This is a genomic window from Alcaligenes aquatilis, from assembly GCF_003076515.1.
Classification (GTDB): Bacteria; Pseudomonadota; Gammaproteobacteria; order Burkholderiales; family Burkholderiaceae_B; genus Alcaligenes; species Alcaligenes aquatilis.
This window is the reverse complement of the sequence record NZ_CP022390.1, coordinates 3,156,592-3,214,262: the sequence shown is the minus strand read 5'-3', so window position 1 is coordinate 3,214,262 and position 57,671 is coordinate 3,156,592. Positions and strand designations below refer to the sequence as shown.

Here is a 57,671-nt window from a genome sequence, read left to right as displayed (position 1 = left end):
GAGCAACTGGACGCCCTGCCCAAGCTCGATAGCCAACTGGCCGACCCTGACTCGGACCGTCCCGGCTACACCCCCGCGTACGCCAAGAACGAATATCGTTCGCGTCGCCCTGAAATCTTTATCTGTATCGGTATTTGCACCCACCTGGGTTGCTCCCCTACCCCGCATCTGGCCGCTGGCGCTGGCGCCGGTCTGCCCGGTGGTTGGGAAGGCGGCTTTCTGTGCCCCTGCCACGGCTCCACGTTTGACCTGGCCGGCCGGGTCTACAGCAACAAGCCTGCTCCGGACAATCTGGAAATCCCGCCCTACGAGTTCTCGGCCGACGGCACGATGGTTACCATCGGCGTAGACGAAAACAACAAGGCCTAAGGCGGCTGTAACCCAATACGTACTATTTAAAAAGATAAAGGAGCCGTTTCATGGCTGGCGAGAAAACCGTCGAAACGACAGGACTCTTGGGATGGATTGACAGGCGCTTCCCCCTGACATCCATGTACAAAGAGCACATGTCAGAATATTACGCGCCGAAGAACTTCAACTTCTGGTACTTCTTTGGTTCCCTGGCACTGCTGGTGCTGGTCATCCAGATTGTGACTGGTATTTTTCTGGTCATGAACTACAAGCCTGATGCCAAACTGGCCTTTGAGTCGGTTGAGTACATCATGCGCGAAGTGCCCGGTGGCTGGATCATCCGCTACATGCACTCCACAGGCGCTTCCATGTTCTTCGTGGTGGTGTACCTGCACATGCTGCGCGGCTTGTTCTACGGTTCTTACCGCAAGCCTCGTGAACTGGTGTGGATCTTTGGCGTTGCCATTTTCCTCTGTCTGATGGCTGAAGCCTTCATGGGCTACCTGCTGCCATGGGGCCAGATGTCCTACTGGGGCGCCCAGGTGATTGTTAACCTGTTCTCGGCCATTCCTTTCATTGGTCCTGACCTGGCTATTTTCATCCGTGGTGACTACGTGGTGTCCGACGCCACCCTGAACCGCTTCTTTGCGCTGCACGTCATTGCTGTGCCTCTGGTCCTGCTGGGCCTGGTTGTGGCTCACCTGATCGCGCTGCACGAAGTCGGTTCCAACAACCCTGACGGTATCGAAATCAAGAACGGCCCCAAAGACGCGCAAGGTCGTCCTTTGGATGGCATTCCCTTCCACCCCTACTACTCGGTACACGACATCCTGGGTGTGGCTGGCTTCCTGATTGTATTTGCCGCGATTGTCTTCTTTGCTCCTGAAATGGGCGGCTACTTCCTGGAGTTCAACAACTTCAGCCCAGCCGATGCGCTAAAGACTCCTCCACACATTGCGCCTGTCTGGTACTTCACGCCTTTCTACTCCATGCTGCGTGCCACAACCGCTGACTTTACCTGGGTTCTGGCCGGTGCTTCCGTGCTGGGCGCGCTGGTGCTGTTCGTCAAAGGCAAGCTGCCCGGTATCTGGCGTCTGGCTGTTCCAGCCATCCTGATCGCTGTTGCTGTGTTGCTGCGTGTTATCGACGCCAAGTTCTGGGGCGTGGTGGCCATGGGTGGTACGGTCGTGATCCTGTTCTTCCTGCCTTGGCTGGACAAATCGCCTGTGAAGTCGATTCGTTACCGTCCTACCTGGCACAAAGTGCTGTACGCGATTTTCATCATCAACTTCCTGATCTTGGGTTACCTGGGCACGCAGGCCCCGAACGACTTGTTCAACCTGCTGAGCCAGATCGGTACGGTGATCTACCTGGCATTCTTCCTGTTGATGCCAGTATGGAGCCGCATGGGTACATTCAAACCCGAACCTGATCGCGTGACTTTCCGCCCTCACTAGGCCCCCAACACGAAACGGAATGACCATGATTAAAAAACTGCTTGGCGCTCTGGCCTTGTCCCTTACCTGCACGGTGGCTGTGGCCGCCGAAGGTGGCTATGCCCTGGAGCGCGCGCCCGACCGCATGAATGACATGGCGGCTTTGCAAAATGGCGCAAAACTGTTTGTGAACTACTGTCTGAACTGTCATAGCGCCAACTCCATGCGCTACAACAAGCTGACAGATATCGGCCTGACCGAAGAAGACATCAAGAAAAACTTGCTGTTCTCCTCGGACAAGGTGGGTGATCTGATGAAGATCGCCATGACCCCGGAAATGGGCAAGAAATGGTTTGGTGCTGCTCCTCCTGACCTGTCCGTGATTGCACGTGCCAAGTCCACCAACCTGGGCCCTAGCGGCGCAGACTACATCTACACCTACCTGCGCACTTTCTACCGTGACGCATCCCGTCCTACAGGCTGGGATAACCTGGTTTTCCCAAGCGTGGGTATGCCTCACGCCATGTGGGAGCGCCAAGGTGGTGTGACTTTGCACCGTACGACCGTGGCTGAAACCGCCAAAGACGATGGCAGCAAAGAGTGGGTCAAGACAGTCGCCAGCTACGATCCCGCCGGCTTCTCGTCCGTCAAGACAGAAGTATTGGACAATTACACTGGCCATGCCTCCGACTCGGTCAAGCTCGAGCCCGTCAATGCCAAGATGGCTGCCAAGTACGACAGCGATGTCGCCGACCTGGCCAACTTCATGGACTGGATGGCAGAACCTGTGCAACTGGAGCGCAAGAAAATTGGTGTGGGCGTAATCCTGTTCCTGCTCTTGTTCTTTGCCGTTGCATGGCGCCTGAACAGCGTTTTCTGGAAAGACATCAAGTAAAACGCTATGCTAGACGGGCAGGCCTAACTAGCCTGCCCGGCTTTTTATTGTTAAAACCCTCTGCAGGGTTTTAAGTTCTGAGCCGTGAGGCTCTTGTTTTTATTTCTACGACTGGAATCTCCTACCATGATGGTGCTCTACTCTGGAACAACTTGCCCATTCTCACAGCGCTGCCGTTTTGTGTTGTTTGAAAAAGGCATGGATTTCGAGATCCGCGACATCGACTTGTACAACAAGCCTGAAGATATCGCCGTCATGAACCCCTACGGACAGGTGCCCATCCTGGTAGAACGTGACCTGATCTTGTACGAATCGAACATCATCAATGAATACATTGATGAGCGTTTCCCGCATCCTCAGCTGATGCCTGCGGACCCTACCATGCGCGCCCGTACTCGCCTGTTCCTGTACAACTTCGAGAAGGAACTGTTTGTACACGTGGCTGCCCTGGAAGACCGCCGCAACACGGATGCCAAGGCACAAGAACTGGCCCGTCAGCAAATCCGCAACCACTTGTCGCAGTTGGCTCCGATCCTGCTCAAGAACAAATACATGCTGGGTGAAGAATTCTCCATGCTGGACGTGGCGATCGCTCCCCTGCTCTGGCGCCTGGACCACTACGGTATCGAACTGCCCAAGAGCGCTGCTCCTGTGCAAAAGTACGCCGAGCGCGTGTTCTCGCGTCCTGCTTACATTGAAGCGCTGACGCCTTCCGAAAAAGTCATGCGTCGCTAATTCATTATGCAAGAGACCTCTACCAAACCCTACCTGTTGCGCGCTCTACACGAATGGTGTTCTGATCACGGATACACACCACACATTGTGGTCACGGTAGACGCCAACACTGTTGTTCCACGCGGCCATATTCAGGATGGTCAAATCACCCTGAATATTGGGCATCTGGCCACCAATGGCCTGATCCTGGGTAACGATTACATTGAATTCCAGGCCCGCTTCGGCGGTGTCACGGAAGACATTTTCGTGCCCGTAGCGGCCGTATCGGCCATCTACGCACGCGAAACAGGCGCTGGCATGGGTTTTGAGGTCGTCGAATCCGAGCCTTACGCGGAAGGCGAAGCACCAGAGGCAGCCCCTGAAGCGACACCGGAAGCGCCCGTTGCCAAAAAAGACGCTGACAAGGTCTCGCACCTGAAAATCGTCAAATAAGGCGCGTTCGACGCAGACAAAAAAGGCTCCGTAAGGAGCCTTTTTTACCTCTTGGATAACCAGTTCTACTACAGATATCAAATAGTAGAACCGGTCACCCAAGCACTTGCATTGTCACTGAGCGCAGCCAAGAACACTCTCTTTAATTAAGCACGCTAAGTTCTACCCCTACTGCACCGCCTCAGCCTGATTGCGACGACGCCCAGCCGCCACACGCCACTCCAACAAGCTCTTGAGCATCACGGACACGATGGCGAATAGAGCCAGTAGCGCAGCCGCTGTAAAGGCCGCAGCCGCCTTGTTATCGTTGTTCAACTGATCCACCAGCAGGGACAAGGTCAAGGTCTGATTCATGATGGTGCCAGACACCACGGACACCGCGCCGAACTCGCCAATCGCACGAGCATTGGTCAGCACCACGCCATACAGCAAGGCCCATTTGATATCCGGCAGCGTGACGTGCCAGAAGATCTGCCAACCATTGGCACCCAGACTTAACGCCGCCGCCTGCGCGTCCGAGCCTTGCGCCTGCATGATAGGAATCAGGATACGGGCCACATAAGGCGTGGTCACAAAGATCGTGACCATCAGGATTCCCGGCCAGGCGAACATCAACTGGATATCACGTGCGCTTAACCACTGTCCCAGAGACGACTCCACTCCGTAAACCACCAGATAACACAGACCTGCCACCACCGGGGAGACCGCGTAAGGCAAGTCCACCAAGGTACTGAGCAAACGACGGCCACGGAACTCGTAATGCGTCAGACACCAGGCCAGCAAGATGCCAAAGACCATGTTCAAGGGCACCGTCAATGCCGCCACAAACAAGGTCAGCCCGATGGCATGCAGCATATAGTCCTCTTGCAGATTGCTCCATAAAGCTGGCAAACCATCGCCCAAGGCTTTGGAGAAGATCAGTATCAGGGGGACCACCAGCAGACCCAGCACCAAGGCAATGCCCAAGGCCAGAATCAGGCGATCAGCCGTGCTTTTAGGTGTTTTTCTCATGACGCCCTCCGCTGCCAGCCCAACAAGCGATTCTGCACTAGTTGCAAGGTGAACAGCAGCAGCAAGGAGGCGATCAAGATCACCGAGGCAATCGCCGCCGCCGCCGGATAGTTGAATTCTTGTAGGCGCACAAAAATCATCAGGGACGACACTTCGGTTTTGTAGGGAATGTTGCCAGCAATCATGATGACTGCGCCGAACTCACCCAAACTGCGGATAAAAGCCTGGGAGGCTCCCGTGACCAGCGCAGGAATCAGCGGAGGAAACACCACTTTGCTGAACGTCTGCCAGCCACTGGCACCCAGTGTGTGGGCAACCTCTTCGTACTCGGCCCCCAGCTCTTCAATCACGGGCTGCACAATACGCACCACAAAGGGCAAACTGGTAAAGGTCATGGCCAGAACAATGCCGGGGTATTGATAGGCGATCTTCCAGCCTTCCGGCAGAAACTGACCAAACCAGCCGCCGGGCACAAACAGCGTCGCCAAGGTCAAACCCGCTACCGAAGTCGGTAAGGCAAACGGCAGGTCTACCAAAGCATCGATCAGGCGACGCCCCGGAAACTCAAAGCGCGTGATGATCCAGGCAATAATGAACCCCACCACGCTAGCAGTCAGGGTGGAATAAAGGGCAGCGCTGATCGTAACCTGATAGCTGCTGACGACGCGCTTATCCGTGACCGCACGCCAATAATCGGCCAGACTCATGTCACTGACGTACATGAACAAGGCCGACAAAGGCAGCAGCACAATAATGGACAGGTACAGGACGCTAAAGCCAAAGCTCAGCCCAAAACCCGGCATGACGGGGCGACGCAGAAAAAAGAGTGGCTTTAGCGCAGTCTTCGCCCCGGAATCCTGCACCCCGCCCACAAGAGTACGGCTCATGAATTACTTGGCCAGCAACTGGTCCAACACGCCATTCGCGGCAAAGTGGCGGCTTTGAATATCAGTCCAGGAACCCAGGAGGTCGGTGGGGTTGATCAACTTGACCGGTGCGTATTTGGACTCAAACTCCTTGGCAACAGCAGGATCCGTCACACGGTAGTTGAAACCAGCCAACAGACGCTGAATCTCCGGGGTGTACTGGAACTTCAGGTATTCGGTCGCCTCCTTGCGGGTGCCCTTCTGGTCAACCACACGATCCACCACGGCTACGGGGAACTCAGCCAATACGCTGACGGGGGGCACCACCACTTCCAGTTCACTGCCCTTGAATTCGTCGCTGGCGGCAATATTAAGCACTTCGGATTCAAAAGTCAGCAACACATCACCCTGACCATTCTGGGCAAAAGCCACAGTCGCGCCACGGCCCCCGGTGGGGAAGCTCTCGACATTAGCCAGCACCTTACCGACAAACTCTTTGATCTTGGCTTCATCACCGCCAAAGGCTTCATTGGCATACAGCCAGGACGCCAAATAGGTGTAGCGAGCATTGCCCGAGGTCTTGGGGTTCGGGAACACCAGTTTCACATCGTCACGCACCAGATCATCCCAGGACTTGATGTTCTTGGGATTGCCCTTGCGCACCAGGAAAGCGATAGTGCTGTAGTAAGGCGAGCTGTTGTTCGGGAATTTAGTGGCCCAGTCCTTGGCCACCGCGCCGCGCTCGGCCAGGAACTCAATATCGGTGACCTGGTTGAAGGTCACGGTATCGACTTTCTTACCCTGAATAATGTCCTGGGCCTGACGGGAAGTTCCGGCAAAAGACTGATCAATCTTGATGTCTTCGCCCGTAGTGGCTTTCCAGTGCTCAACAAACTTGGGGTTGATTGCCGCAAAGGTCTCACGGGCCACATCAAACGAGGCATTCAGCAAAGAAACCTGGGCGCTGACATTACCACCCAGCAAAGACGTCAACAACAAGGCAGAGCCAACAACAGACTTCAATTTCATGGTGTTCCCCAACGTTCCCGGACGCGGCCTTCGGAGCCCGTCACTGATGTTCAATTGCGCGCTTTCTATATAAGCACAGCTTGGATAGATCAGATTATGGGTAGGGAGAAAGGCATTTAAAACGACATTTTCATCATGCGCTTATAACCAGAACCTACTTACTGGCTGAGCCTGTGAGTCTTGGACCACATCAATATTTTTCTGGTGATTGCTTCTTCTCGAAAATTCCGGCTATAATCGTCAATTCGCCGGCTTAGCTCAGTTGGTAGAGCAGCGCACTTGTAATGCGAAGGTCGAGGGTTCAACTCCTTTAGCCGGCACCACGAATAAAACAAAACGCCAAGCTTTCAAAAGCTTGGCGTTTTGTTTTTCTGCTGTCCGAGTCTTGCTGCTAGCCAGGCGGGAACCCCTCGTACTGAATAAGCCCATCAGCAATCTCATGCCACGCGGCTTTTGAGCCCACGAAAACGTGACAAGTGGGACGCAGACCAGGGTCATCGTCCAACACCCCTAACGCCAAGCCCAGCTCTTCTGGTTTTTGATCGAATTTAGTCAAAATATTTGACCCGCACCTGGAGCAAAAACCCCGGTGCTCTCCTGGCGATGACTCATAAAACCGCAGCAGTTCCTGACCGCGACGCCAATGAAATTCCTTGGTCTTGACCTTGCCCCGCGCCCTGAATGCAGAACCATGCGACTTGCGACACATGCTGCAATGGCAATAGAGCAGGTTCGTAATAGCGCCGGTAATCTCAAAGACCACGCCTTGGCAAAGACAGCTTCCTTTCACACGCCATACCTCCAAAGAGTAAGTTTCCCGCCGCAGATTTCAGCGGGCGTCGGACACCTTACTCGATAGAGGATACAAGACATTGGGTCAAATCTGCCGGGCATGAAGCCCCCAATAAAATCATCGTCCGTTCCAGCTCCTGAGCGACCAGGCCCAACACGTCAGAGACGCCCTGCTCGCCGCCTTGAGCCAAACCGTAGGCGACGGCACGTCCCAGGAATGCGCCCGTCGCTCCACAAGCGATGGCCTTGGCGACATCTGCACCACGCCGAAAGCCGCTATCGATAAACACCGGCATCTGCGTTTTGACGATATCCATGATTTGCGGGAGAACGCTGATTGTTGAAGGCGCACAGTCCAGTTGTCGGCCACCGTGATTGGACACAATCAGTCCATCTACACCGTAATGCAAGGCCTGACGTGCATCTTCAGGATGGAGCACACCTTTGATCAGCAACGGGCCGTCCCACTTGGAACGCAGCCAGGAGACATCATCCCAAATCAAGCGGCGATCCATGCTTCGCGCCAGCAGTGCTGCCTGTGCCTGGGCGGAGCTGGCTCCTTGCGTGGGCATCAGGTTGACAAACTGGGGTTGGCCGGCCAAAGCCTGACGCCACAGCCAGCGGGGCTGCGAAGCCATATCCAGCAATAAGCGGGGGCCTGGACGAAACGGCAATTTGAAGCCGTGGCGTATGTCCTTTTCTCTATAACCACCTACAGGCACATCGACGGTCAAAACCAAGGCTTCGAACCCGGCTTGGCGGGCGCGATCCAGAATGGAATTGGCCATGCCCCTGTCTTGCATCACATACAACTGCATCCAGCATGGGCCTTCGCAGACTTCACGCACCTGCTCCAAAGGGCTATTGGAGGCAGTGGACAAAATGTACGGCAAGCCCGCCTTGCCTGCGGCACGCGCTGCGTGCAGATCCCCACGTGGACGCACGACATCGATCAAGCCAACGGGAGCGACACCAAAAGGCGCAGCCCATCGGCGTCCAAATACCTCTATTTCTGTTGATACCGCCGACGTATCACGCAAACTGCGTGGCGACAAAGTCAGCGTCTGCAAATCTGCCTGATTACGAGCCAGACAGAGTTCGTCTTCTGCCCCACCAGCAACATAGTCATAGACAAAGCGTGGCAGGCTGCTTTGGGCCGCTACCTGAAAATCTTGAATATTGAGCCGCATGATGCAAGCTGCCTCCCACCTGATGCCGGGCGTACAAGGCCCGATTCAATTTAATTGTTTAAGCATCAAGTATATAGTTGAAAGCACCGCTCCATGCAAAGAAAACACGTCTGTTTCTGCTCAGCCAAAGGAGAACGTGCTGGCAAGAACAGGCGACCAAGCTGACGACGGGCAGACGGAGGGTCGTATAAGGGGCGACCAAGCAGATACGCCGGCACCTTGGCTAGCTAACTCCTGCTCGTCACGGACTTCCCACTAATACGACCCATCTCCAGATTCGGTATTTGGTCATTAGTCGAAAGCAGAGCGATTACTCCAACCCTGTAAATAGGGCAACTTCGTGACCTGGTGCTTAACAAGTACTCAAAACTTTGCAGACCAGGCAATACTGGCTAACACTGGCTCAGAAAGAAGCAGCAGTTCAAGCCAGAAGCTTGAAACCGCTGCGTTATTCCTGAGGCAGTCTTTACAATCTAACCGGCGTCACAAGACTGCCTTGTGTAAGGTAACTCTCAACATTCTTTAACACCAGCTCGCACATGGCGGCACGGGTTTCACGGGTTGCGCTCCCTACATGAGGCAGCACGACTACCCGCTCGTTACTTAACAACTCGGCAGGCACATCGGGTTCGTTCTCGAACACATCCAATCCGGCGCCGCCTAATTGGCCATGCTCAAGAGCCGCCACCAAGGCTTTTTCATCCACCACAGAGCCGCGAGCGACATTGACCAGGTAGCCGTTGGGCCCCAAGGCTCTCAAGACCTCGGCAGACACCAGATGGTAAGTTTGCGGGCTGCCGGGGCAAGCCACGATGAGGAAATCGCACCATTGCGCCAAAGCCAGCAATGAAGGCTCGTGCTGCCAAGGCAACTCGGGTTTGGCACTACGTGTGTGATAGCGGATCTCCATATCAAAGCCGATAGCGCGACGCGCAATAACCTGCCCGACTCGTCCCATACCCAGCATGCCCAGACGCTTGCCACTGACCCGAGTGCTGGGCATGGTCGGGCCGACACGAGGCCAGTCACCACGCCGGACATGTCGGTCGGAAGCCGAAATGCCACGCACCACATCGATCAACAAACCAATCGCCAAGTCGGCCACGCAGTCGTTAAGAACGTCTGGAGTATTGCTCAGCATCACCCCACGCGCACGGACTGCATCCAGGTCGATGGCATCGTAGCCCACGCCCAGGCTACAAATAGCCTTCAAATTAGGCAGTGCTTCAATCAGCCCCTTGTCTGCGCCCTGCGTTCCTGTGGTGACCAGCACCGTAAACTCGCCGCCACGCTCACGCAAGAACAGCGCTTGATCAGGCGCATCACTCAGAGTTTCAACCGGACACAAGGCAGGCAGTTTGCCCGCCAGAGGAGGCGGCAAGGGGCAGGCTTGAAGAATCTTCGGGTTCATGGTCATGCTTCGCTTGTAAAGACGTCGAAATCAACTTGTTTAAGCAGGGCATTGCTCTGGCGTATGACATGACCGGCAGCACAGGCCTTGCGACGATAAGCCAACCAGCGCGGGTCAGCCTCCAGTGCGTTACGACGGGCTTCCCGGTCAGCCATATCCTTGTATGCCCACAGATGCACCACCTGATTCAGTTCGCCTACTTCCGTGGTGTAGTAGCCGTGACAAGCGCCCAGATGTTCGATTTGTACGGCACGCCCTTGCGTTGCATACAGGGACAGGAAGTCGCGCAGCAGGCCGGTAGGGATGGTATAGGTTCTTTGGTCGATAATCATGTTGCGAATCCGTTTTTATCCAAGGTATTTGGGCAAGAGCAGCGAAATAACTGGAAAAGCCAAGAGCACCGCCAGGCGGAAAATATCCGCTACCACAAAAGGCAAGACTCCCCGATACAGCGTGCCCATCTTCACGTCGGGCAGCAGGCTTTTCAGCACCATGACGTTCATGCCCACAGGCGGGGTGATGAAACTGATTTCTGTGACCACCACGACGATGATGCCGAACCAGACCAGGTCAAAGCCCAGGTGCTGCACCAGCGGGTAGAAAATAGGCACGGTCAGCAAGACCATGGACATGCTCTCCAACACACTGCCCAGCACGATATAAATCGCGCAAATCAGCAAAATCACCACGATCGGGCTCATCTCGAACTGCTGCACCCAGTCCTGCAAGTCGCTGGGCATGGAGGTGAAATTGATAAAGCTGGAAAACAGCAAGGCGCCGATCAGCACCAAGAACAACATGCCCGTCGTACGCGCCGACTCAACCAGCACATTGGACAGTGTCTGCCAGGTCAAACGGCCACGCAGCAGCGCAAACAGAAAGGCACCGCAAGCACCAATCCCAGCCGCTTCAGTAGAGCTAAATACCCCGCCATAAATGCCGCCCATCACGATAATGAACAACACCAGCACCCCCCAGACATCGCGCAGCGCACTCAAACGCTCTTTCCAACTCATGCGTTCACCGGGAGGCCCGGCATTAGGGTCGCGCCAGATCGTCCATCTGACCGCCAAGAGGTAGAGACCCACAGCCAACAGGCCGGGCAGAACACCGGCGGCAAACATCTTGCCTATGCTTTGTTCGGTCAAGATGGCGTAGACCACCATCACAATTGAGGGTGGAATCAGAATGCCCAGCGTGCCACCCGCAGCGATCGAACCAGAAGCCAAGGCACGGCTGTAACCGAGCCTACGCATTTGCGGGTAGGCCACTTTGGACATGGTGGCCGCCGTCGCCAGACTGGAGCCACACACCGCGCCAAAACCACCACAGGCCACTACCGTAGACATGGCCAGCCCACCCTTTCTATGCCCCAAAAACGCATAGGCGGCAGCGTAAAGCTCTTTGGACAATTTGGCTTGAGTAATGAAGTTACCCATCAAGATGAACAGCGGCAGCACCGACAGCAAATATTGAAAACCGCTTTCACGCACCACTGCGCCGGTCATGGCGTAGGCCGAAGGCCAGTTGCGCATGATGCCAACACCGATAAAACCCACCAGGGCCATGGAAAACGCTACGGGCACCCGCAGGAAGATCAAAAGGAGCATGGCGGCAAAGCCAATCAGCGCTTCAGTCATTCTGTGCCTCTTGTTCCAGATGGGCCGTCTTTGCGTTCCTGCTCCGGCCAAGCTGCCCCAACTCCACCAGTGTGTTGACGAACAGCATGATGCTCATGAAGTAAACAACCGGAGCCAATGGCAGCCCCAGCAAGGTGGTCTGATCAGCGTACTCGGCCGCCGACTCGGCTTGTGTCCAGCTGACCATAGCCAGCAAGGCACTGATCCCCGCTGCCAGCAAGTGGCTGGAGATATGAACGACTCGCGCCCCCCTATCCCCACCGGGAACGGGCACCAGGTCGACCACAATGTGTTCACGCGCCATGGTGGCAAAGACAATGCCGCAGAAGATCACCCCCACCATGAGTATTTCCGTCAGTTCTACCGCACCCATCACCGACACGTTGAAAATGTAGCGTCCTAGTACATCGGCCAAAGTCAGCAAGGCCAGCGAGACCATGCATAACTCAGTCAGACGCCGAAGACCCGCTCTTAATAAAGAGAGAATGGAGTTCATGCTTTGTAGCTCCGGGGCTGCTGGCGCACGCGGCGTCCAGCAGGTTCAAGACAGTCTGAATACGCTGATCACTGGCCGCTTTCCCGCGCTTTCAGATCGGCACGAAACTCGGCCAGCACGGCAGGCCCGTCTATGCCCTTGGCCTTTGCAGCAGCAAGCCAGGTTTGCTCGAACGAAGCTGTGCGCTCTTTGACGGCGGCAATCAGCTCTTCACTGGCAGGGTGAAACTGCACATGACTTGCCTGCAGGGTTTTCAGAGCGGCCACATCCGCATCACCCCAGGCCTTGCCCCCCATGCGCGCGATATGCTCACCCGAAAGCCCCACCACGATCTCGCGGTCTTTTTCAGACAAGCGATCAAAGGCACCCGGATTCATGATGATGCCGTGCAAATCGGCATAAAGACCGCCGGGAAAAACCGTCGCATGCTTGACGACGCTGTCCAGACGAAACGAAACAACCGATTCAGGCGGGAAAAGAACCCCATCCACCACGCCGGTGCTAAGCAGTTCATACGATTCGGAAGCAGGCTTTACCACCGCATTCACATTCAGCGCCTTGGACAGATCGGCCTGCATGCCACCGCCAATACGCAGCTTCAGGCCATCGAAGTCGGCAATGTTTTGTACCTGTTTTTCTGTGGTGTAAACACTGCCCGGGCCGTGACCATAAATACCCAGCAACTTGATGCCGCGATGCTCTTTGGCATCTTGCAGATACTTGCTATAGATATCCCACGCTGCCAGCGAGGTGGACTCGGCGCTATTGCCCGAAAACGGCAGCATGGCAAATTTCATCAAATCGAAATTGCCGGGGTAATAGGAGTAGGAAATAAAGGCCAGATCAACCAGGCCATTGCGTACCGCATCCAGATGCCCAACCGGGTTAGTGGCCGCCTTGGTCAGGAAGTTGATCTTGACGCGCCCTTCGGTGGCCTGCTCCACCTCTTTGGCCCAGGGCTTCATGAAATTAGCGACCAAAACATGTGTCTGCGGAATCCAGGCCGAAAAAGTCAGCTCCACCGGTTTGTCCGCTTTTGCGGGACCTGCCGCCACACCCAGGCTCGTTAAGGCAATACCCAACAGGCGAGAAATCCATCGGTTCTTCATGGGGAATCCTTTTTAGTGGTAGATCGTTATAGGTATAGTTAGCCAGGCCCTTCAGGAAACAAGAGCCTGTTCAATCAAGGTTTTGACGTCGCCGTCGTGCTGCATACCCAACTGCGTGGCGATTGCCGTTGTCAACGGTGGCCACTGGGCGAACTGCCGGTCAAACTGGGGGTTGGACTGAAAACACAAACCCGCATCGGCCCCCCGGCCATAGCGGGATTTCGCAGCCTGTACCAGGTCTGCAACTTGAAGACGCTGGGCGGGCAGATTCCATACTCGCCCCTCCGGCAAGCGGACCGTTTCGATGCTTGCCGTTGTCAAAAGATGTTGTACGCAGGAAGGCAAAGAAAGCAGCCATATCCACCCCTGCGGGCTGATGGGACACTCGTAAGAGCTACCAGCGGCAAGGGCATGAATCAAGGAGCTGGCAAATGAAGACAGCGCCGTTTCGGCAGTCATGGGCCTGGCAACCACGGTAGGCAAGCGAACCGAGCGACCATCCAGAAAGCCACGGCGGCTGTAATCGGCCAACAGCAACTCCACCATCCGCTTCTGCGTCCCGTAACTTAAGGTGGGTGCCACTGGGGTGTTGTCATCTACCTGTAGGGGCAGCGGCGTACCGAAGACACCAATACTGCTGGCATACACCACAACGGGACACTGTTCTTGTTGTCGCAAGTGCTCGAACAAGCTCACCGTGCCGGCGATATTGACGCGCAGGCCCAGCGCGAAATTCTCCTCAGCAAGCCGACTGGTCACCGAGGCCAGATGGAAAACCGTATCAGGAGCAGGGGTCAAAGCGGCCTGCAGCACGGTCTCATCGGACAAGTCACCGCTAATGCAGCGCAGGCCAGGCTCGTGGTGATAGCTTTGCTCTTCAAAAGCCAGATCCACCAAGGTCAGGCTTTGAATTTCTTTGGCTGCCAGACGTTTGGCTACCGCACGGGCCAGCGCTTGACCGATGTAGCCGTTGCCGCCGGTAATCAAGACATGCTTCATGGCTTATCTCCCAGCAGCCTGCGGGCAAGCGACAGCATGGCGATGGGGCACAGCCAGCACACTGCGATCACGCAAGGGCTGACACCAGGCCAAACCTTCTGACGGCAGTGCGCGAGGCTGATACTCGCAGCCCAGCCAAGCGTCGTAGCCCAAAGTGGGCAAGGCAGCCACGCCTTCCAGCAAATCATGTTGTGCAAGATCCGGCTCGTAGCGCCCATCGGCACCCGCGATCTGCACATAGCCGATCCAGGGCGCACAGGCCGCAACGCTGGAACGGACGTCCAAACTTTCTTTGACGCAGTGGTAGTAATCAAATTGCAGGCGCAGGCGCGGGGAATTGAAATGCTGGAGCACCTCTATGACCTGTTCGGGCAAATAATAAAAATACCCGGCCATATCACTGCGATTGAGCGCTTCCAGCGTCAGGATCAAATCATCCGCTTCAGCCAAGGCTAAAGCATGTTCCAGATTACTGATCAGTGCGGCCCGACCGTCTTCCTGCGCAAAGGGGCTGACATCGCCCGCCATCACGTGGATACGACGGCACCCGGTCGCCTGTGCAACCGCACGGGCACGATCAAAGGCTTGCCGAAACTGGGTCTGTGCGCCGGGAATCGCCGCCCAGCCCAGCCTGCCCTGCCCCTCGCCTATTGGCGTATTGATGAGCGTCAGCTCCAGCTTTGTGGTTTGCAGTTGCTGGGCGTACCACGCCGGAGCGTAGTCATAGGGCAGCAAAATCTCAACACCCTTAAAACCATCGGCCGCCGCAGCCTCAAAGCGTTCGCTCCAGTCCAGGTGCCGATACAACCAACTGAGATTAGCGGATAGTTGCATGGGGCTGCCCGCCTTATGCGCTTATCTGGCGAAGGAAGGCGTCACGCTGCTCAGGCATAACGACACTGACCAAGGCAGACACTTCGGCCTGACCTAAACCCATGGCGCTAGCCACACGCAACATTTGCTGCACGCTGGCCGCCACCGGCATAGGCGCACCACTTTGTTGAGCATTGGCGATCAGGGTGTCGATATCCTTGAGCATGGTGGACAGCGCACCGATGCTTTTTGCCTGTGCTTCTATCATGCGCGGGGCAAAGATCTGCAAGGGCTTGGAGTCCGCCCAGCCGCCCGCCAGTGCGGGTGCCAGTTTGTCCACATTGATGTTATTGCGTCGGGCAAAGCCAATGGCTTCGGCCAGTGCCGCGATCGAGGTCGCCACGATAGCCTGGTTGCACAGTTTGGTCGCCTGCCCGGTCCCAGAAGGCCCCATATGCGTGATATTGCCGGCATAGGCGCGCATGGCAGCCTCGGCCTCGGGCATATGGGTTTCGCTACCACCTGTCATGATGGCCAGCGTACCGGCCTCCACGCCTGGAATACCGCCAGACACTGGGGCATCAATCCAGTCAGCCCCGCAACGTTGCGCCAAACGAGCGGCCAAGTTGCGCGTGGCTTCCGGGTCGATGCTGGAGTGATCCACCAGCCAATTAAGACCTGCTGCCTGAGCAATGCCATCCGCACCGAACACCACGGCCTCGGCAGCCTTGGCGTCAAACAGGCATAGCAAGACACCGTCGGTGCCTTCAGCCGCTTCGCGTGGCGTGCTCACAATCTGCGCACCGAGCGCCGCCAAGGGCTCGGCCTTTTCCCTGGAACGGTTCCAGACTTTGACCTCGTGGCCCGCTTTCAGCAGGCGCTGCACCATAGCAGCACCCATCAATCCTAAACCGCAAAAACCGAGTTTCATCTTATACGTCCTCAAGCTGTTCTTGCGGCCACTGGGCAGCACCCGAATGGGTCACTGCCCCTTCATTGGTCGGCCCAACCAGACGTGCGTACTTCTCCAACGCGCCCGCCAAACGATCTCGTACATAGGGTTTCCATTGCGCCCGGCGTACGGCCAGTTCCTCATCGGACACATGCAACTGCATGCTGCTTTGCGTAGCGTCGATGGTGATACGGTCACCGTCACGCACCAAGCCGATGTTCCCACCGGCTGCCGCTTCAGGGCTGGCATAGCCGATGCACATGCCGCGTGTCGCACCCGAGAAACGGCCATCAGTCAGCAATGCCACTTTCTCGCCATTGCCATGGCCGTAAATGGCGGCGGTAACGCTTAGCATCTCGCGCATGCCGGGGCCGCCTTTGGGGCCTTCATTGCGAATGATCAGTACATCGCCAGTCTCGTAGGCCTGCCTGGACACCACGGCCATACAATCTTCCTCGGTTTCAAAGACACGGGCGCGGCCTTCAAAAACCAGAGACTTCAAACCGGCAATCTTCAGCAAGGCCCCATCCGGACACAGATTGCCCTTGAGCACAACCAGACCGCCTGACGCATGAATAGGCTGATCACTGCTACGCACGATACGACCATCAACATCGGGGAAACTTTCCAAGGCCTCGGCCAAGGTTTCACCGGTAATGGTCAACACATCGCCGTGCAGGTGCCCGCTCTTCAAGAGAGCCTTGAGCACGACGGGCACCCCACCGATCACGTCCAGATCGCGTGCCAGATAACGGCCACCGGGCTGCAAGTCGGCGATAAGAGGTGTGCGGTTAAAGACCTCAGCCAGATCATCCATGGTGAAGCGGATACCCACCTCGTGCGCTATAGCAGGGATATGCAAGGCCACGTTGGTTGAGCCGCCCGTCGCAGCCACAGCCGCAGCGGCATTTTCCAGGCTCTTGCGTGTGATGAGATCACGCGGCAGTGGACCACCATTTTCCAGAATTTCCATCACCCGACGACCGGCACGGCGAGCCAGTGCGTGTCGTTGGCTGTAGACCGCTGGTGTGGTCGAAGACCCCAGGAAGGACATGCCCAAAGCCTCGGCCACCATACCCATGGTATTGGCAGTGAACTGGCCCGGACAGGAGCCGACAGTCATGGCACAGTTGCGCTCGATGCCGTGCAACTGCTCCAGGGAAATCGCCCCGGTCTGGTAGCGGCCCACCCCTTCAATGGCGGTCAGCACGGTATTTTCAGTGCCATCGGGCGAGTAGCCCGGCAACATGGAACCGCCATAAATGAACACCGAGGGAACATTAAGCCGTGCCATGGCCATCAAGGTGCCGGGCAAGGTCTTGTCGCAACCACCCAAACCGACCAAAGCATCATAGGCGTGACCACGCACGGCTATTTCCATACTGTCGGCAATCATCTCGCGCGAGACCAGACTCATGCGCATGCCAGCGTGGTTCATGGAGGTGCCGTCAGACACGGAAATCGTGTTCATCATGACGGGCACGCCACCACCTTGTGCAACCCCCAGGCGCACACTGTCTGCCTGCGGGCCCAACGATTTGGAACAGGGTGTGTTGTCTCCGGCGGTTCCGATGATGGCGACCATCGAGCGGTCCAGGTCATCATCATCCAGGCCCGTTGCACGCAGAAAGGCTCGGTGTGGGGTGCGGGTTACGCCCTCGGTCACTGCTTTTGATCTATGTTTTTTTAGCATGGTCTTTGGTGGGGAATGAGTAGTTGAAAGATCGATTCAATCGGGCAGATCCAAGCGGTCAAATATCCAGGAGACATCTTCCTGAATGTATTGACGTGCCTGGGCGAAATTGCCGTTACGCAGCGCGATTACGGCGGACTCGTGCAATTGGTCCGAGGAGTCCTCGTTGTGGAGTAATTCGCGGGTTTCGCGCAGATAAGCACCTGACTGCAGCCACAGGCTCTCGATCATGGCGAGCATGACCGGAGACTGGGCGGCGGCGTAAATCGTGAAATGAAAGATCCGATTTTTTTCCAAGCTGCTGGCCACGCCTTTGGGCGTACGACGCTCTTGTGTAATTTCTTGCGCCAACTGTTCCAACTGATCCAGCACAGAGGATGTCAGCAAGGGGCCGGCCCACTCGGTGACGGTGCCTTCGATCAGAACACGTGCACGACGAATATCGCTCAAGCAGGCTTTGGTGATCAGCGGAACGCGCGTGGTGCCGTTGGGCAACGGCTCTAGCCCCTGTTGTGCGACCAGGCGGCGTAATGCTTCACGCACGGGCATGGTGCTGGTGCCCAGCGCGTCGGCCAGGTATTGAATACCCAGCACTTGGCCGGCACGGTATTCCCCGTGCATCAGCTTGTTTCGCAGGGCTTGATAGACCGCTTCGTTAACGGATTGCCGAACGATAGGTTGAAAAGCTTCGAGCGGAGCACTGGCGCTTGCAGCATCTGAATGTTTCATTAGATTCCGTCACAAAGTTAGTTCGAGCAATGATTTGTGATTTTTGATCAATTCTAAGGACGGACTTCTTTGACAATAAATCAGAGCTAACCCTTAGCTGCCTAACTCATCATGGGTAACGCGGCAAAACGTAGGATCACGTCGCATATCAAGGTTTACAGCGTAGTGAATCAGGGTGCAGGCTTGACCATTACCGGGATTGGCAGCTCGTTAAGCCCCTTGAACTCCTGCAAGGAAAAGCTGGTTTGCGCTTGCCGGACACCCGGCAAACGGTGCAGTTTCCGTTGCAACAACTCCGAATAGCTGTCCAGGTCCTTGGCCACCACCATGAGCAAAAAGTCGGCCGGGCCTGCAATGCCATGACACATCACTACCTCCGGAATATCGCGTACCGCTTCTACAAACTGCACCGAACGCGCTTCGTTCTGAAAGTCCACACTGATGCTGACGAAGGCCACCACACCGTAGCCCAGGCCGCGACGATCCAGCCGGGCGTGGTAGCCTGAAATAAGCCCGGCTTCTTCCATGCGACGGATCCGGCGCCAGCAAGGCGACTGCGATATACCCACTTTTTGCGCCAGCTCGCTTGTGGTGAGCCTGGCGTTTCGTTGCAGCTCGGCCAGTAAACTGCAATCCACCTCATCCAAATCTATTTGCATAAAAAAACCTGTTTTTAAAGTTTTCTAGAAAAAATTATGCTTCTATAAAAAACAGCTTGGCGCAAGACCCTTAAATCCCTAAGATCAACGCATAAATTTAAGTGGGATTGAATAATGAAACCACAGACAACATTCAGCTTCACCCCTGTGCCCGCCTGCTCGGGTGACTGCACCGCGCCACTGATGGAAACCTTCGGGCACGATGCATGGCACACTCCCCTTGGCGCGCAACGCGACTTTGGTTTTCCAGCGACCCACGCGACCTGCTCTACAGGCCGTACAGGTCATGATTAATGTACCGGGAACAGAACAAATGAATGCTTCCAAGGCATCGGCTGACAAGGGAATCAGCGAGACAGAGCGCATTGTTTCGGAAGAAAAAGCGCAGTTGGATTTCAGCCAATCCATGAGCTATGGCGATTACCTGCACCTGGACGAGGTGCTGGGCGCTCAGCACCCGCTCTCGCCTGCCCACGACGAAATGCTGTTTATCATCCAGCACCAGACCAGTGAACTCTGGATGAAACTGATGCTGCACGAACTGAACGCGGCCACTGAATCGGTCGCTGCTGACCGATACGCCGACAGCTTCAAGATGCTGGCGCGTGTCTCGCGCATCATGGAACAACTGGTCAGCGCCTGGACGGTGCTCTCGACCATGACCCCGCCGGAATACACTGCCATGCGGCCTTATCTGGCCAGCTCCAGCGGCTTTCAAAGCGCACAATATCGCTGTATTGAGTTTGCTTTGGGCAACAAGAATGCCGCCATGCTCAAGCCACATGCACACCGCCCTGAGCTACTCCGCCAGGTTGAGGCCGCTTACCGTGCCCCCTCGCTGTACGATGAGTCGCTGCGCCTGTTGGCCCGCCAGGGTTTTGACATTCCCGCAGACTATCTGGAGCGTGACTGGACGCAGCCCTACGTGGCCAGCCCCGAAGTCGAAGCTGCCTGGTTGCAGGTTTACCGTGACCCACATGCACACTGGGACCTGTACCAGTTGGGTGAGAAACTGACCGACATTGAGGACGCCTTCCGTCTTTGGCGTTTCCGCCATGTCACGACGGTTGAACGCGTCATCGGTTTCAAACGCGGCACGGGTGGCACAGGTGGCGTCAGCTACCTGCGCAAGATGCTGGACGTGGTGCTGTTCCCTGAAATCTGGACGGTTCGGACCGCGCTGTAATGCCAGCTTCACACGACTTACTCTCCGCGCAGGAGCGCGAGCGCGAATACTCGCCCAGCTCCTGTATAGGCGGAAACTACGCGCCTTACATCGAGGACTACGCCACGCTTAGCGCAGCGGCCTTGCAAAGCGGATCACGTCATACCGAGCTGGCCTATGGCAGTGCCGCCGCACATAAGCTCGACCTCTTTTTGCCTGCGCCGCGCGACTCGGAATCCCTCCCACCACTGCTGCTGTTTATTCACGGCGGCTACTGGCAGGAGCTCTCCAAGGCGTCCTCTTTGTTCTCGGCCCCGGATTGCACCAACGCGGGCATCGCCTTTGCGGCCATCGATTACACCTTGGCACCGCAAGCCTCTGTCCATGACATGGTGCTGGAATGCCGCCAGGCACTACGCTGGCTGTATGAGCACGGTAAAGAACTGGGTTTTGATCCGCAACGTATTGTCGTTTCCGGCAGTTCTGCCGGTGCGCATCTGGCAGCCATGTGCTGCCTGCGCGGATGGAAAGACGACCCTGATTTGCCTGTCGGCGCACCTGCAGCAGCGGTGCTGGTATCGGGCATTTACGATCTACAGCCCCTGATTGGCACCAGCATCAATGAGGCACTGTCTCTGGACGTGGACAGTGCACGAGCGATTAGCCCTCAACTGCTTGATCTGAACGGATTTCCTCCCACCATCATTGGCTGGGGAGAAATCGAAACCTCGGCGTTCAAACGCCAGAGTCAGGCTTTTGCCGACGCGCTGAACGCACTGGGCGCCCAGTATCTGCCCCCCATCGAAATGCCCGCACGCAACCACTTCGATGTCATTGTTGACCAGGCTCGCCCCAACACCCGTTTGGGCGATGCAACGCAGGCGCTCTTTGCGTCTTTGCCGGTCATCTCTACTCGGAGCAAGTGATGAAACAAGTTGTCGACGTCGGGCTTCCTCCCCTCAAGCAAGCGTTCTCCTGGGCTGTCAAAGCCAAAGGGGAAATGCTGTTCATGGTGGCCGGGCCTGTGCGGCCGGACGGCAGCATCGATACGGGAAGCATCGAGCAACAGGCTCGCCTGACCTTTGCCAATATGCAACGGGCCACTCAAGCAGCGGGAACTAGCCTGGAAAACGTCACCCAAGTGCTGATTTACATGACTGATATCGCCGATATGGACGTCATCGACAAGGTCTACAGGGAGTCTTTCTCCGCGCCCTTTCCCAACCGAGCCAGCGTGGGCGTGGCCGCTTTAGTGGAGCCGGGCATGAAGCTGGAGGTTGTGGCTTACGCCATGATTCCTTGAGGCTGACAAAGGCGGGGCGCCGCAGCAGCCCCCATCTGTTTACAGCGAGTCAAACGGATCCTGCGTGCTGGGCAAGCCCGTATCATCTCCCAGTACAAAGCGCGGGATGAACTGCAGCACATACTGTCGCATGGCCTCGACCAGACGCTGCGCATCGGGACGTAGTTCGCGTGATCGCAGCGACACCACGCCGACCATATAAGGCACGTGGATATCAATGGGGCGCAACACCACATTCGGCAGTGGCAGGCCGTGGGCAGTGAAGGGGTCGATCAAGGACACGCCTACCCCTTGGCTGGCCAGAACCAGCCCTTCCAAAGACGATGCAACCTCGATATGACGAATATCTTCCGGTGCTTCCGGACTGGCGCGCAACAGAGCGGTTGCCAGGGTATGACGCAGGCGATGGCGGTTCTGAATGGAAATCAGGGGCGTGCCTTGAATATCACTCAAACGCACCAGTTCGTGCTCGGACAGGGGATGATCCAATGCCATACCCAACAGACACGGACTTTGTCCTGACCAGTGCAAGGTGCAACCATCAATATCGAGCGGCAAACTGGTAACAGCCAGATCTGCCCGCCCTTCGTCGATGGCTTGCACCACCTCTTCCGGCTTTACCGTATCAATAATCAGCTTTTGCTTGAAGGCGGGATCGTGATGCTCCATGATGCCCAGCGCTTGGGGCAGCAACCCAATAGCCAGCGCATGAGTGGCCACGATACGCAGGGGCCGCAGGCCACCACGGGCGATTTCCAGAGCGCGACTTTGCAGCACCTCCAGATTCATCAGCACCGGCCTGGCTTCCAGATAAAACTCGCGCCCTTGATCGGTCAGGGTGACCTGCGGACGGGTACGAGTAAAAAGCCTGAAGCCCAGTTCCTGCTCCAGCTCCTGAATCTGGCGGCTGACCACAGGCTGAGAGCGGTCCAGTAAACGGCCGGCAGCGGTCACACTGCCTGCGGACATCACAGCTGCAAAAGCTTCTAATTGGCGAATTTCCATGTCGGTCTATGTGAATGCCGCATTTATCAACATGAAATATTCTAATGCGGAATAGTTAGCCGGACTAGCGTTTCACGCCGAAACACTGCTCCAACGTGGGGAAAGAACCATCACGCACCTCCGCCGCGTACTGCGCTGCCGCTTGCGAGATCAAGGCACCCACATCCGCGTAAGGTTTGGCAAATTTGGGAATCTTGCCGTTTGTCAGGCCCAGGATATCTTCAGTTACCAACACCTGGCCATCACACGCAGGCGATGCACCGATACCGATCGTAGGAATGGCGATGGTTTCGGTAATCCGGCGGCCCACACTTTCCGCCACCCCTTCCAACACCACACCCCAGGCACCGGCCTGGGCATGTGCGACGGCATCGTCCAACACGCGCTGGGCGGCAGCATCGGTCATGCCTTGAGCCTTGTAGCCACCCATGGTGTTGACGTACTGAGGCATCAAACCCACGTGGGCCAACACAGGCACGCCGCGCTCGACCAGAAAGCGGGTCGTTTCAGCCATGGCTTGACCGCCTTCCATCTTCACTGCCTGGGCACCACTGGCCGCGAGCATACGCGATGCGTTGGCAAATGCCTGCTGGGGTGATTCCTGATAGCTGCCAAAGGGCATATCCACGACAATACAAGCGTGCTTAGTAGCACGCACCACGGCCGCAGCATGGGCAGCCAACATATCCACCGTAATGCTCAGGGTGTCAGGCATGGCATACCCTACCATCGCGGTCGAATCGCCCACCAGGATCATATCCATGTGCTCGTCCAGCATTCGTGCGATAGGCGCGATATAGGCTGTTAACGACGCAATTTTTTGTTTGCCCTTATAGGCGGTCAGAGCGGGAACGCTAATGCGAACCTGCGTGGTATGTACGCTCATACTTACTCCAGCTGGAACCCCATAGGACAACGCTTATATGGGATTATGAATGATGCAGATTGCAACATCTTAATAAAAAATCCAGTCGACGCCTCTATAATCGCCGCAGGACAAAAAACAATAAGCCAATTTCCTGCCTACGTACAAGCTTCACGTGTCCATCCCGTGTGGATTCAGGTCCCTTTAAGGACTTTTGCCTTGACACCGCCTGTACTCTAGGACCTGTTAACACGATGTAAGGAGATTGCGTTAACAGGCCCTAGGCCCCGATCGTTCCCCATGCGCGGTGGTTTCATCAGCCAGACCCTGGCTGTTTTGCCGTGCACTCTACCGAGGAGAGACTTATGTCGACTACCCCCCCAACAATCACCTTCCACGACGATAACCGCGCGCCACAACTGGGCCTGGGTGTCTGGCAGGTGCCTGCCGAGCAAACGGCCGATGTGGTGTGCAGTGGCATCGAGGTAGGCTACCGCCTGATCGACACTGCTGCCATCTACGGCAACGAGGCCGAAGTCGGTCAAGGGATTCGTCAGTCCAAGGTGCCACGCGAGGAGCTGTTTGTGACCACCAAGCTGTGGAATGACATGCATGGCCACGACAACACCCGTGCAGGCTTTGAAGAAAGCATGGACAAACTGCAGCTCGAATATGTGGATCTGTACCTGATTCACTGGCCTGTGCCCAAGAACCGCCAGTACATCCAGACCTGGGAAACACTGATCAATCTGCGCAATGAAGGCCGCGTCAAATCCATTGGTGTGTGCAACTTCCTGCCCCAGCATTTGCAAACCTTGCTGGACAAGACCGGCGTGTTGCCTGTGCTTAATCAGATTGAGCTGCACCCCGGCTTTCAGCAGGCAGAGTCTCGCCACTACCATGAAGACCACGCTATCCAGACGCAAGCCTGGAGCCCACTGGGACTGGGTACGCTGTGGGACAATCCGGTACTGAACAAGATTGCCAAGGAACATGGCCGCTCTGTGGCGCAAGTCATGCTGCGCTGGCAGATTCAACTGGGCAATATGGTGATTACCAAGTCCACCTCCCCCGAACGCCAGCGTGACAATATGGACATTTTCAGCTTCGAGCTCAGCGAGCAGGACATGGCAGACATTGCCGGTCTGGACCAGGCCGAAGGTCGTCTTGGCCCGGATCCAGAATTGTTCCGCTTGCCCAAAAGCACCGTCTAAGGCTAAGCCTTGGGGCGCACCCGTCTTGCAGGCCCGGACAGGAAGGCGGCAAGAAGAGGCGCCAGAGCAAACAGCCACAGCAGAGCCTGCGCTGACTGGCGCGCGCCCTGCACCCCACCGGGGTCTGCAAAGCCCGAGGCCGTGGTGATGATCCCGGCCAATGCAGCCCCCAGGGCCATCGTAAACAGTTGCAAGGTCGTAATGGCAGCCGAGGCAATATTCTCCTGGCCCTTGGGCGCGGAATGAAAGACCCGTGTCAGCAGGTGCGGCCAGGCCAGACCAATCCCTATTCCAACGCCCAATAAGGACAGGTACAAGGCCCAGGAATAATCCCTGCCTTCGCTCAAACCCTCCCACGGGATAAACACGCCCAAGGCAGCCAGCGACAAGCCCGAGAGCACAGGCCCGGCAATAATCAATCTGTCCCCGGTTTTCAGCCCACGGCTGGAACTGGCAATCGAACCCAAGGTCCAGCCACCGGACATCAAGGCAGTCAGGTAGCCGGCTTTCAGCGGGCTCATGTGATGGATGATCTGCAGGAAATACGGAATGAAGATTTCCGTTGCCACCGCCACACTGACCAAGCCAATACCAGCGTACAAACTACCCAAGGCGGTGTTGATGGAATAGGTGCCCTGCGGAAACAGGCGGCTGGTGGATTTGCTGTCGGCACGCGCCATCAGATACACCAGCATCGCGCCACCCACGACACCGGCCAGATTGATCATCCACGACGTGGACAGGCTACCTGCCGACATGACCAGTACCGAGGCGGTCAGCAACAAGACCTTGCCCAAGGTCGAACCGGATTGACGCGTTTCAGGGGCACGCGCATCACGCAACTGGGTCCAGACCAGAATCGCCAGCAAAGCGGCACACGGCAGGACACTCCAGAAGGCCAGACGCCATTGGCCCATCTGGGCAAACACCCCGCCAATCGCCGGTCCCGACAAGGTCGCCACGCCCCACATACTAGACACCAGGGCCATCACGCGCGGCCAAAGCCGCTCTTCAAACACCAACCGGATCGAGGAGTAGCTCAGACCCAATAGCAAGCCACCCCCCAATCCTTGAATCGTGCGGGCAACAAGCAGGAAAGGCATGGAAGGCGCCGCCGCGCACAAGGTCGTGCCAATCGCAAAGAACAGCAGCGACACCAGAAAGCTGTGTCGCAGGCCCCATTTTTCCAGGACTTGGGGTGACAGGGCCGAGCCCAGAATCGATGCCACCACAAAGAGCGTGGTATTCCACGCGTAGTACTCCAACCCGCCTATATCTTCCACCACGGAAGGCAAAATCGTGGTCGCCACGTACACATTGATCGCGTGAACAGCCACGCCTCCGGCCAAAGCCAGCGAGCGCAAGCCATTACGGCCAGACAACAACTCAGACCAAGATGCTTCTTGGGTATTCGCCATTTTTCTTTATCCACACAAAAGGCCGGCAAAAGAGCCGGCCCCTAAACACACAAATGCGCCAGAGGCATGACACCACTGGCGCACCTGCTGGCGTGTCAAATCACGCCGTGGCCTGCTGCCGAGCTTACGCTTTCAACAAGCCCCGCAACACGTACTGCATGATACCGCCATGACGGTAATAATGCGCTTCGCTAGGCGTATCAATTCGGACCAGGGCCTCGAACTCAATATCGCCAGCACGCACTTTGACCTTCTCGGGGATCTTGTCCTGATTCAAGGCGGTAATGCCTTCGATGTCGAAGACTTCATCGCCCGTCAGACCCAGGGTTTGTGCGTTTTGGCCAGCCGGGAACTGCAAAGGCATCACGCCCATGCCCAGCAAATTGCTGCGGTGAATACGCTCGTAAGATTCGGCAATGACTGCCCGTACACCGAGCAGCACCGTACCTTTGGCCGCCCAGTCACGCGAAGAACCCGAACCGTATTCCTTGCCCGCCAAAATGACCAGCGGGACATCGGCACTCAAGTAATTGCGCGAGGCATCGTAAATCGTTGCCACGGGCGCGCCGTCTTGCGTGAAGTCGCGTGTGTAGCCCCCTTCCGTACCCGGAGCCAGTTGGTTACGCAAGCGCACGTTAGCAAAGGTGCCGCGAATCATGACTTCATGGTTACCACGACGCGAGCCGTACGAGTTGAAGTCCTGCGGCTGTACGCCGTGGTCCATCAAATAGGTGGCCGCTGGCGACATGCGTGCAATCGACCCAGCCGGACTGATGTGGTCGGTCGTCACCGAGTCACCCAGCTTGGCCAGCACGCGTGCGCCACGAATATCCGAGACAGGGCTGGGGTCACGCTTCAGGTCAATGAAATATGGGGGTTTGCGCACGTAGGTAGAGGAATCCTGCCATTCGAAACGATCCCCTTCGGGCGTAGGCAAAGAGCGCCAACGCTCATCGCCGGCAAATACATCGGCATAACCATCGCGGTACATATCCGAGGCAATCGCCTTGCTGATCACGTCCTGCACTTCAGCAGCAGAGGGCCAGATGTCTTTCAGATACACATCCTTGCCATCGCTACCCTGCCCCAAAGGCTCCTTGTACAGGTCGATATCCATCGTGCCCGCCAAAGCGTAGGCCACCACCAGCGGTGGCGACATCAAGTAGTTCATTTTCACTTCGGGGTGAATACGGCCCTCGAAGTTACGGTTACCCGACAAGGTGGACACCACGGCCAGATCGTTTTGATTAATCGCCTGGCTGACTTCTGGAATCAGTGGGCCGGAGTTACCGATACACGTGGTGCAGCCGTAACCCACCAGGTCAAAACCCAGCTTGTCCAGATAGGAGGTCAGGCCGGCACGGTCGTAATAGTCGGTAACCACGCGCGAGCCTGGGGCCAGACTGGTTTTCACCCAAGGCTTGCGGCTCAAGCCTTTTTCCACCGCTTTCTTGGCCAGCAGACCCGCGGCCATCATCACACTTGGGTTGGAGGTATTGGTACACGAGGTAATGGCGGCAATCACCACCGAGCCGTGATCCAGCTCGCACTGGCTACCGTCGGCCAACGTGAACGTCACCGCCGCTTTACGAGGTGCGGGTGGCTTGTGCGAAGGCACGTCCGACGCAGGGAAACTCTCTTCCACGGCCTCGTCATAGGTCGCTACATCGTCGCCCAGCAGATCACGTACCGAGGTACGGAATGCGGATTGGGACGAGGACAGGGCAATGCGGTCTTGCGGGCGCTTGGGGCCGGCAATCGAGGGGACGACCGTGGACAAATCCAGCTCCAGGCGCTCGGAGTAGCGAGGCTCGTGCTGCGGGTCATGCCACAGACCCTGGGCCTGGGCATACTCGCGCACCAGGTCGATCTGTTCTTTGGAGCGACCCGTCAGCTCCATGTAGCGCAGGGTTTCCTCGTCAATCGGGAACATGGAAATGGTGGAGCCGTATTCGGGGCTCATATTGCCGATCGTGGCACGGTTAGCCAAAGGTACAGCGCTGACGCCAGGACCATAGAACTCCACAAACTTGCCCACGACACCGTGCTTGCGCAGCATATCGGTAATCGTCAGCACCAAGTCTGTCGCCGTAGTGCCTTCAGGCATTTGACCTGTCAGCTTGAAACCCACAACACGGGGAATCAGCATGGAAATGGGCTGTCCCAGCATAGCGGCTTCGGCCTCGATACCGCCTACGCCCCAGGCCACCACGCCCAGACCGTTCACCATAGGCGTGTGCGAGTCCGTACCCACACAGGTATCGGGATAGGCCAGTTGACGGCCTTGTTCGTCGCGCGTAAAGACCACGCGGGCCAAGTGCTCCAGGTTCACCTGGTGAACAATACCCGTGCCCGGTGGCACGACCTTGAAGTTATCGAATGCACTTTGGCCCCAGCGCAGAAACTGGTAGCGCTCCATATTGCGCTCGTACTCGATCTGTACGTTGCGCTCAAAAGAACTGGGTTTGCCAAAATCGTCCACGATCACCGAGTGGTCAATAACCAGCTCTACCGGTGCCAGGGGGTTAATTTTTTGCGGGTCGCCACCCAGCGCCTGCATGGCTTCACGCATGGCGGCCAAGTCCACAACGGCTGGCACACCGGTAAAGTCCTGCAGCACAACACGTGCGGGGGTAAAGGCGATTTCACGATCGGGCTCGGCAGCAGGATCCCAGGCGGCCAGGGCGCGAATATCATCCGCAGTCACATCGGCGCCATCCTCGGTGCGCAGCAAGTTTTCCAGCAGGATCTTCAAACCATACGGCAGGCTGGCAACATCCAGGCCATCTCCACGAACCGCATCCAACCGATAGTAGTCGTAGGACTGCCCGCCGACATCCAACTGGTGCAAAGCCTTAAAACTATCTACGCTTTTCATATCGGGATCTCCATGGAAAGGTGCCGGCCGATACCATTCAACTTACCCAGCCAGCGATACTCATGTGGTAATTGTCTATTGGTCTAGACCATTTCACATCTTACACGTTGCTGTTGCCCCCTGCCGGGCGGACTGTCCTTGCCGTGGTCTCCAGCCGCATTTAAACGACCCTAAAAAAATTCTTTACGTATAATGAATTGGGGCAGTTCTTGCCTTCTCCAGCTCCTTCCAGCCCTTTTTCATCCTAGCACTCGCCCATCCTCATGTTTTTTGTCGATCTGCGCCGGCTGATTTTGCTGCTGGCTACTGCCAGCAGCCTGCTGACCATGGGTTACACCTTATATGGAGCCTACTGGGCAGAACGTACCCTGTTAATGGACCAGGCCCTGGAAAAGAACCGGGCCTATGCGCTGAAACTGGCAAGCAGCACAGATGCCTTTATTGCCAATTTGCAGCAGCAACTTCGTTACAGCGCCAATCTGCTCTCGGGCCCCGCCCCAAAAACTGAGCAGCAGCTCAATGCGGAGGTCAACCGCCTGCACGAGCAAAACAACAGCTTCAACTCGGTGCTGATTCTGGATACCAAAGGCCAGGTACTGGCCAATGCCCCTTACAACCTCGGCCTGCTGGGCACCGTATTGCATGGTGAGGGCACCCGACATGCTCTGAACAGCAAAATCCCCCTTGTCAGCTCCCCGTACATGTCGGCCACTGGCCGGCTGCTGATCTTTCTGTCGTACCCCATTCTTGACGTTGATGGTAACTATCAGGGCCTGGTAGGCGGCTCCATCTATCTGCATGAACCCAATAGCCTGAATGCGCTGCTAGGCGAGCACTTTCATCGTGACGGCTCCTACATCTATGTCGTCGACAAAAACAAACGTCTGCTTTATCACCAGGATACAAGTCGCATCGGCGAGATTATCAGCGACAACCCTGCCATTGATGCCGTCAACCAAGGCAGGATTGACGCCTTGGCCTTGGAGAACTCTAAAGGCACAGACATGCTGACCGGCTTTGCCCCCAGCAAGGATGTGCAATGGGGCCTGGTCGTACAAAGCCCCACCGACACCGTTTTGAAAGAACTTAGCGGCCTGCTGGGTAAAGTGTTGCGCAACTCCATCCCATTTTTTGTCGCTGTCCAGATCCTTATCTGGATGCTGGCCATGCTTATTGCCAAGCCTTTGCGCCAGCTGGCCCGCCAGGCTCCCCACTTGGACACAGACTTGGCCGGCTCCCGCATCAGCCAGGTTCATGCCTGGTACTTTGAGTCCCGCCAGATCAAACTAGCCATGCTGCTGGGCCTGAAACGCGTCAATCGCAAGATGGGCGTCATGGATATCGAGCGCAATACTGACCCACTCACCAGCCTGACCAATCGTCGTGGCATGAATGCCATGCTCCAGCAGTGGAGAGACACGGACACCCCCTTTTCCGTTCTGGCGGTCGATATCGACCACTTTAAACGTGTCAACGATACCTACGGCCACGACGTGGGCGACCTAGTGCTATGCTTTTTGGCCAACACCATGCGAGCCTGCACCCGTGACACGGACCTGGTTTGCCGCGTCGGGGGAGAAGAATTCAGTATCTTCCTGCCTGAGCAAGATATCGACCAAGCCGTACAGCTAGCCGAACGTCTGCGCATATTGATTAGTAAAACCAACAGCCCCACAGGCTCGCCCATTACCATCTCCATCGGAGTGGCAAATTGGCCCATCCATGCTCGTGAACACAGCACTGTCTTGAAATTGGCCGACGAGGCGCTCTACACAGCCAAACGCAATGGCCGCAACCGTGTTGAAATCAGTTCTCAGAACGATCAGGTGAGAGAAATGCCCCCTCCCCTCTGAGCAAGAGGAGGGCTGGGCCCACTTAAAGACGACGCAGCACCTTGATCTGCACATCTACCTGCAGGTCAAGGCTTGTCAACTGACGCACTCGCTCCAGACCCGGCATACTGGCACGAAACATATGAGGGGTCATCAACAACAAATCTGCAATTTGTTCCTGCGTATGTAGCGATACCTCAAAACGGATACGCTCGCTGTGCTCCAAGCAAAAGCCGGCTGCCACGGTTTGCTCTTGGCTCTTGTCGACCTTCAGACTGCTGTAAATGATACGGCGCAGCTCCAACAAATGGTCTGCACCTGTCTCCACCTGCACCCAAATGCCGCCGGGTTTCAGCGCCCGTAAAAACTCATCGGGAACGGCAAAACCAAACAGGCACAGCACGGCATCCAAGGCACCGTCAGGCACGGGCAAATGTGCGTTGCTCCCTACCAGCCAACGTATGTCTGGTGAGCTGCGTGCTGCTGCCATGACAGCCCATTTGGAAATATCCAGACCGATCAGGGCCAGTTGCCCCTGTTGATCCTGCTGACGCAAATAACGCGGATAATAGCCTTCCCCACAGCCTGCATCCAGACAAGCGTAGGGCGCCTCCCCTTCCAATCCATCCATCAAAGCACGCCACACACCTGCGGCAATAGGTTCGTATACCCCCGACTCCAGATAACGGCGACGCGCCGCCACCATCTCCTTGCTATCTCCTGGATCACGTGAGCGCTTGTTTTGTACAGGAAGCAGATTGATATAGCCCTGGCTGGCCGTATCGAAACAATGGCCCGACGGGCAGCGCCAGCTGGGAGCCTCGAACGAGAGCGGCAAGCCGTCCAAGGGACAGCACAGTTGCTCAAATAGGGGCGGGGAAAAGTCAGACATGAATGAATCGCTCTACGGCCACCGTGGCCAAGGCGATAGTGTAGCGCCCCGGCTTGCCTGTACCGGGGGTCACGACAAATTTACGACTCGGACGCAAAGGCCAGCGCGTCGCGCAACAAGGCCTCGATCAAGGGCTGAATGTTGTGGGCAGCCGCTTCGTTGTAATCAAAGGGCCACTGCTCTTGCATATAGCAGCACTGTGCCATCTCCAACTGCACAGCATGAATGTTCTGCTGAGGACGTCCGTAATGGCGGGTAATGTAGCCACCTTTGAAACGACCATTCAGCACACTACTGTAGTCTTTGTTGGCCAAGGCCGTTTTCATCAGACGATCGCTCAAGGCAGGATCACAGCTCTGACCATTGGCCGTCCCGAAATTCAGATCCGGCAGACGGCCTTCAAAAAAGCGCGGAACCACCGAACGAATCGAGTGCGCATCCCACAGGACTACACGACCGTGCAAGGTCAGAAGGCGCATCAGCTCTTCTTCCAGCTTCTGATGATACGGCAGCCAGATGCTCTCGCGGCGCTGGGCAATCTCACGTTCGTCCGGCTCTTGTCCAGGCTGGTAGATAGGCTCATCGTCAAAGGTATCCAAAGGACAGAGACCGGTCACACTTTGCCCTGGGTACAGGCTGGCATTGTCCGGCGGGCGGTTCTGATCAACAACAAAACGCGAGTACGTCGCCACCAGCACAGACGCGCCCAATTGCTGAGCGCACTCGTATAGACGGGGAATATGCCAATCCGTATCCGGCACCTGACGCGCTGACTCCGTAAAACGCGCCAGCAAGGCCGATGGCACATAGGTGCCCGAATGGGGCATGGAAATCAACAAGGGGGCAGTGCCCGGATAAAACTCAAAGGCCGCAGGAACGGTCATGGCAGACTCCAGTCTGTTTCAGCACACAATCAAGAAGAAATAGGATACAGATCACCCCGGCGGTGCAGCCAGGCCGGGAGCGACTCTCGCATGCGCTGCACGCGCGCGGGATCCAGATCGGCACAGATATAGCCAGGGTGATCGGGCATGCAGGCCAATACCGTACCCCAAGGGTCAATAATCATGCTGCGGCCCAGACAAGGCATAGCGGGGCCAGGGCCACCGATCTGCGCGGCGGCCAGTACGTAGCACTGGTTCTCAATGGCACGGGCACGCAACAGGACCTCCCAGTGATCACGGCCAGTATGCACATTAAAGGCTGCCGGCACCACCAGCACATTCGCGCCACGGGCACGCAAGGTACGGAACAGCTCGGCAAAGCGCATGTCGTAGCAAATGCTCAGGCCCAGATTCAGCTCCCCAACCTGCACATTTTGCAAATGCTGACCATGGCAGAAATCGTCGGACTCACGATATTCCAGACCATTTACCACGGCGTCGTACAAGTGCACCTTGCGGTATTGCGCCACGATTTCACCGTCTGGCGAAAACGTCACGCTGGTATTGCCCAGGCGATGATCATCAGGACGGCGCTCGTGCATGGAACCCAGATGAATCCAGGCACCGGTGCGGTGAGCCAGGCTGGCCATGTGATCGGTCACCAGACCCGGAATGGGTGTGGCGTTTTGCTGCAACCATTGCGTATCACCACGCACATCGCTGTACTCGGGAGTCACAATCAACTGTGCCCCGTCTTTGGCGGCGGCCAGCACCCAATGTTCTAGCTGATCCAAATTGGTTTGGCGGTCGCGGCCGCTATCCAATTGCACCAGGGCAACACGTGTCGTAGACATACTTTTATCCTTTCGGACCGGCTCAGTACTGCAAGGCGCGGGCCGTTTCCAAGGCCAGACGGGACAAGACACCCGCCCCCTGGCCACCGTATAAAGAGATGCTGGTGCGGCCATCGGTAAAGCCATCGGCCATCACGGCCAGCACCACACTGCGTTCGCCCATCGTCAAGATACCGGCATCGTGACGCAAACCGGGCAAGGAGCCGGTCTTGTGAGCCAGTTGAGCGATAGAAGGCAGCATTGCCGCAAAGTGACCGCGTTCGCGCTGGTCCGCCAGCATATCCAGCCCCTGCTGACGCAGGTTTTCCGGCAAAGCAGGCGAATGCAACAGGTACAGCAAGGTCAAGCAAGCATCCTGGGCCGTAGTCCAGTTGTCCTTGCCGGCCTCGCGCGCCTTCATGTCCATCATGTGACGTTGCAAGTCCGTATGCTGCAAACCAGCCTGGGCGCTCCAGGCATTGATGTTATCCATGCCCAGCAAATCGATCAGGGCATTGGTGGCGACGTTATCGCTCAGGATAATCATCAGCAAGGCCAGCTCGCGCAGGCTCAGGCTGGGTACGCCGGGCAACTGACTCAAAATGCCGGTGCCGGGTGTGCGGTCGCCCTCGGGCAGAGGGTAAACCGACTCCAGCGACAGCTTGCCCTGGGCCACCTGCTCCAGCAAACACAAGAGCATGGGCGTCTTGATCAGGCTGGCCGACGGCATGACGCGCTGCGCATGCCAGTCAAACAGGGAAGTGCCATCGGTAGCGTAGACCGCCATCGAAATACGGGCGGACTCCTGGGTCAGCAAAGGCTCCAGTCGCTCTTGCAAGCGCTCACGAACCAGCGGCGCATCCAACAACTCGCTTCCCACGGTAAACATACACTCTCTCCTTCAGTACTCAGACCAGAATCATGAACAGGCCAGCGAACATCAACAGATTGATGATCATGACCGCCCAGCCGTTATACAGCATGTACTTAAGTTGAGTGGAGCGTGCCAGGCCCATCTGGCCGAACATATCTGAAGAAGGGAAAGGACCAAACCAATCAATCTGCGAACTGCCCAAAATGACGGCAGCGGTTGCAGCAGGACCCACCCCAGCAGCAGCCAGAACCGGGCCAAAAATCTTGGCGGTAAAGGTCATCTGCGCCACAGCAGCACCCGGGATATGGCCCACCACGTTAAAGGCCACGATCAGCATGCACAGCACCGCGCCACTGATACCGATCAGGTACGGCTGCACCGAATCGAGCAAGGCGTGATAGGCGTTCAGTTGGTCCACCAGTACCAGCACCGGGTTGAACAGCCAGAACAGGAAGAAGATCCAGATCAGCTTACCCGCACCGGCATACATGGCCTGCAGGATTTCGCGTGGGTTCATGCCACCGGCCAGACCTGTCGCTGCCCCCAGGGACACCATCACAATAATGGCGTAAGCAAAGCCAGCTTTAGAGGCGATACCCACAGCAGCCAGACCCACAATGGTGATGCAAAACGCCCAGGCAGCACGCACCGCCTTGGGTGAAGCCTTGGCATTCACGTCAAACGCAGCCGCACCTTGAGCGGCCTCTTCGTACTGAAACTGGTCTTTGGTGATCTTCTGAATGCGACCGGACATGAACCAGCCCGTCAGCAAGGTGGCAGCCGCCATAGGCAGACCGGCCACCAGCAGGTAGTCGGTGTAGCTCAAACCCGTCAGACCCGTTACCGTCACCACGTTAGGGGTGAATGGACCCAGCACCAGACCGGCGGAACCGGCGCTTTGGAACAGGGCCGCCACAGCGGGGGGAGACAGACGCACGGCAGCAGCAATCGGGATCACCACCGCCGCAATAATGGCGTTACCGCCCGCCAAGGTACCCAGAGCGCCACAGATCAGGGTGGACGCCACCATGATGCCCAGACGCACACGCACCGGATTGGACAAGCCAATACGCTTGACAATGGCGCGTACCAATTGCTCGGCAGCACCGGTACGGGCGGCCACTTCACCCACCCCGGCGCCCAGCACAATAATCAACCCCACCACCGCAATGAACGAGCCCAGGGACTCGGCCAGCAGTTTACCCATGGCAATCGGCGTAGTACTGGTCATGATGGCGCCCAATACAATCGCACCAATCGTGGCCAGAACAATATCCACACCCAACAGGGCGATAAGCGCAAACACCACCACCGGCGTCAAGCCCCACAGGGAGCTTTCACCCGGCATGTAAAAGTGGGTGTACAAGGCAATCGCCATGCCAATTAAAAACACCACCATGGCTGCATTGCGCTTGCCCGTTGGCATTTGTTGCTGAATGACACTCATGTCGTCTCCTTAACGATCCTTCCTGACCAGTGTTCAATAACCGGCCTGCATGTGATGCAATCGCACCGCTCTGGTTGACTACCCCAGATCCTGGCGACTGCTTTCTTGTCCAATGCGCCGCTTATAGCGGGATAATCGGCGCATCCAGGCTTTGCGCCTGAGCGGCAAAGGCGCGGTTAAGCACCTGTCCGGGCCGCTGCTCCGGGGCGGCAGGATGAACCTGCACGCCATTCACAAACACGGTCTGCACACCTTGAGACGGTAAGGTGGGCTGCTCCCAGGTGGCGCAATCTTGCACCGTTTCGGGATTAAACACCACCAGATCCGCCCAGGCGCCGACTTGCAACACGCCGCGGTTTTCCAGCCCGAAAACCGAGGCAGGCATGGCCGTCATTTTGGCGACCGCCTGCTCCAGGGACATCAGGCCATCTTCGCGTACGTACCGCCCTAAAATGCGCGTGAAACTGCCCCACAAACGAGGGTGGGGATGCGCATCCGCAGGCAATCCGTCCGAGCCCACCATGCAACATGGGTGGCTGAAAATGCGCTGGACTTCTTTGTCGTCCATCGCAAAGTAAATCGCGCCAGCAGGCAGTAAACGCCGTGCGGCCGTTTCCCGGTCACAGCCCCACTGCTCGGCAATCTCGGCCAGATACAGGCCATTGCACTCGGGATGAGGCTCGGACCAGGTAATACGAATCTGGTCTATGGTGTGGGCACGCTCAGGGATCAGGATCGTGGAGCTGCCCGAATAGGGATAAATGTCCAGGGTGGCCTGCACGCCATCGGCGCGGGCCCGATCAATATTGGCCAAGGTATGGCTGCTGCGGCCCCAATTGGCCGGCATCATGCACTTGTGGTGCGACACCAAGGTGGCACACTGCGTCTGACGGCCTACCGCCAGCACTTCTTCGACGGACTCCTGCACCGTGTCGCCCTCATTGCGAATATGGCTGGTGTGCAGGGAACCTTTGGAAGCGGCAACACGGGCCAAGCCTTCCAGTTCGGCCGGTTCGGCCATGCAGCCGGGCTCGTAAGCCAGGCCGGTACTAAAGCCCACGGCGCCTTCTTCCAAGGCCTGGGCCAACAAGGCTTCCATGGCCTTTTGCTCGTCGGCGTCAGGCTGGGACAAGGGGTCCTGCATCACGGCCATGCGCAAATTCGCGTGCCCGACCAACGCTGCCACGTTGATCATGGGCTTGAGATGGCGCACCGCTTGCACGTACTGCGCCATGTCGTCAAACAAGGGCGAATCGCCCAGCAAGGCCAAAGCCGCTGCCGAGTTGCCCGGCAAAGGAGCGGGGAAGGCGCTGACACCACAATTGCCGACCACAACCGTCGTAATGCCCTGGCTGGTTTTCCAGTCCAGAACGGGCCGTTCGATGAACATCAAATCATCATGGCCGTGAGTATCGATAAAACCAGGAGCCACCACATGGCCGCTGGCGTCCACCGATTGCTCGGCATGCCAGGCACTCAAGTCGCCAACCGCGACAATACGCCCCTCTCGAATACCCACATCACCACGCCAACGCGGGGTGGCCAAGCCATCAATAATCCAGCCATTGCTGATCTTGACGTCCAAGCTGCGGTCGTCTGTCTGCATTTACGTCTCCACTTACCCTCCCACAAAAAGGGGAGTTGACCGCATTATCCAAAGGTATTATTAATATGAAAAATTGTTTAAGTTAATTGATTAATCAGAAAATGAAATGGACAGACTTCCCAAGCACATCACGCTCAAGCACCTGAATGCCTTTGTTGCCGTCGCTCAGGAGGCCAGTTTCACCCATGCCGCGCGTCGTCTTTTTCAAACACAATCCTCGGTCACGGGCCTGATTCAGCAACTGGAAGTTGCCCTGAATACCACCTTGTTCAACCGCACCAGCCGCCGCGTATCCCTGACGCCTATTGGTCTGGAGTTCCTGCCGCGCATCACCCGCCTGCTGGCGGATTTTGATGGCGCCATCAGCGATGTCATGCGGTATGGGGAATTGAAAAGTGGGCGGGTCAGCGTGGCTGCCGCCCCATCGGCCATTACGGATCTGATAGCACCGGCTGCCGCGAATTTCTCGCAACAGCACCCCGCCGTGCGGCTGTACTTACGGGATGACAACTCAGGCCGCATTCAGCGTCAGATCGTGGCCGGGGAAATCGACTTTGGTCTGACCAGCCCCTGGGCAGATGTCCAAGGACTGGACAGTCAGCCCTTGCTGGAAGACCAGTTTGGCGTGCTCTATCGCAGCGACGACAAGCTAATCAAACCAGACGCCAATAACACGGTCAGTTGGTCTGCCCTGAATGAGCGCAAGCTGGTGGGCGTCGTAGACGAGACAGGCATCATGGCAGTGCTGCAATCACGGCCCGATCTGCCTATAGAAGCGTCAGCCCCGTTTTATGAGGCCTCCAGTACCACCTCTCAAGCGGCACTGGTGCAAAGTGGTCTGGCCATTGCCCTGCTGCCAGCCTTGGCCGCACAACGAGTCTTGATGCCCGGCCTGAGCTTTTCCTTGCTGCAGGCACCTACACTGGTCCGTACTCTCTGTTTGATGTTCCATCTGGAACATGATCTAACCCCCGCTGCTGCTGCCCTGGTAGAGGAAGTTCGAGCCTACGTGAAAAAAGCTCCTTTACCGCCTGGGTGCCGTGCTCTGTGAGAGACGCACCGCGAAGCCGGACATAGAATCGCCCCACGCCTGGCCTGATCAGAATGCCGTCATACGAGGACTCCGTTCGGTGCCCTTTTTGGTAAGGCCTGTCGGCGCGGCGTGCTCTTTTCGTCCTATCTGGCCGTCGACCTCTGAAATCATGGCTTCTCCCCTGCCCGCCTCCTCTCCTTTAACTCTCCACCTATATACCAGCACATTAAAAACGGGCCTGAGCAAAACGCTCAGACCCGTTTTTTCTTGCTGCCAGTATCCATCACTACTAAATAGAAACCACCAGCGATTCAGTCTTTATCTACACGGCATTAAACCGTCAAACCACCCGACACTTCCAGCGTGGTGCCATTGATGAAACTGGCTTCATCCGAGGCCAAAAATGCATACACATTGGCGATTTCCTCGGGTTTGCCCATGCGACGCAGCCAACAATGGTCACGAAAGCCTTGCAGCACTTTTTCCGGGATGGTTTTCAGAATGTCTGTCTCGATAAAACCGGGACAGACGGCATTGACGCGTATCCCTTTGGGGCCCAATTCCCTGGCCCAGGTTTTGGTAAAGCCAATCACCCCGAACTTGCTGGCTGCGTAATTGGTTTGGCCATAATTGCCGTACAAACCCACCACGCTGGAAGCGTTCAGAATGCAACCGCTTTCCTGCTCCAGCATCACTGCCGCCACCGCCTGGGTGAAGTTAAAAACTGCTTTCAGGTTGACATCAATGACATCGTCAAACTGCTGCTCGGTCATGCGTACCAACTTGGCATCTTTAGTGATCCCGGCATTGTTCACCAACACATCAATGCGGCCAAACTTTTGCTTCACATCTGCCACCATGGCATCAATCTGCGCACGGTCTGTCACATCCACGGTATAGCCCACAGCAGTAACGCCATTGCCACTTAAAGACTGCGCTGCTTGACTGACGGCATCCGCATTACGATCGCATAACACCACAACCGCTCCTTCCTGGGCAAACTTCCTGGCCGTTGCCAAACCAATACCTGCTGCCGACCCAGTCACAACCGCCACTTTATCTTTCAATCGCATTCCAGCTACCTTTTAAAAATCGCTCCACGCTGTCATGCAAACACAGGTTTTTACAGCACCCAAACAGACCATTGCCTGCAAACTCGTTCACACCAGCACACTGTTTTGTACTCCGATCACTTCCAGATCGCCAGTCAAAGTGAGCAAATTTTGTCCCAAAGGCAATGGCCCCAAAATGAACCACACTGCACGCCGACGCTTACTGGCCGGACGTAAACTTGGTGTGGCTGTTGATCAAATTGCGGTAGTCGGGGATATGGTTGGAGAACAAGGCGCCCAGACCTTCCACGTCATTACGCCAGTCGCGGTGCAGTTCGCACGCCACGCCGAACCAGGTCATCAACTGAGCACCGGCGGCAGACATGCGATCCCAGGCGGAATGGCGCGTCAGCTCGTTAAAGGTGCCCGACGCATCGGTGACCACAAACACATCAAAGCCTTCCTCCAGAGCCGATAAGGCCGGGAACGCCACGCACACCTCGGTGACCACACCGGCAATAATCAGTTGCTTCTTGCCAGTAGCCTTGATCACTTTCACGAAATCTGCGTTATCCCAAGCATTGATCTGCCCAGGCCGGGCAATATACGGCGCATCAGGAAAGGCTTCTTTCAGCTCGGGGACCAAAGGACCGTTCGGGCCTTCTTCAAAGCTGGTGGTCAAGATGGTGGGCAAGTTGAAGTACTTGGCCAGATCAGCCAGCGCCAGCACATTGTTCTTGAACTTGTCGGGATCAATATCACGCACCAGAGACAGCAGCCCGGTTTGGTGGTCTACCAGTAGGACAGCGGCTTGATCTTTATCCAGTCGTTTGTAAGGCGTCGTCATCTCAGTTTTCCTTAACGATGATTGAAAGGGATGGATGCAAAAACTGCACCCGGTACTGCCACAGCGCTTGGGGTAATCGCGCTGCAAATCAAATCGGTGAAACCGGCCAGCATGGGCGGTGAAGGCGGACCAGGCCGCCCTCACCCACTTGCCTTACGAGGCCGCCGTAGTGGGTGCCATCGCACCGAAGCGACCGCTATTGAAGTCATCCATCGCCTGCAAGATTTCCTGCTTGCTATTCATGACAAAAGGGCCATGCCCCACAATGGGCTCATCAATGGGCTGACCACTGATCATCAAGACGACGGCGTCGTTGTTGGCTTCGATGCTGAACTGGCTACCTGCCCGATCCAGCACCACCAGTTGCCCTTCACGTGCCACGCTTTGGCCATTGACCAGCACCGTTCCATGCAGAACCACCAAGGCAGCCGTCCAGCCTTCTGGACTTTCCAGCTCGGCAATTCCACCCTGATTCAGACGCAGATCCCATACATTCATGGGAGTGAAGGTCTTGGCAGGGCCTGCGGCACCGTCCTTTTCTCCAGCAATCACCCGCACTATGCCGGCGGCATCCGGCAATGCGAGCACAGGAATCTGCTGGTCGGTAATGGCCTGATAGCCAGCGGGAGCACCTTTGTCTTTGGCAGGCAAATTGACCCAAAGCTGCACCATTTCCAAGGTGCCACCCGAGCGGGCAAAGGCGTCGGAGTGGTACTCCTCGTGCAAAATGCCCGAGCCAGCCGTCATCCACTGCACATCACCGGGGCCAATGGTGCCGCCCTGGCCGGTGGAGTCGTGGTGCGACACCTCGCCCTTGTAGACGATGGTGACGGTTTCAAAACCACGGTGTGGGTGCTGGCCAACGCCGCGTTTGTGATTGCTAGGGGCAAACTCGGCAGGGCCGGCATAGTCCAGCAGCAGGAAAGGGCTCAACTGTTTTGCGTGTGTGTGGTACGAAAACAGGGAGCGAACGGGGAAGCCGTCGCCCACCCAGTGAGGACGGGGAGCGCTATAGATACCAAGAATTTTCTTCATGTCCATCTCCTTGTTTCAACATAAGAGACAGCATAAACTCGGGACAACGAAGCCAGTAGCCCCCTAAATCGGCCATCTATGTTCCATTTATGGAACGATAAAACTGCCATGCAAGATTTAAACGACTTGTACTTCTACGTTCAGATTGTGGATCACGGGGGCTTTGCCCCGGCCGGTCGCGCACTAGGTTTGCCCAAATCCACCCTTAGCCGCAGGCTGGCGGCTTTGGAAGAGCGCTTGGGGGTACGGCTGATTCAGCGCTCCACCCGCCGCTTTACCGTGACCGAGATCGGCCAGACCTATTACGAACACTGCAAGGCCATGCTGGTGGAGGCTGAGGCGGCACAGGCAGCCATCGAACTGACACGTGCCGAACCACGTGGTGTGGTGCGCATCAGTTGCCCGATCACCTTGCTGAACGCTCATGTCAGTAATATGTTGGCCGACTTCATGGTCAGCTACCCGCATGTCACCGTCCAATTGGATGCGACCAACCGGCGTGTCGACCTGATCGGGGAAGCGCTGGATATTGCCATTCGCGTCCGCCCCCCTCCATTACAAGACAGCGATCTGGTAATGTGTGCGCTGTCCGACCGTAGCCAATGTTTGGTCGCCAGTCCGGAGCTGATCGCCCGACACGGCTTGCCCGGTTCGCCGGCCGATCTAGCGGACTATCCCAGCCTGGCCTTGGGTCTGCCGCAGCAAAACCATACCTGGACCTTGTTCGGCCCCGACGGGGCACAGGCTGTGCTGCATCACAGCCCTCGCCTGATCACCACCGACATGACAGCCCTGCGCTGTGCCGCCTTGAAAGGCGTCGGTGTAGTTCAACTGCCAACCCTGGTAGTTTGTGATCAATTGGCCGACGGCTCTTTGGTGAAACTGATTTCGGAATGGGCTCCCCGACGCGAGATCATTCATGCGGTGTTCTCATCCCGTCGCGGGCAAATGCCTGCCGTGCGGGCGCTGCTGGATTACCTGGCCGAGCGCTATCAGCAGATGGATGAGGACTGACTGGACTGCACGAACCAGTTGGAAACAAGAGGGGTAAGCATTCCTGAATGCCCCCACCATGACACCGCCCAGTCCTGCCGCACACACAAAAACGCCCTGCTTATGCAGGGCGTTTTGTATGCCTGGCAATCAAACCTGAGGATCAGACGCCGCCATTGAAGTCGCGGACTTGCTTTTCAGCTTCTTCACGCGCAATGCCATAGCGTTCCTGAATTTTCCCAACCAGATATTCGGTATTGCCTTCAGCAACATCAATATCGTCATTGGTCAACTTGCCCCATTTTGCCTGAATCTTACCGGACAACTGTTTCCATTTACCTTTAATCGTATCTTCATTCATAGTCGCTCTCCTATTTCAAAAGGAATTCACAATAAGGATTGATAGCGAAATAATTATTCCGGCTTGACTTTCAATCCCGACGAATCGACTTTCACAACGCCTTTTACACTCTCCGTTGCAGCAACGGCTTTCTTGTGCTCAATTTCGCTGGGCACGGTACCGGTCAATGTTGCAACACCATTATTGGTCTCAACAGAGATATCCGTGCTTTTCAAATCCTTGGTGCTGGCCAGATCAGCCTTGATTTTGGTGGTGATCCAGGTATCGCTGACGGCTTCGCCCGCAGTTGCGGAATGGTCCTGATTAACGGCAGGCTCATTAGCCATTGCGCCGCCTTGCAGGCCAAGACTCAGGGCCGAGGCCATTAAAAAACTGGATAGGATGGCGGATTTTTTCATAGATTTTCTCCAATATCAGAAAGAGTATTTTTAGAATTAAAAATTCCCTTAACCCTGCTATTAAAAGGAGTCCAATGCAATCAAAAAAATTTCCTTGTTTGCAATGGATGGTTCTACCGTAACATTTCCAACCCACCCGTAAACTACGAAATGCTACAAGCATTTTCCTTATAAAAATTTAATCTATTTTTAACTCAACCCCATTCATCCAAGCTATAGCAACCCGTTTTTAGCCATCAGATTCAGATCATCATGCTGACTCGACTCAATCTGCCCTAACACGCTCCACGACTGCTGTTCACACGTTTTCAACCAAGCCACTATGGCCTCTTGAAACAGGGAGGGGCCGGGGCAAGAACAGAGCCCTTAAGCCAGGCTTTGTTGTCTGAAGGAGGCACTCAGACCAGATACATAAGGTAAAAGATTTAGCAGAGCGGCTAACAAAACCACCGCCTTGGCAACCTTGCTTGCGATGCAAACACGGCTACCCCGCCTAAGACACGCAAAAAAAAGAGCCAGATCATCATGTCGATAATCTGGCCGAAATCAGAACAGGGTGCAGACCTACACGCCCCGCCTCGAACAACAAGGCAAATATCAATCAACGCAGATGATGCACCTCCTGCATTCCATACACCTGCACCGGCAGGCCCGCCTGACGCGCTTTAAGCTGCAAGGCCAGATACTGGGAGTAATGACGCGACTGGTGCAAGTTGCCGCCGTGGAACCACAGATTTGGCTGCTGCGTCGGCTTCCACATATTGCGCTGCTCGCCTTCCCACGGCCCGGGGTCTTTGGTGGTTTCCGAACCCAGACCCCAGCACTTGCCCACCCGGTCCGCCATTTCCTGGCCTGCCAAATCAGCCACCCAGCCATTCATGGAACCGTAGCCCGTGGCATACACCACCAGGTCCGCTGGTAATTCCGTACCGTCGCTCAACACCACGGCGTTCTCGGTCAAATGACTGATGTCAGTCCGCGACTTCAGCTTGATGCTGCCATCGATAATCAGCTCGCAAGCACCCACGTCGATGTAGTAACCCGACGCGCGACGCAGATACTTCATGAACAGGCCGGAACCATCATCGCCCCAATCCAGCATGAAGCCTGCCGCCTCCAGCTTCTGGTAGAACTGTGCATCACGCTCGCGGATCTTGTCGTACACAGGAATCTGGAAGTCCGCCATGATGCGGTACGGCAGGGAGGCAAAGAGCAAGTCTGCCTTGCGCGTGGTGACTCCCAATGCCAGTGCCCGTTCGGAATACAGATCGCCCAAACCGATCTCCATCAGGGAGTCGGATCGCACAATGTGGGTGGACGAACGCTGCACCATGGTGACGTCCGCCCCCGCCTCCCACAATGCCGCGCAAATATCGTGCGCCGAGTTATTGGCCCCGATCACCACTACTTTCTTGCCCGCATACGCTTCCGGCCCGGGGTGCTGCGAGGAATGTTGCTGCTCACCCTTGAACACATCCTGCCCCTGTATGTTGGGCACATTCGCCTTGCCGGACATACCCGTGGCAAAGACCAACTGCTGGGGCCGCAGGGTCATGGGTTTGCCATCACGTTCGATCTCCACTTCCCAGGTCTGGTTGACTTCGTCATAGCGCACCTTCTTGCACACGGTGCTGCTCCAGTAATTCAGCTCCATCACCTTGACGTACATTTCCAACCAATCGCCAATCTTGTCCTTGGGCGCAAAGACAGGCCAGTTGTCGGGGAAAGGCATGTAAGGCAGGTGGTCGTACCAGACGGGGTCGTGCAGGCACAAGGACTTATAGCGTTTGCGCCAGCTATCGCCGGGGCGAGCATGCTGATCAATGATGAGCGCAGGCACATTCAATTGCCGCAGACGCGCACCCAGCGCAATACCACCCTGCCCGCCGCCGATCACCAACACATAGGGCTGCTCCGTGGTGCCCAGCTCCGCCTGCTCTTGCTGACGGCGCTCCTGCCAGGTCTGGCGACCCCGCCGGATGCCATGCTCGGCCCCCATGGGACGGCGCACACCCAGCGGCTCCTCGTGACCTTTCAGTTCCGACATGGTGGTCAGCAAGGTCCAGATCTTGCCATGCTTGACGCGGATATGGCCGTAGCCACGCGCCACATCGGTTTCCACACGGAACCAGCCTTCCACCAGACCCTGGCCGTCGTCACTGACCGGCTCGGCACTGTCGCGCTCAAACCGGGCTGACATGGCGCCTTGTTGCTGCTGCGTCAGCATGTCGCGGATCTGCTCGCGCCCTTCCATGGTTCGGATATTCCAGGTGAACATGACCAGATCACGCCAAAAGCATTCTTGGGCAAACAGGGCTGCCGCATCGTCTGGTGCATTGCTGGCAAGCGCATGGGTCAACTGTTCAAGAACCGTGTCCAACTGTCGCGCAGACGGCTGCAGTTGCTGCTGTGTTTGCATGATTTGTCTCCATATCGTTTTAGTGTTGCGCCGGACTTTTGCTGTCCAGCTATGGAGTTCATAGCAAACGTCGTGCCAAATCGGGAACGGCTTGTTTTAAAGGAGTGTCGCTTGTTTTAAGGCGATGAAACTGTGCCAGTTGTGGCACAGGTGGTGCATCAGGTGTCGCAGCCTGTGTCTCAGGTCGAGTCTTAGTGAGTCAGACCTGCCCGTTTGATATAACGATGCAAGGTGGACCGGCTGATTCCAAGCTGCCGAGCCGCTGCGCTGACATTGCCACCACAGGCCTGTAAGACCTGCTGCCAGGACGATTCCCCGGCCGAGTGCACCGTTGTCGGGCTGCCTGTAGAGGTGGCAAGGCGCCGCTCTCGCAAAGCCTCTGGCAAATCCTGCACCTCAATGCAGGAGCCTTCTGCCAAGGCCAAGGCCAGCACCAAGGCATTGTCCAGTTCGCGCAAATTACCCGGCCACTCGTAAGCTTGCAGCGCTTGCCAGGCCTCGGGGGACAAACCGGGCACATCGCCCTTATTACGCCGATGCAATATCTGCTGCACCAACCATTCCAGATCACTGCGCTGACGCAAGGCAGGCAAGGTCAGCACGGCCGCATTCAGGCGATACAGCAAATCCGCACGGAAGCGGCCTTGCTCTACCAGGGCACTTAAATCATGGTGGCTGGCTGAAATCACGCGCAGGTCCACGCGCTTGCTTGTGCGTGCGCCCAAAGGCATTACCTCGGACTCGGCCAGTACGCGCAGCAAACGACTTTGCAGGGCCAGCGGCATATCGCCAATCTCGTCCAGGAAGAGAGTGCCGCCATCAGCCGCCTCAATCAAACCCGTGCGACCTCGTGCAGCGCCGCCGGTATACGTGCCGGCCAGATAGCCAAACAATTCGCTTTCAATCAGGCTCTCGGGCAAGGCTGCACAATTGACGGCCACAAAATTCCCGCGACGGCCGCTAGCCGTGTGAATCGCACGCGCCAGATATTCTTTGCCCGAACCCGTCTCGCCCTGCAACAGCACCGGCATCTCCCGCGTTGCCAAACGCGCGGCTTTCAACAGCATGGATTGCATGGCCGCATCCGTGCCCGCCAAGCCGCGCAGAGCCTCTGGCAAAGCGGCATCCACGGCCGCCCCATCCATCCCCACAGACCGATTGCTCAATACACGCCGAGGCTCAATGGCATGGGCAAACAACACGCTGCCATCCCGCGCCATGATGACCCGTTCCTGCGTAGGGCGATAGCGCATCAAGGTCGGTAACTGATCCACTTCCAGATGCACAAAGCGCACTAAGCTCTGCCCCAGCAAGCCCGCAGGATTGCGCCAGTCCACCCCCGCCGCCCGCGCCAGAATCCGGGCACCCGTATGGGTCATGCCCTTGATACGGCCAGAGCCATCAATCGCAATCGCCGCTTCCGGATCAATGTCCAAAAACTCTGGCGACTGCGACAAACATAAAATCCATTCCTGCCGATGGCAGGCCATCAAATTGGCCAGTTCAATACGGCGGGTCGCCGCGTTGGCAAGGTGCAGCGCCAAACCCTGGCTGGCCTTGGCCTGTGGAGACTGCAACAAGGACAAATCCAGCACCGCCGCCAGTTTGCCGTCGTCATGATAGATAGGCGCCGCCGTGCAGGACAGGGGCGCATGCATATGATCGAAATGATCGTTTTGATGAATGGTCAGCGCCTCGCCCGTATGTAAGCAAGTGCCCACCGCGCACGTCCCTGCGCGCTCTTCGGACCATTCCGAGCCCATATACAGACCGGCATGCCGCAAGGCATCGCGCTGGCCTTCCGACCCCAGAAAATCCACTGTGACGCCCTTGTTATCGGACAGCAGCAACACGTAATTCAGCCCGGAAACCTGCTGATAAAGACGCTCCAGCCCGGAGCGCGCAATATTGATCAGGGCTTCGGACTGCTGACGGTGCTCGCGCAACTGGGAGTCCGGCACGATATAGGCCTCGCAGGCCTGGGCCGGGTCCAGCCTGTGATGCTCGATGCACCGTCGCCAGCTATGGACCACGGCCTGATCGCGCCGGGACAGGCTGCCCTGCCAAACAGCCGTGATCTCTTGGACGTGTGCCACATGTGAAGACTGCATATCTGCGCTCATCCCGAAAACAGGCCACCCCCGGGCGGGCGCGGCCTATCTTCCAGTGTGCCGCCATGCTTAGCTGCCGTACATGGAGGTTTTCCTTGAGATGCGGTGCAGCATCAAGCACCCGGACTATCTGATCAGGTCGAAATACGATAACTACGCATGCGCCGCAGTCCTTCAGACAACCGCTCCTGCATGAGCGATTCCAGACGAGGTCCAAGCAGGAGGCGCACCTGATCAAATTGCCCTTCTATCCTGGCCAGCAGCCCGTCAAGCAGCTCCGCCGCTTCTTCATCGCCTGACAAGCCAAAGGCTTTGGCATCGTGTAACGCATTGGCTCGGCTGATCTGGCGGCTTCCATGACTCAACTCCATCGCTAGATACTGAGGGATGAAATCTGGATTAGGAACGACATCAAAAGCGGGCGTCAAACGCCATCGGCCCTGATCATGAAGATAATGGATTGCATGGTTACGGGGATGATCATCGTCATTGCCAATAACCGCATTGAAAATCATGCGACAGAACAATTCAATGGCGTCCTCCTGAGGAGCGCCTATCATCGTCAACGTTCTGGCCAAGTTGGGATAACTCCAGGCCGATGAGCCTGAATGACCGGGATACTCCGTCTGCAGCAAGGATGCCGCACTCAATGTCATGACCCTAAGGCCATGTTGGCGATCAAACCTCAATGAGCGCATCACACTCAGTGCGGAGTCCTCACCAAAACCCGTGTACGCGGTTTGTGCAAAGTTCAAGCCCACTGCCCGGCCCCACTCTTGAGCTGCATGTTCAAGACGCGGAATATCCTCGGTATCAGATGACAGGATCGGTTTCACAAGCCAGAACTGATCACCATCACGAACGGTTGCTTTCGGTCTTGCTCCACCCATACTGGGTGTGGCCATCAGCCGACGACGCAAATGCGGATCCACCGGAGGGCGGCGCAGTTGCATGGCTTGCAGCTCTGCGCTCAGCTTTTCAATTTCTGCGATGGGCGGGGCGGACAATTCTGCGATCGAGGGCTTAGGCGAAGAGCCGACCGCCAGTGCTCCCCAACGCTCGGCATTACCAGCCTTCAGAAGATAAGCATGGTTTGGAGAGCTGTCACTTAATCCGTGTTGCCTTTGAATGAGTAAGCGGCCCCATGCGTCGGGACAAGCATCACGTAGCGCATCATGCAGGCCACCATAGCGACTCGCCTGAATTGGAACAGAGCCACTCAGCGGTAAGTTAACCGGATCAATTGACCATGGTAGACCTGCATCCTGATAGCTAGGCGCATACATAAACTGGCCAAGCTTGGCTGACGAGTCGTGGATATACCGGCCAACGGTCACCCATTGACCCGTGTCAGGCCGCTGCAAATAAACGTATAAGGGCTTAGAAATACTCATCGTCATCTCTGCCCAGTCTTGCACGCCCCTTCGTATCGCCGCTACTCCAATGAGCATCGGGCATTGGCACGATGGATTCGAGCAGACCGAGTGCTGCCAGAGCAGTCAAATAGCTCCCCATCGTCACAGCCGGATCGCCTCGCTCCATTCGGCGTAATGTACTTTCCGAGACCTCGACTCTTGAACTAAAGACTCGAGCTGTAATTTTCTGAGCAACACGTTGAGTACGAATGCAGCGCCCCCAAACCAGGGCCCGTGACTCGACGGCTGGCAAGTAAAAAGGGGTAGGGGCAAGTTTTTTGGGCATGGCACAGACAACAAATATCGTTCATAGATAACCGTTTATATCACATAAACTATAATCTATGAACGCTTTTTGACGGATCCTCCTGGCTTTCTGACCCTCACACAAGCTGAGAATCCTTAGCCAGCTCCGCCAAGTGTTGAGCAAAACCCCCTTCTGCACCCGCTGCATTCACATGGTCGAAATACTCGTACCAGCCGCTGGCTTTGATACCGGCCAGCAATGCTTGGCATGCCTGTTGATTTGGAAAACGCCAAATGCCCATAAAGCGGTGGTCGCTGGCGTGATCAATATCGTGTTCAGTCGCAGCCAGAGACAATACCTCAATACCCAGGCTGGAAAGTCCGCCCATTGCTTCCTGCAGACTGGCCAGAAAGTGCTGTCGCTGCTCGGCAGGCAGTGCATTCCACTTGGCATTGGGTGAATAAAGCTCGATCAGATAGTGAGACATAGGCGGGTTTCCTTTCGCTAAAGATACGCACAACGTGCTGAAAATCTCAATTTAGTTAGATATCTAATCTTATAGTTTCGCACTAAATACCGCAAGCAATCCAAACACATAGAAAAGCCCGAGCTCAGCATGACGCCGAACTCGGGCTTAGATCCACCTTGTCAATCAATCATGCAGCATGGCTGCTGGTGAAACCAGCTTAGAACTGGATACGCACCATCCGTTCTTTGGTCCCTTTTTCCTTGCTGTTACCATCGTTCTTCACCGACACGTACAAGGCTTTTTCAGCGGGGATGTATTCCAGGCTGTTAGGGTGTGGGGCCAGCTCAATGGTTTGCAGCGGCTTGTAGTTCACCGTGTCAAATACGCTGACCGAGCCCTTGCCTTCTTTCTCGCGCACACCACCTCGGTTGGCTACAAACAGACGCTGGGATGCGGCATCAAAACGCAAACCAATCGGCACTTCGCCGGTGGGCATGACCGCCAGGGTTTTGCCGTTAGAAGCGTCCAGCACAAACACTTGGTGGCCTGGGCTGCGACGCTTGTACTCACGCTCCAGGTGCAGATTACGGGCGTCATCACGGTCAATCCCCTGGTCTACCCCGAAGAGGCGGTTGTGCTCGGGGTCATAGCTCAGGTTCAACAGTTGGTCCGCCTGTGTTTCCCACACTTGGTCAATGTTCAGCGTCTGGCTGTTCACCACCATGATCTGGCCCTGCATATTGGAGACAAACAAGCGGTTATTGGCCTCATCCAGGGTGATGCCCACGACGTTATAGCCAAAGCCGGGCAGCACTTTTTCCAGTTCCATAGTCTGGGTATTCACCACGAACAGCACGCTGTCGAAACCCAGGCCCAGACCAGGCGCAAACACGCGGTGGTTTTTCTTGTCCACCACCAATTCACGCATCTTGTACTGGAAGTCCTCGGTGACGTTAAAACGCTCCAGCATCTTTAACAAACCCTCTTTGCGTGCCTGACCAAAATCCGCAGCCGCAATGGCTTCCTGGAAATTGATTTTTTCTTGTACGGCAATACGCTTGATCAGTTCCTTGCGAGCGGTATCAACCACGGCAATACCGCCATTAAAGCCCTGTGTCAGATAAAGTCGGTCGGCCGCATCGTCCAAAGCCACGCCAAAGCTTTTAACGTCCATCGGGATTTCTTGCTGGATCGCCAAGGTCGTGGGATCCAGCACCAAGGTGCGCGACAAGGTTTCATCCTCCCAGTTTGGCGAGGACACGAACAAACTGGATTGCTTGGGGCTGTAGACAATTTCCAGCACCTCAGCGGCCGTGGTTTTTTGCATGATCTGTTCTTGAGTGACGGCTTGATAGGCAACGGGAGCGGGTGTCTTGGCATGAACATAGTTCGTGGATACTCCCATTGCCAAGGCAAGGTAAACCGCAGAAACAAGAGAGCGAGAAGTAAACAAGGTCATAGAATCGGCTCGAAAGAAGATAGGAAAAAGGCTTACCACTGGTAATCAATGGACAGATGCACATTGCGCGGCGCGCCGTAACGTGCCCGGAAGATCACGAAGTTGTCGTAATACCGTTTGTCAAAGAGGTTGTTGACGGTGAGCTTGGCATTCCAGTGCTGGTTCACGCGGTAATTGGCGTGCAGACCCACCAGGGCGTAGCTGCTATGGGTGTCTTCCAGCGCCTTGCCATTGCTGGCGGTATAAGGGCGGCCGGCCGTCCACAGATCCCGCTTGCCAAACCAGTTCACGGTGGCACCGGCGCTCAGGCCCTGCAACGCACCAGAGAACTGGTACATGGTGCCCAGACGGAAGGTTTGGCTGGGAATGTAGGTGTGGATACGCTCGCCCTCGCCGTCTTTAGTGCTGGCGTAGCTATAAGAAGCAAATACGTTCCAGTTCTTGCTCAGTGCGCCGTTCAGTTCCACTTCAAAACCCTTGGTTTTGTTGCCTGCGCCCGAAGATACATAGGGGCGGCTGCCATCAGGCAAGAGGAAATCATCCGGCACCGAAGGGTCCAGCACGGCCAGATTGTTTTGACGGGTCTCGAAAGCAGCCAGGGAGAACTGCAGAGCCTCGTCCATCACGCTGCCTTTCAGACCGATTTCCCGGTTAACCCCGGTGATAGGATCAAGGAAGTTCTCGTTGATGTCTTTGTAGCTTTGCGGTTGGAACAGGCGGGTATAGCTGGCGTAGGCAGTCAGGTTCGGGTTGATGTCATACGTCACTCCAAAGTACGGCGTAATTTCATTGCGGTTGCGCAATTCATTGGACACGCCGGTGAACTGGCCGTCTTTACCGTAGTTGTCGCGGTAGGTTTTGTAGTCCGACAAGCGCATGCCCATGATCACATTCAGCGGATCAATAATGTTCAGACGCGTGCCGGCAAAGAAGCCGTATTCGCGTGTGTGGACCCGGTTCCATTCCCCTGTACGGCTGACACTGGGCTCGGGCATATAGCCGTCCCAATCGTAAATATTGGGAATGAACCAGTTGCGGGTATCGCTGACCTGCATGGTGTACGTGGTGTCACGCTTGCGAGTGCCGTTAAAACCAAACATCAACTGGTGCTCACGGCCAAACATCTTGAAAGGACCATTGGCCGACAACTCCAGGTTGTCCTGATGGCGATAGCCATTGGCGGCCAGGTTAGCGCGGATACCCATACCGGATCCGTCCGGACGCACCACGGGGTTCACGCCCTGCCCCAGACCGGTAATCAAGGCATCGCCATCGTCACGTTGATGGCTGTAGCTAAGCTTGGCATTCCACTTGTTTTCAAACTCGTGCTCGACCGAGAAGAAGGCGTTTTGATGCTTTTTATCCCAGTAGGTCCAGTCCGGCACCAGCGACATGGAACGCGAAACGTCAATACGGTCACCCTCGCTGGTAAACAAAGGCACGCCCATATTGCCTTCACCACGCAGCTTGGCGGTTTGATAGTCGTAGCCTGCGGTCAGCAAGGTTCGATCAGTCAGGTCAAACTCCAGCATGCCGGACAGCAAGTCGTTCTTGTGATCCTGGTGATCCATGAAGGAGTCCGCTTGCTTGCGCGAACCAATAACGCGCATCCGTAAACGGCCATCCTCGGTCAGCGGGCCAGTCACATCGGCTGTCACACGCTTATCGTTCCAGGAACCATAGTGGGCGCTTAATTTGCCGCCAAACTCAGCCTGAGGGCGTTTGCGAATCAGGTTGATCAAAGCGGAAGGCTCGCCGGTAGGAGACAACAAACCTGTCGCACCGCGCACGACTTCCACGCGGTCGTATAAATCCATATCCAGAGAAATAGGATTGAATGCGCCACGTCCAGCCGCCCGGTAGCTGCTTTGCACGCCATCCACCTGCACATTGCTGATGTCAAAGCCACGAGCCTGAAACTGAAAGCCGCCACCGACTGCCGCCGTATTGGCCGTCACGCCGGTGGTGAAGTTCATCACATCATCAAAGCTGCTCAGGCCAAAGTCATCCATTTGCTGACGCGTCATCACACTGACCGATTGCGGGGTGTGCTGGGTGTCCATGTTCAGACGAGTGGCGGTACTACTGGTGCCATTGAGCGTGTACAGGCCGGTGTCTTCAGTCGCGCGGGTCAGGCTGCCCTTAACACGCACGGGTTCCAACTGAGTGGTTTCCGTAACAGGCCACAAGTTCACCGTATTGGCATCACGCGAGTAGCGAATGCCCGTGCCAGCCAGCAAGGTATCCAAGGCCTGCGCGACGCTGTAATTGCCTTTCAGACCCGCACTTTGCTTGCCTTCGGCCACACTGCCCGCGCCAACCAGATACACCCCGCTCTCTTGCGAGAAACGCATCAGCACACGGCTCAAGGGGCCGGCTGGAATGTCATAACGCTGGATCTTGTCGGCCGTCGGGCTGTTTTGCGTAGCCGCCTGGACAGGCTGGATACTCACAACAAAGGCGCTGCCGGCCATCAACACAGACAGGGCCAGGGCCAGTGGACGCAAAGAGGCGCAATGCGATCCTGCATCCTTGGACAGGGAAAGGGGATCGGGGCGACGATGCATAAGGAGACATCCTTCAAAAACACGGGTCAGTCACAATAAAAACGATGAACCTGAACGATGTTCTTGCGTTGATGTTCAGTACTGAGCGGGCACTGCGGCCCGCCTCCTGCTTCATTGGCCTCACGCCAATCAGGTCCTCTTACTGTCTAAAACCACCAAGTCTCCAAAACCCGGAACCTGCTTTTGCATGTTTTTGAGGGTTTTTTACCTAAAACCGGGCAAGCCTTTGAATTTAATCGGTTTTTATTTTTGTAATTTTTATGATGATTGCTGCTGCTATGCCCTGCGCAATCAATCCAGAGCTTGCACACTGGTCCACCAGGGCATGGGCTGGTCGATACGAATCGGCAGTGCCGAAGCCAACATTTTCAGCACACGGTCCGTGTCATGAATGGGGAAACTGCCATAGACCTTCAGGTCAGCCACGGCATCATCCACACCCAGATAGCCTTTGCGGTAACGACCTAATTCCTTGATCACGCTACGCAAGGCGATGTTGTCAGCCACCAGAACGCCTTTGGTCCAGGCCTCACGTGCCTGCTCGGCGTCCATGCTGTGCCGGATGCGCTGCGCACTAAAGTGCACCTGCTTGCCCGCCTGTACCGTGGCGGTGTTTTGACCTTTTGCCGTAGACACCTGCACGGCCCCTTCATAGACCGCCAACTGCGTACAGTCCTGGTCCATACGCACATTGAATTGCGTACCCAAAGCGCGCATATTGCCCTGCGGGGTTTGAACGGTGAACGGCCTGTCCATGTCGTCCTTGGCCGTCTGGATAAAGATCTCGCCCGACATCAACACAATATGGCGAGCCTGCGCAGTGAACTTCACATCAATTGCCGAGGAGGTGTTCAACCAAAGCCGAGAGCCGTCTGCCAGCACAATCTGGTTCTGCTCGCCGGTTTGTGTAGAGTGGTCAGCCGCCAAGGCCAGAACACTGGACGGCAGCCAGGAATGACGCCAGCTCAACCAGCTAGCAACTCCCGTTCCTGCCAGCGCAACCACACCGGCCAGAACGCGACGACGTTGATGCAAACGCTCGTTGGCCGTGTGCAATTTCTCCACCACACAGCGCGAATCCGGCACGCTACGTACAGGCTCAAAACTGCGACTGACTTCCTCCACATAACGCCAGGCGGTACTGTGCATCTCGTCCTGCTTAAGCCAGCTCTGCCAGGCGGAACGTTGCTCGGCACTGGCCTTGCCATCGCGCAGACAGGCATACCATTCGGCGGCTTGCATCAAAACGGCGTGGGGAGGAGTGGACGAGGAAGAAAAACTGGAACCGTGCTTCATGAAACTTAGTACTGAGGTTCCTGACGCAATTCTGCGACGGTCTGGCAAGCCTGCAAGCTGATGCAGCCCAACATGGCTTGCGCCACATACTTGCGCACCATGCGGCCGGAAATACCCATTTCTGCGCCGACCTCATCGTCTGTCATCTCGCAAATGACGGCCAGGGTAAACGCCTTGGCCGCTTTGGGAGACAGGCTGCTGAGCATGGCGCTGATCTCTTCCAGGGCCTGCAAAATCATGGCCTGACGTTCTGCCGAGGGGTAAACATTCTCGGGCGTCGCGGCCAGAATATCCAACCAGGCCTGTTCAATTTCCTGACGTCGCCACAAGTTGATGCACAGGTTTTGCGCTGTCTTGCGCAAATAGGCACGGGCTTCGCCGGGACTGGCAAATTGCCAGCGGGAACGGCTGCTTAGCAAGCGTACAAACGTATCCTGCGCCAAGTCAGCCGCCTGGTCTGCCCCACCCAATCGATGATGCAGCCAGCGCTGCAACCAACTGTGGTGGTCGCAGTAAAGTGACTCGACCGAATCGGCCAAAGACACACCTGACAAGGGTAGAACTGAAGATGACACGAGGGTACTCCGCACTGACAGATAATGAGAATCGTTATCAATTATTATATGGTGCTGTCTGTACAGTTCGCTAGCGGTGTGTGTTTGGGGCGACAAATGGGGCTATTTTGAGGGACTCCGCTCGCTTCTTCAGATCTTCAAATACAAAGCTCCCTCTACTGGGCACAAACCTCACTATCGGGTATATCGCTATCAATAAAACTCCGATTTTCTTCTTATTTATGAATAGAATTTTGTAACGGTTAACTTTTTCTGAATACTTCATGGCCCACCAAATTACGGGCTCCAACCGCTTAAAAATCAAAACCCACCGAAATCAATGTCAATTCGGTGGGTTTTGATGAAACTCGGACAGTGTCAATTGACAACAGACCGGACAGATTTTACTTCCGGTCTTTGCCGCTTAAATCTCGCTCACTCCACCGTCACACTCTTGGCCAAATTCCGTGGTTTATCCACGTCCGTACCACGCGAGCAGGCGGTGTGATACGCCAGCAATTGCAGTGTCACGGTGTGCAAGATGGGGGACAACTTGCCGTAGTGCTCTGGCATGCGGATCACGTGCACACGCTCGCTGCTGCCGATACGGGTATCGGCATCAGCAAACACGTACAGTTCGCCACCGCGTGCGTGGACTTCTTCGATATTGGATTTCAGCTTTTCCAGCAGCTCATCGCGTGGGGCGATGGTGACTACAGGCATGGCTTCGGTGACCAGGGCCAGAGGGCCGTGTTTCAGTTCACCGGCGGGGTAGCCTTCGGCGTGGATGTAGCTGATTTCTTTCAGCTTCAGCGCGCCTTCCATGGCGATGGGGTAATGCATGCCACGGCCCAGAAACAAGGCGTTTTCCTTGCTGGCAAAACGATCAGCCCAGGCCATGATTTGCGGCTCCAGTGCCAACACGGCTGCGATAGCGGTAGGCAAATGGCGCAGGGCTTTCAGGTAGTCGCCTTCCTGCTCCTGATTCAGATGTCCTTTGACTTGAGCCAGTGCGATGGTCAGCAAGAACAAGGCGGTCAACTGGGTGGTGAAGGCTTTGGTCGAAGCCACGCCAATTTCTACGCCAGCACGGGTGATGTAGGACAGTTTGCACTCGCGCACCATGGCGCTGGTGGCCACGTTGCAGATGGTCAGAGTCTGCTCCATGCCTAGGCTGCGGGCATGCTTCAAGGCGGCCAGGGTGTCGGCGGTTTCGCCGGACTGGGAAATCGTCACCACCAAAGTGCGGGGGTTGGGCACGCTGTCGCGGTAGCGGTATTCGCTGGCGATTTCCACGTTAACGGGGATTTTGGCCAGGGACTCGATCCAGTAACGGGCGGTCAAACCGGCGTAATAGCTGGTGCCGCAAGCCAGAATCAGCACATTGTCGATATCCTGAAAAACCTTGTAGGCCTGGTCGCCAAACAGCTCGGGCGTAACGCTTTCAATGTCTTGCAAGGTATCGCCCACCGCACGGGGCTGCTCGAAGATTTCCTTTTGCATAAAGTGGCGGTATGGGCCCAATTCAGCCGCAGCGGTGTGCAAATGCACGGTGTGTACGGGACGATCAACGGTGCGGCCGTCCTTGTCCATGATCCACACTTTATTGATCTGCAGATCGATCACATCACCGTCTTCCAGGTAGATGATTTGATCGGTGGTTCCGGCCAATGCCAGGGCATCCGATGCCAGGAAATTTTCGTTCTGGCCCACGCCGACGACCAGGGGCGAACCATGGCGAGCACCCACCACACGATGCGGCTCATCCTGGCAGAACACGGCAATGGCATAGGCACCGGTCAAACGGCGAATAACCTGCTGCACGGCCTCGAACAGGTCACCGTTGTACAGGTGGTCGATCAGGTGAGCGATCACCTCAGTATCGGTTTGGCTCTCGAACACGTAGCCTATGTTTTGCAGCTCGGTGCGCAGTTCGTCATGGTTTTCGATAATGCCGTTAT

At 56.3% G+C, this 57,671-nt stretch carries 52 protein-coding genes and 1 tRNA gene (2 of these 53 only partly in view); 13 read left to right on the top strand and 40 right to left on the bottom strand.

What is annotated here, in order from left to right; translation table 11 throughout:
- The 5 genes from petA to CA948_RS14715 form a co-directional block, all read left to right on the top strand.
- Positions 1-369, top strand: partial view of a ubiquinol-cytochrome c reductase iron-sulfur subunit gene (gene petA / locus CA948_RS14735; protein WP_094198002.1) — the 3' portion only. Its footprint begins 276 nt before the window's first position; the window shows 369 of its 645 coding nt (coding positions 277-645); its start codon lies beyond the left edge, outside the window; the stop codon is at positions 367-369.
- A gap of 50 nt (positions 370-419) precedes the next feature.
- Positions 420-1,808 carry a cytochrome b gene (locus CA948_RS14730; protein WP_094198003.1) on the top strand — a complete coding sequence of 463 codons (1,389 nt, stop codon included), beginning with the start codon at positions 420-422 and terminating at the stop codon, positions 1,806-1,808.
- Positions 1,809-1,827: 19 nt separating this feature from the next.
- A complete protein-coding gene (locus tag CA948_RS14725) occupies positions 1,828-2,682 on the top strand; it encodes a cytochrome c1 (protein WP_094198004.1) in 855 nt (284 codons plus the stop codon).
- Positions 2,683-2,808: 126 nt separating this feature from the next.
- Positions 2,809-3,417, top strand: a complete 609-nt coding sequence (locus CA948_RS14720) for a glutathione S-transferase N-terminal domain-containing protein (protein ID WP_094198005.1) — start codon at positions 2,809-2,811, stop codon at positions 3,415-3,417.
- 6 nt (positions 3,418-3,423) lie between these two features.
- On the top strand, positions 3,424-3,849 hold the full coding sequence (locus CA948_RS14715; RefSeq protein ID WP_094198006.1) for a ClpXP protease specificity-enhancing factor: 426 nt from the start codon (positions 3,424-3,426) through the stop codon (positions 3,847-3,849).
- Positions 3,850-4,017: 168 nt separating this feature from the next.
- Here CA948_RS14715 and cysW read toward each other — a convergent pair whose 3' ends face one another.
- From cysW to cysP, 3 genes are read right to left on the bottom strand one after another with little or no spacing between them, the layout of a single operon-like run.
- Positions 4,018-4,860, bottom strand: a complete 843-nt coding sequence (gene cysW, locus CA948_RS14710; RefSeq protein ID WP_108728393.1) for a sulfate ABC transporter permease subunit CysW — start codon at positions 4,858-4,860, stop codon at positions 4,018-4,020.
- Positions 4,857-5,747 (bottom strand): sulfate ABC transporter permease subunit CysT, encoded by an 891-nt coding sequence (gene cysT / locus CA948_RS14705; RefSeq protein WP_108728392.1) that lies wholly within the window; start codon positions 5,745-5,747, stop codon positions 4,857-4,859. Before cysT ends, cysW begins: the two co-directional genes overlap by 4 nt.
- Before the next feature lie 3 nt (positions 5,748-5,750).
- The gene (gene cysP / locus CA948_RS14700) at positions 5,751-6,755 is read right to left on the bottom strand and encodes a thiosulfate ABC transporter substrate-binding protein CysP (RefSeq protein ID WP_094198009.1); all 1,005 of its coding nucleotides are present in this window, start codon (positions 6,753-6,755) and stop codon (positions 5,751-5,753) included.
- A 247-nt stretch (positions 6,756-7,002) separates the two neighbouring features.
- Here cysP and CA948_RS14695 point away from each other — a divergent pair.
- A tRNA-Thr gene (locus CA948_RS14695) sits at positions 7,003-7,078 on the top strand.
- Between the two features lie 68 nt (positions 7,079-7,146).
- Here CA948_RS14695 and CA948_RS14690 read toward each other — a convergent pair.
- From CA948_RS14690 to CA948_RS14630, 13 genes are all read right to left on the bottom strand, one after another.
- Positions 7,147-7,518, bottom strand: coding sequence for a GFA family protein (locus CA948_RS14690; protein WP_376912705.1), 372 nt, complete (start codon positions 7,516-7,518; stop codon positions 7,147-7,149).
- Positions 7,519-7,603: 85 nt separating this feature from the next.
- Positions 7,604-8,737, bottom strand: a complete 1,134-nt coding sequence (locus tag CA948_RS14685) for an alpha-hydroxy acid oxidase (protein ID WP_108728390.1) — start codon at positions 8,735-8,737, stop codon at positions 7,604-7,606.
- A 466-nt stretch (positions 8,738-9,203) separates the two neighbouring features.
- Positions 9,204-10,154 (bottom strand): 2-hydroxyacid dehydrogenase, encoded by a 951-nt coding sequence (locus tag CA948_RS14680; RefSeq protein WP_108728389.1) that lies wholly within the window; start codon positions 10,152-10,154, stop codon positions 9,204-9,206.
- The gene (locus tag CA948_RS14675; protein ID WP_094198015.1) at positions 10,151-10,480 is read right to left on the bottom strand and encodes an NIPSNAP family protein; all 330 of its coding nucleotides are present in this window, start codon (positions 10,478-10,480) and stop codon (positions 10,151-10,153) included. The genes CA948_RS14680 and CA948_RS14675 overlap by 4 nt, the downstream gene beginning before the upstream one ends.
- A 15-nt stretch (positions 10,481-10,495) precedes the next feature.
- Positions 10,496-11,788 carry a TRAP transporter large permease gene (locus CA948_RS14670; RefSeq protein ID WP_094198016.1) on the bottom strand — a complete coding sequence of 431 codons (1,293 nt, stop codon included), beginning with the start codon at positions 11,786-11,788 and terminating at the stop codon, positions 10,496-10,498.
- Positions 11,781-12,284, bottom strand: coding sequence for a TRAP transporter small permease (locus CA948_RS14665; protein WP_234354354.1), 504 nt, complete (start codon positions 12,282-12,284; stop codon positions 11,781-11,783). The genes CA948_RS14670 and CA948_RS14665 overlap by 8 nt, the downstream gene beginning before the upstream one ends.
- A gap of 68 nt (positions 12,285-12,352) precedes the next feature.
- Positions 12,353-13,393, bottom strand: a complete 1,041-nt coding sequence (locus CA948_RS14660) for a TRAP transporter substrate-binding protein (RefSeq protein ID WP_108728388.1) — start codon at positions 13,391-13,393, stop codon at positions 12,353-12,355.
- 51 nt (positions 13,394-13,444) lie between these two features.
- Positions 13,445-14,392: an NAD-dependent epimerase/dehydratase family protein gene (locus tag CA948_RS14655; protein ID WP_108728387.1), complete on the bottom strand. Its 948-nt coding sequence runs from the start codon at positions 14,390-14,392 to the stop codon at positions 13,445-13,447.
- A gap of 3 nt (positions 14,393-14,395) precedes the next feature.
- The gene (locus tag CA948_RS14650) at positions 14,396-15,226 is read right to left on the bottom strand and encodes a hydroxypyruvate isomerase family protein (protein ID WP_108728386.1); all 831 of its coding nucleotides are present in this window, start codon (positions 15,224-15,226) and stop codon (positions 14,396-14,398) included.
- A 13-nt stretch (positions 15,227-15,239) separates the two neighbouring features.
- The gene (locus tag CA948_RS14645) at positions 15,240-16,136 is read right to left on the bottom strand and encodes an NAD(P)-dependent oxidoreductase (RefSeq protein WP_108728385.1); all 897 of its coding nucleotides are present in this window, start codon (positions 16,134-16,136) and stop codon (positions 15,240-15,242) included.
- A 1-nt stretch (position 16,137) separates the two neighbouring features.
- Entirely contained in the window at positions 16,138-17,850 is a 1,713-nt protein-coding gene (ilvD, locus tag CA948_RS14640; RefSeq protein ID WP_094198022.1) for a dihydroxy-acid dehydratase, read from the bottom strand.
- 36 nt (positions 17,851-17,886) lie between these two features.
- Positions 17,887-18,579 carry a GntR family transcriptional regulator gene (locus CA948_RS14635; protein WP_094198023.1) on the bottom strand — a complete coding sequence of 231 codons (693 nt, stop codon included), beginning with the start codon at positions 18,577-18,579 and terminating at the stop codon, positions 17,887-17,889.
- A gap of 170 nt (positions 18,580-18,749) precedes the next feature.
- Complete coding sequence (locus CA948_RS14630; protein ID WP_094198024.1) at positions 18,750-19,238, bottom strand: Lrp/AsnC family transcriptional regulator; 489 nt, start codon at positions 19,236-19,238, stop codon at positions 18,750-18,752.
- A 313-nt stretch (positions 19,239-19,551) separates the two neighbouring features.
- On the opposite strand from CA948_RS14630, the gene kynA reads away from it, so the two are divergent.
- From kynA to CA948_RS14615, 3 genes are read left to right on the top strand one after another with little or no spacing between them, the layout of a single operon-like run.
- Complete coding sequence (gene kynA / locus CA948_RS14625; RefSeq protein WP_094198458.1) at positions 19,552-20,424, top strand: tryptophan 2,3-dioxygenase; 873 nt, start codon at positions 19,552-19,554, stop codon at positions 20,422-20,424.
- Positions 20,424-21,329: an alpha/beta hydrolase gene (locus CA948_RS14620; RefSeq protein ID WP_108728384.1), complete on the top strand. Its 906-nt coding sequence runs from the start codon at positions 20,424-20,426 to the stop codon at positions 21,327-21,329. The genes kynA and CA948_RS14620 overlap by 1 nt, the downstream gene beginning before the upstream one ends.
- Positions 21,329-21,706 carry a RidA family protein gene (locus tag CA948_RS14615; protein ID WP_108728383.1) on the top strand — a complete coding sequence of 126 codons (378 nt, stop codon included), beginning with the start codon at positions 21,329-21,331 and terminating at the stop codon, positions 21,704-21,706. Before CA948_RS14620 ends, CA948_RS14615 begins: the two co-directional genes overlap by 1 nt.
- 39 nt (positions 21,707-21,745) lie before the next feature.
- Here the strand turns inward: CA948_RS14615 and CA948_RS14610 are convergent, their stop codons facing one another.
- Both CA948_RS14610 and panB read right to left on the bottom strand, forming a co-directional pair.
- Entirely contained in the window at positions 21,746-22,675 is a 930-nt protein-coding gene (locus CA948_RS14610; RefSeq protein ID WP_230019397.1) for a LysR family transcriptional regulator, read from the bottom strand.
- A 100-nt stretch (positions 22,676-22,775) separates the two neighbouring features.
- On the bottom strand, positions 22,776-23,597 hold the full coding sequence (gene panB, locus CA948_RS14605; protein WP_094198028.1) for a 3-methyl-2-oxobutanoate hydroxymethyltransferase: 822 nt from the start codon (positions 23,595-23,597) through the stop codon (positions 22,776-22,778).
- A 344-nt stretch (positions 23,598-23,941) separates the two neighbouring features.
- Between panB and CA948_RS14600 the strand changes: the two genes are divergently transcribed.
- Positions 23,942-24,790: an aldo/keto reductase gene (locus tag CA948_RS14600; protein WP_094198029.1), complete on the top strand. Its 849-nt coding sequence runs from the start codon at positions 23,942-23,944 to the stop codon at positions 24,788-24,790.
- A 2-nt stretch (positions 24,791-24,792) separates the two neighbouring features.
- On the opposite strand, the gene CA948_RS14595 is transcribed toward CA948_RS14600, so the two are convergent.
- Both CA948_RS14595 and acnA read right to left on the bottom strand, forming a co-directional pair.
- Positions 24,793-26,208 (bottom strand): MFS transporter, encoded by a 1,416-nt coding sequence (locus CA948_RS14595; protein WP_108728382.1) that lies wholly within the window; start codon positions 26,206-26,208, stop codon positions 24,793-24,795.
- 124 nt (positions 26,209-26,332) lie between these two features.
- A complete protein-coding gene (gene acnA, locus CA948_RS14590; protein WP_094198031.1) occupies positions 26,333-29,086 on the bottom strand; it encodes an aconitate hydratase AcnA in 2,754 nt (917 codons plus the stop codon).
- A gap of 263 nt (positions 29,087-29,349) precedes the next feature.
- Here acnA and CA948_RS14585 point away from each other — a divergent pair, with 263 nt between their 5' ends.
- Entirely contained in the window at positions 29,350-30,939 is a 1,590-nt protein-coding gene (locus tag CA948_RS14585) for a sensor domain-containing diguanylate cyclase (RefSeq protein ID WP_094198032.1), read from the top strand.
- 22 nt (positions 30,940-30,961) lie between these two features.
- On the opposite strand, the gene CA948_RS14580 is transcribed toward CA948_RS14585, so the two are convergent.
- The 6 genes from CA948_RS14580 to CA948_RS14555 all read right to left on the bottom strand — a co-directional run bounded on the left by CA948_RS14580 (position 30,962) and on the right by CA948_RS14555 (position 37,454).
- Complete coding sequence (locus CA948_RS14580) at positions 30,962-31,810, bottom strand: putative RNA methyltransferase (RefSeq protein ID WP_108728381.1); 849 nt, start codon at positions 31,808-31,810, stop codon at positions 30,962-30,964.
- Between the two features lie 80 nt (positions 31,811-31,890).
- Entirely contained in the window at positions 31,891-32,694 is an 804-nt protein-coding gene (gene hutG / locus CA948_RS14575) for an N-formylglutamate deformylase (protein ID WP_108728380.1), read from the bottom strand.
- 29 nt (positions 32,695-32,723) lie between these two features.
- Positions 32,724-33,548 (bottom strand): carbon-nitrogen hydrolase family protein, encoded by an 825-nt coding sequence (locus CA948_RS14570; protein ID WP_108728379.1) that lies wholly within the window; start codon positions 33,546-33,548, stop codon positions 32,724-32,726.
- 22 nt (positions 33,549-33,570) lie between these two features.
- On the bottom strand, positions 33,571-34,416 hold the full coding sequence (locus tag CA948_RS14565) for a serine hydrolase (RefSeq protein WP_108728378.1): 846 nt from the start codon (positions 34,414-34,416) through the stop codon (positions 33,571-33,573).
- Positions 34,417-34,435: 19 nt separating this feature from the next.
- The gene (locus CA948_RS14560) at positions 34,436-35,848 is read right to left on the bottom strand and encodes a gluconate:proton symporter (RefSeq protein WP_094198037.1); all 1,413 of its coding nucleotides are present in this window, start codon (positions 35,846-35,848) and stop codon (positions 34,436-34,438) included.
- Positions 35,849-35,969: 121 nt separating this feature from the next.
- Positions 35,970-37,454, bottom strand: coding sequence for an N-acyl-D-amino-acid deacylase family protein (locus CA948_RS14555; protein WP_108728377.1), 1,485 nt, complete (start codon positions 37,452-37,454; stop codon positions 35,970-35,972).
- A gap of 106 nt (positions 37,455-37,560) precedes the next feature.
- On the opposite strand from CA948_RS14555, the gene CA948_RS14550 reads away from it, so the two are divergent.
- Complete coding sequence (locus CA948_RS14550) at positions 37,561-38,505, top strand: LysR family transcriptional regulator (RefSeq protein WP_094198039.1); 945 nt, start codon at positions 37,561-37,563, stop codon at positions 38,503-38,505.
- A 314-nt stretch (positions 38,506-38,819) separates the two neighbouring features.
- Here the strand turns inward: CA948_RS14550 and fabG are convergent, their stop codons facing one another.
- The 3 genes from fabG to CA948_RS14535 all read right to left on the bottom strand — a co-directional run bounded on the left by fabG (position 38,820) and on the right by CA948_RS14535 (position 41,421).
- Positions 38,820-39,560 (bottom strand): 3-oxoacyl-ACP reductase FabG, encoded by a 741-nt coding sequence (gene fabG, locus CA948_RS14545; RefSeq protein WP_094198040.1) that lies wholly within the window; start codon positions 39,558-39,560, stop codon positions 38,820-38,822.
- Between the two features lie 199 nt (positions 39,561-39,759).
- Positions 39,760-40,386 (bottom strand): isochorismate family cysteine hydrolase YcaC, encoded by a 627-nt coding sequence (ycaC, locus tag CA948_RS14540; RefSeq protein ID WP_108728376.1) that lies wholly within the window; start codon positions 40,384-40,386, stop codon positions 39,760-39,762.
- A gap of 153 nt (positions 40,387-40,539) precedes the next feature.
- On the bottom strand, positions 40,540-41,421 hold the full coding sequence (locus CA948_RS14535; RefSeq protein WP_094198042.1) for a pirin family protein: 882 nt from the start codon (positions 41,419-41,421) through the stop codon (positions 40,540-40,542).
- Between the two features lie 108 nt (positions 41,422-41,529).
- Between CA948_RS14535 and CA948_RS14530 the strand changes: the two genes are divergently transcribed.
- Positions 41,530-42,435: a LysR family transcriptional regulator gene (locus CA948_RS14530; RefSeq protein WP_108728375.1), complete on the top strand. Its 906-nt coding sequence runs from the start codon at positions 41,530-41,532 to the stop codon at positions 42,433-42,435.
- Between the two features lie 142 nt (positions 42,436-42,577).
- On the opposite strand, the gene CA948_RS14525 is transcribed toward CA948_RS14530, so the two are convergent.
- From CA948_RS14525 to glmS, 11 genes are all read right to left on the bottom strand, one after another.
- Positions 42,578-42,775, bottom strand: a complete 198-nt coding sequence (locus CA948_RS14525; RefSeq protein ID WP_094198044.1) for a CsbD family protein — start codon at positions 42,773-42,775, stop codon at positions 42,578-42,580.
- Between the two features lie 53 nt (positions 42,776-42,828).
- Positions 42,829-43,173, bottom strand: a complete 345-nt coding sequence (locus CA948_RS14520) for a BON domain-containing protein (protein WP_094198045.1) — start codon at positions 43,171-43,173, stop codon at positions 42,829-42,831.
- A 601-nt stretch (positions 43,174-43,774) separates the two neighbouring features.
- Complete coding sequence (locus tag CA948_RS14515) at positions 43,775-45,592, bottom strand: NAD(P)/FAD-dependent oxidoreductase (protein WP_108728374.1); 1,818 nt, start codon at positions 45,590-45,592, stop codon at positions 43,775-43,777.
- Positions 45,593-45,783: 191 nt separating this feature from the next.
- Complete coding sequence (locus CA948_RS14510) at positions 45,784-47,703, bottom strand: sigma-54-dependent Fis family transcriptional regulator (RefSeq protein WP_108728781.1); 1,920 nt, start codon at positions 47,701-47,703, stop codon at positions 45,784-45,786.
- A 134-nt stretch (positions 47,704-47,837) separates the two neighbouring features.
- The gene (locus CA948_RS14505) at positions 47,838-49,097 is read right to left on the bottom strand and encodes a type II toxin-antitoxin system HipA family toxin (RefSeq protein ID WP_238988604.1); all 1,260 of its coding nucleotides are present in this window, start codon (positions 49,095-49,097) and stop codon (positions 47,838-47,840) included.
- 404 nt (positions 49,098-49,501) lie between these two features.
- Positions 49,502-49,852 (bottom strand): DUF6616 family protein, encoded by a 351-nt coding sequence (locus CA948_RS14500; protein WP_094198048.1) that lies wholly within the window; start codon positions 49,850-49,852, stop codon positions 49,502-49,504.
- 199 nt (positions 49,853-50,051) lie between these two features.
- A complete protein-coding gene (locus CA948_RS14495) occupies positions 50,052-51,293 on the bottom strand; it encodes a YncE family protein (RefSeq protein ID WP_238988603.1) in 1,242 nt (413 codons plus the stop codon).
- A gap of 32 nt (positions 51,294-51,325) precedes the next feature.
- The gene (locus CA948_RS14490) at positions 51,326-53,860 is read right to left on the bottom strand and encodes a TonB-dependent siderophore receptor (RefSeq protein WP_108728373.1); all 2,535 of its coding nucleotides are present in this window, start codon (positions 53,858-53,860) and stop codon (positions 51,326-51,328) included.
- 291 nt (positions 53,861-54,151) lie between these two features.
- Positions 54,152-55,156 carry a FecR domain-containing protein gene (locus CA948_RS14485; RefSeq protein ID WP_108728372.1) on the bottom strand — a complete coding sequence of 335 codons (1,005 nt, stop codon included), beginning with the start codon at positions 55,154-55,156 and terminating at the stop codon, positions 54,152-54,154.
- 5 nt (positions 55,157-55,161) lie between these two features.
- Positions 55,162-55,731 (bottom strand): sigma-70 family RNA polymerase sigma factor, encoded by a 570-nt coding sequence (locus CA948_RS14480; protein WP_238988602.1) that lies wholly within the window; start codon positions 55,729-55,731, stop codon positions 55,162-55,164.
- A gap of 414 nt (positions 55,732-56,145) precedes the next feature.
- Positions 56,146-57,671: the 3' portion of a glutamine--fructose-6-phosphate transaminase (isomerizing) gene (gene glmS / locus CA948_RS14470; protein ID WP_094198052.1), read on the bottom strand. Its footprint extends 301 nt past the window's final position; the window shows 1,526 of its 1,827 coding nt (coding positions 302-1,827); its start codon lies beyond the right edge, outside the window; the stop codon is at positions 56,146-56,148.

Bases quoted from the DNA above. Each gene is read 5' to 3' on its own strand.
- CA948_RS14685 (WP_108728390.1), bottom strand. From the start codon at position 8,737: ATGCGGCTCAATATTCAAGATTTTCAGGTAGCGGCCCAAAGCAGCCTG.
- CA948_RS14620 (WP_108728384.1), top strand. From the start codon at position 20,424: ATGCCAGCTTCACACGACTTACTCTCCGCGCAGGAGCGCGAGCGCGAA.
- CA948_RS14490 (WP_108728373.1), bottom strand. From the start codon at position 53,860: ATGCATCGTCGCCCCGATCCCCTTTCCCTGTCCAAGGATGCAGGATCG.
- ilvD (WP_094198022.1), bottom strand. From the start codon at position 17,850: ATGCTAAAAAAACATAGATCAAAAGCAGTGACCGAGGGCGTAACCCGC.
- CA948_RS14610 (WP_230019397.1), bottom strand. From the start codon at position 22,675: ATGTCCGCAGGCAGTGTGACCGCTGCCGGCCGTTTACTGGACCGCTCT.
- CA948_RS14725 (WP_094198004.1), top strand. From the start codon at position 1,828: ATGACCATGATTAAAAAACTGCTTGGCGCTCTGGCCTTGTCCCTTACC.
- CA948_RS14515 (WP_108728374.1), bottom strand. From the start codon at position 45,592: ATGCAAACACAGCAGCAACTGCAGCCGTCTGCGCGACAGTTGGACACG.
- CA948_RS14535 (WP_094198042.1), bottom strand. From the start codon at position 41,421: ATGAAGAAAATTCTTGGTATCTATAGCGCTCCCCGTCCTCACTGGGTG.
- cysW (WP_108728393.1), bottom strand. From the start codon at position 4,860: ATGAGAAAAACACCTAAAAGCACGGCTGATCGCCTGATTCTGGCCTTG.
- CA948_RS14530 (WP_108728375.1), top strand. From the start codon at position 41,530: ATGCAAGATTTAAACGACTTGTACTTCTACGTTCAGATTGTGGATCAC.
- CA948_RS14550 (WP_094198039.1), top strand. From the start codon at position 37,561: ATGGACAGACTTCCCAAGCACATCACGCTCAAGCACCTGAATGCCTTT.
- CA948_RS14730 (WP_094198003.1), top strand. From the start codon at position 420: ATGGCTGGCGAGAAAACCGTCGAAACGACAGGACTCTTGGGATGGATT.
- CA948_RS14555 (WP_108728377.1), bottom strand. From the start codon at position 37,454: ATGCAGACAGACGACCGCAGCTTGGACGTCAAGATCAGCAATGGCTGG.
- CA948_RS14485 (WP_108728372.1), bottom strand. From the start codon at position 55,156: ATGAAGCACGGTTCCAGTTTTTCTTCCTCGTCCACTCCTCCCCACGCC.
- hutG (WP_108728380.1), bottom strand. From the start codon at position 32,694: ATGACCGTTCCTGCGGCCTTTGAGTTTTATCCGGGCACTGCCCCCTTG.
- CA948_RS14675 (WP_094198015.1), bottom strand. From the start codon at position 10,480: ATGATTATCGACCAAAGAACCTATACCATCCCTACCGGCCTGCTGCGC.
- CA948_RS14630 (WP_094198024.1), bottom strand. From the start codon at position 19,238: ATGCAAATAGATTTGGATGAGGTGGATTGCAGTTTACTGGCCGAGCTG.
- acnA (WP_094198031.1), bottom strand. From the start codon at position 29,086: ATGAAAAGCGTAGATAGTTTTAAGGCTTTGCACCAGTTGGATGTCGGC.
- CA948_RS14670 (WP_094198016.1), bottom strand. From the start codon at position 11,788: ATGACTGAAGCGCTGATTGGCTTTGCCGCCATGCTCCTTTTGATCTTC.
- CA948_RS14560 (WP_094198037.1), bottom strand. From the start codon at position 35,848: ATGAGTGTCATTCAGCAACAAATGCCAACGGGCAAGCGCAATGCAGCC.
- cysT (WP_108728392.1), bottom strand. From the start codon at position 5,747: ATGAGCCGTACTCTTGTGGGCGGGGTGCAGGATTCCGGGGCGAAGACT.
- CA948_RS14660 (WP_108728388.1), bottom strand. From the start codon at position 13,393: ATGAAGAACCGATGGATTTCTCGCCTGTTGGGTATTGCCTTAACGAGC.
- fabG (WP_094198040.1), bottom strand. From the start codon at position 39,560: ATGCGATTGAAAGATAAAGTGGCGGTTGTGACTGGGTCGGCAGCAGGT.
- CA948_RS14580 (WP_108728381.1), bottom strand. From the start codon at position 31,810: ATGTCTGACTTTTCCCCGCCCCTATTTGAGCAACTGTGCTGTCCCTTG.
- CA948_RS14565 (WP_108728378.1), bottom strand. From the start codon at position 34,416: ATGTTTACCGTGGGAAGCGAGTTGTTGGATGCGCCGCTGGTTCGTGAG.
- CA948_RS14505 (WP_238988604.1), bottom strand. From the start codon at position 49,097: ATGAGTATTTCTAAGCCCTTATACGTTTATTTGCAGCGGCCTGACACG.
- ycaC (WP_108728376.1), bottom strand. From the start codon at position 40,386: ATGACGACGCCTTACAAACGACTGGATAAAGATCAAGCCGCTGTCCTA.
- CA948_RS14650 (WP_108728386.1), bottom strand. From the start codon at position 15,226: ATGCAACTATCCGCTAATCTCAGTTGGTTGTATCGGCACCTGGACTGG.
- CA948_RS14635 (WP_094198023.1), bottom strand. From the start codon at position 18,579: ATGAAACATTCAGATGCTGCAAGCGCCAGTGCTCCGCTCGAAGCTTTT.
- CA948_RS14680 (WP_108728389.1), bottom strand. From the start codon at position 10,154: ATGACCATGAACCCGAAGATTCTTCAAGCCTGCCCCTTGCCGCCTCCT.
- CA948_RS14715 (WP_094198006.1), top strand. From the start codon at position 3,424: ATGCAAGAGACCTCTACCAAACCCTACCTGTTGCGCGCTCTACACGAA.
- CA948_RS14600 (WP_094198029.1), top strand. From the start codon at position 23,942: ATGTCGACTACCCCCCCAACAATCACCTTCCACGACGATAACCGCGCG.
- CA948_RS14520 (WP_094198045.1), bottom strand. From the start codon at position 43,173: ATGAAAAAATCCGCCATCCTATCCAGTTTTTTAATGGCCTCGGCCCTG.
- panB (WP_094198028.1), bottom strand. From the start codon at position 23,597: ATGAGCGTACATACCACGCAGGTTCGCATTAGCGTTCCCGCTCTGACC.
- CA948_RS14655 (WP_108728387.1), bottom strand. From the start codon at position 14,392: ATGAAGCATGTCTTGATTACCGGCGGCAACGGCTACATCGGTCAAGCG.
- CA948_RS14585 (WP_094198032.1), top strand. From the start codon at position 29,350: ATGTTTTTTGTCGATCTGCGCCGGCTGATTTTGCTGCTGGCTACTGCC.
- CA948_RS14525 (WP_094198044.1), bottom strand. From the start codon at position 42,775: ATGAATGAAGATACGATTAAAGGTAAATGGAAACAGTTGTCCGGTAAG.
- CA948_RS14570 (WP_108728379.1), bottom strand. From the start codon at position 33,548: ATGTCTACGACACGTGTTGCCCTGGTGCAATTGGATAGCGGCCGCGAC.
- CA948_RS14500 (WP_094198048.1), bottom strand. From the start codon at position 49,852: ATGTCTCACTATCTGATCGAGCTTTATTCACCCAATGCCAAGTGGAAT.
- CA948_RS14615 (WP_108728383.1), top strand. From the start codon at position 21,329: ATGAAACAAGTTGTCGACGTCGGGCTTCCTCCCCTCAAGCAAGCGTTC.
- CA948_RS14720 (WP_094198005.1), top strand. From the start codon at position 2,809: ATGATGGTGCTCTACTCTGGAACAACTTGCCCATTCTCACAGCGCTGC.
- CA948_RS14665 (WP_234354354.1), bottom strand. From the start codon at position 12,284: ATGAACTCCATTCTCTCTTTATTAAGAGCGGGTCTTCGGCGTCTGACT.
- kynA (WP_094198458.1), top strand. From the start codon at position 19,552: ATGAATGCTTCCAAGGCATCGGCTGACAAGGGAATCAGCGAGACAGAG.
- CA948_RS14645 (WP_108728385.1), bottom strand. From the start codon at position 16,136: ATGAAACTCGGTTTTTGCGGTTTAGGATTGATGGGTGCTGCTATGGTG.
- CA948_RS14495 (WP_238988603.1), bottom strand. From the start codon at position 51,293: ATGACCTTGTTTACTTCTCGCTCTCTTGTTTCTGCGGTTTACCTTGCC.
- CA948_RS14595 (WP_108728382.1), bottom strand. From the start codon at position 26,208: ATGGCGAATACCCAAGAAGCATCTTGGTCTGAGTTGTTGTCTGGCCGT.
- cysP (WP_094198009.1), bottom strand. From the start codon at position 6,755: ATGAAATTGAAGTCTGTTGTTGGCTCTGCCTTGTTGTTGACGTCTTTG.
- CA948_RS14510 (WP_108728781.1), bottom strand. From the start codon at position 47,703: ATGCAGTCTTCACATGTGGCACACGTCCAAGAGATCACGGCTGTTTGG.